The organism is Streptomyces sp. NBC_01255, from assembly GCF_036226445.1.
Classification (GTDB): domain Bacteria; phylum Actinomycetota; class Actinomycetes; order Streptomycetales; family Streptomycetaceae; genus Streptomyces.
In genome coordinates, this window is sequence record NZ_CP108474.1 from 6434466 (window position 1) to 6492002 (window position 57537).

Genomic DNA, 57537 nt, shown 5'->3' on the forward strand with positions numbered 1-57537 from the left:
CTCGGCGAAGCCGCCTAGCCGCCTAGCCGCCTAGAGCAAGCCCTAGCTCGGCTGCTCGATCAGGGTCGAGATGTAGAGCGCCTCGCCCAGGGACTCGATCAGCTCCAGCTGCGTGTCCAGGTAGTCGATGTGGTGCTCCTCGTCGGCGAGGATCTCCTCGAAGAGGTTGGCGGACGTGATGTCCCCCTTGGCGCGCATGACCTCGATCCCGCGCTTGAGACGGTCGATCGCCTCCACCTCGACCTGGCGGTCCGCCTGGAACATCTCGGTGATCGTCTGGCCGACCCGGACATGGAAGAGCCGCTGGTAGTTCGGCAGACCGTCGAGCATCAGGATGCGCTCGGTGATCTTGTCCGCGTGCTTCATCTCATCGATGGACTCTTCACGGGTGTATTTGGCGAGCTTCGTCCACCCCTTGTTGTCCTGGATGCGATAGTGCAGCCAGTACTGGTTGATGGCCGTCAGCTCGCCGGTCAGCTGCTCGTTGAGAAACTCGAGGACCTCGGGGTCGCCCTGCATCGCAGAGGCTCCTTCCACTTCCACGTTGCGTGTCTGTGCCGTCACTGGGCAGGATGGCCGCATCCTCGCACCCCGAATGGGGGGCGTCCAGTAAGTGCAGGCTTAGTGGGAGTTGCCCGAATCCTGGACGGGTGGGAGGTTGCCTGGTCATGACCACCCCTCGCCGTCTGTCACCATGGATGACATGGGTCAGCCGGAGAGCGGAGAACGCCGGGAAGGGGAAGCGGGGGCGCCGGATCGTTCGCCGGACCTCCCGCCGGGTCAGCGGCTGCAGCGCGGCTGGCCGGTCACCCACTACGGGCCCGTCCCCAAGTTCAAGCCGGAGCGCTGGGAGTTCCGCGTCTTCGGCGCGACGGCGGACGGCGACAAGCGGTGCTGGAACCACGAGGAGTTCTCGGCCCTGCCGTTCTCCACGGTCATGGCCGATCTGCACTGCGTGACGAAATTCAGCATGCTCGGGGCCGAATGGGGTGGAGTGTCCGCCCGGACCATCCTCGAACTGGCTCCGCCCGCGCCGCAGGTCACGCATGTGATGGTCTGGGCCGAGTACGGCTACAGCGCCAACATGCGGCTCTCCGACTTCGCCGCCGACCGCACGATCTTCGCCACCCACAAGGGCGGCGAGCTGCTCACCGCCGAGCACGGCTTCCCGCTGCGGCTCGTCGTCCCCCACCTGTACGCCTGGAAGGGGCCCAAGTGGGTCCGGGGCGTGGAGTACATGGCCGCCGACCGCCGGGGCTTCTGGGAGGAGCGCGGCTACCACAACCTCGGTGACCCGTGGACGGAGCAGCGGTACTCGTACCAGGAGGAACCGGGCGACGGCCCGGAGCTGTAGCGCTCCGGACCGTCGGCGGGTGTGGCTGATTTCGGTCGGTCAGTGGTGGTACTGGTGGACCACGGCGTGGCCCTTTCCGCGGCCGATCATCCACTTGTTCACCGGCGTGGTGATCGCGAACGCGGCGGCGAGCGCGATGGCGAGCACGATCCAGAAGAACGGCTCGTCGAGGTGCGCGTCCATGGCGCCCGGCCAGAGGGCGAGGACGCCGTTGTCGATGATCTCCATGACGGCGATGGAGAGGGTGTCGGCGGCGAGTGCGACCTTGAAGGCCGTCTTGAAGTCGACGCCGGCGGCGAGGATGGAGCGCAGGGTCAGCGCGTAGCCGAAGAAGAAGGCCAGGATGATCGCGAGGATCATCGTCTGGGCGTTGCCCCAGCCGAGCGCCGTGCCGATGACCATGCCGAGCACCTCGCCGATGGCGCAGCCGGTGAGGCAGTGCAGCGTGGCCTTGGCCGCGATGGACCAGGAGGCCTTGCCGTGAGGCTGGTGGTGCCCCTGGTGCCGCTCGTCCCCCTGGCGCTCGTGCCCGCTGTGGTCCTCGTGGCCGGTGTGGCCGGTGTGATCGTGATGGGCGTGCGCGTCGTGCTGCATGGGTGCCCCCCAAGGTCGGGTAGCGGTTCCTGCCGTTACAGGAACCGTATACCCCCCTGGGGTACTCCTCAACTGCGTAGCTTCTTCAGGAGCTCCACGTCGGCCATGTGTCCTTCCGTGCCGCCCGGAGTCTCGATGATCAGCGGCACCCCGTCCGTCTCCGGGTGGCGCAGCAGCGCGCGGAAGGCGTCCTCGCCGATGTGACCTGCGCCGATGTTGGCGTGGCGGTCCTTGTGGGCGCCCACGACGTCCTTCGAGTCGTTGGCGTGGATCAGCTTCAGCCGGCCCTCGCCGACGGTCGCCACGAGCTCGTCGAGCGTCCGTGTCGCGCCGCCCGGCTCCGCGAGGTCGTGGCCCGCCGCGAAGATGTGGCAGGTGTCCAGGCAGATGCCGAGCCTCGGGTGGCGGTCGAGGGCGTCGAAGTACGGGCCGAAGTCCTCCGCGCGCGAGCAGAGCGAGAAGCCCTGGCCGGCCGTCGACTCCAGGAGGAGGTACGGGTCGTCCGCGTGCGTCAGCTCGTCGAGGAGCGGCAGCATCCGCTCCCGTACCTGCGCGAGGGCCACCTCGCGCGGGCGGCCCTGGGTCGCCGAGCCGGTGTGCACCACGACGCCCTTGGCGCCGATCTCGCGGCCCCGGCGCAGTGAATGCCGGAGCGACTCGACCGACTTCTCCACGGTGGCCTCGGTGTGGGAGCCGAAGTTGATCAGGTACGGGGCGTGGACCCAGGCCGAGATCGACTCGGCCTCGCACTCCGCCCGGAACCGCTCGTCCTGGGCCGGATTGCCGACCGGGGTGGCCCAGCCGCGCGGGTTGGCGACGAAGACCTGCACGGTCTCGGCGCCGAGCACGCGGGCGTAGGCGAGGCCGGTCGTGGCGAGGCCACCGGCCACGGGGACATGGCCGCCGACGGGGTTGCGCATGAGTCTCTAGAGTCCCTTGATCGTGATGGTGACGGTGGAGCCCTCGGGGGCGGTGGAGCCGCCTTCCACGGACTGGCTCGCGACCTTGTCGCCGAGGAAGGGGAAGGACTTCTTGACCTCCACCTCGAAGCCCGCTTCCTCGAGCGCCGCCCGGGCGTCGTCGGTGGTCTCGTCGGTGACGTCCGGGACCTCGACCAGCTTCGGGCCCTTGGAGACGGTGAGGGTGATGGTGTCGCCCTCGGCGGCCCGGCTGCCCTCGGCGAGGGACTGGGCGGCGACCGTGCCGGCGTCCTCCGGGGAGTGGATCCGCTCCGGCGCGACCCGCACGGTGAGGCCGGCCTCCTGGAGCGTGGCCGTGGCGTCGGCGACGGTCTCGGCGGTGACGTCGGGCACGTCGATCGGGGAGCCCTTGCTGACCACCAGGGCGACGGCCGAGTCGGGGCGGCGCTCGGTGCCGGGCTCGGGGTCGGAGCCGATCACGGCGCCCTGGGCGACGGAGTCGCTGAACTCCTGGGTGATCACCCCGGGGGCCAGCCCCTCCTCCTTCAGGAGGCGCTTGGCCTCCGGGAGCGGCTTGTTCCTGAGGTTGGGCACCTTCACGATCTCGGGGCCGCGGGAGAGCGTGAGGGTGACCGTGGCGTTGCCCCGGACGCGCTCGCCGGGGGCGGGGTCGACGGCCATGACCGTGCCGCGCTCGTACACCTCGCTGAAGGCACGTTTCGTCGTGCCGACGTCCAGGCCGGCGTCCTTCAGCCGCTGGGCCGCGGTGGCCTCGGTCTGGCCGAGGACGGCAGGGACGCGGGTGAACTGGCCGGAATTGATGTACCAGACACCGGCGCCCAGGCCGAGCGCGAGCAGGACGCCGAGGACGATCATCAGCGGGCCGCGGGGCGCGCGCCGGCGGCCGGCGGTGGCCGGGGGAGGCTCCGGGGCCGGCAGCCGGTTCGTGTGCTGCACCTGCCGGCTGTCGTCCCCCGCCGGCACGACGCGGGCGATCACGCTCGTCCGGTCCTCGGCGGTGTCCCGGGCCTCGGAGCGCGCCAGCGGCGGCTCGGCGTCCAGCTGCGCGTCGTCGAGGCCGGCGCGGGCCTCCCGGAGCAGGGCGAGCAGCGCGACGGCGTCGTGCGGGCGGAGGTCGGCGTTGCGCGCGGTGGCGGCCGAGACCAGCTCGTCCAGCTCGAAGGCGAGCCCGGGAACGGTGGCGGAGGGGGCGGGCACGTCCTTGTGGAGGTGCTGGTAGAGGACCTGGGCGGGGGTGTCGCCGGCGTGGGGCTTGCCGCCGGTCAGCATCTCGTACAGCACGACACCGCAGGCGTACACGTCGGCGCGGGTGTCGGCCGTGCCGTGCTCGATCTGCTCCGGCGCGAGGTACGAGACCGTGCCGAGGACCGAGCCGGTGGTGGCAGTCGCCGAGCCCACGGCCCGTACGAGACCGAAGTCGGCCACCTTGACCCGGCCGTCGTCCCCTATCAGGACGTTCTCCGGCTTCATGTCCCGGTGCACGAACCCGGCCCGGTGCGCGGCGCCCAGCGCGGCGAGGACGGGCTCCAGGATGTCGAGGGCGGCGCGGGGCGCGAGGGCGCCCCGCTCGCGCAGGACGTCGCGGAGGGTGCAGCCGGCGACGTACTCCATCGCCAGATAGACGTACGCGCCCTCGGCGCCCTGGTCGAAGACGCCGACGACGTTCGGGTGGGCGAGCCGGGCGACGGACTTCGCCTCGCGGATGAAACGCTCGACGAAGGCGGCGTCCGTCGCGAGGGCGGGGTGCATCACCTTGAGCGCGAGGACGCGGTCGAGGCGGGTGTCGACGGCCCGGTAGACCGTGGCCATCCCGCCGACGGCGATGCGCGCGTCGACGCGGTAGCGGCCGTCGAGCAGCCGCCCGACGAGGGGGTCCTGAAGGGTCGTGTCCACGGCGTCGAGTCTACGAGCCGTGGACACGGCCCCCGCGCGGATGCCCCGGGACTGCAGCGCAGCTGTGACGAGCGCCGCAGGACCCTTACTGGAACGCCGGGCGTTCCGGGTCCAGGTGGGGGCGGCCCTCCACGGGGGACGAGGCCTCCGCGAAGTGGCGGCGGGGGATGCGGCCCGCCCGGTGCGCGAGCCGGCCCGCCTCCACCGCGTGCCGCATCGCCGAGGCCATCAGCACCGGCTCCTGCGCCCGCGTCACCGCCGAGGCCAGCATCACCGCCGCGCACCCCAGCTCCATCGCGAGCGCCGCGTCCGAGGCCGTGCCCGCCCCGGCGTCCAGGATCACCGGCACCCCCGCCCGCTCCGCGATCAGCTGGAAGTTGTGCGGGTTGCGGATGCCGAGTCCCGAGCCGATGGGGGAGCCGAGCGGCATGATCGCCGCGCACCCCACGTCCTCCAGCTTCCGCGCGAGGACCGGGTCGTCGTTCGTGTACGGCAGGACGGTGAAGCCCTCGTCGACCAGCGTCTCGGCCGCGTCGAGGAGCTCCACCCCGTCGGGGAGGAGGGTCCGCTCGTCGGCGACGACCTCCAGTTTGATCCAGTCGGTGCCGAGCGCCTCCCGGGCGAGCCGGGCGGTCAGGACCGCCTCGCCCGCCGTGAAGCAGCCCGCCGTGTTGGGCAGGACCCGGATGCCGAGCCGCTCCAGGACGGAGAGGACCGAGCCCTGGACCGTCGGGTCGAGGCGCCGCATCGCGACGGTGGTCAGCTCGGTGCCGCTGGCGACCAGCGAGCGCTCCAGGACGTCGAGGCTCGGCGCGCCGCCGGTGCCCATGATCAGGCGCGAGGAGAACTCCGTACCGCCGAGGGTGAACACGTCGTCGGACATCGCGCTCAGCCTCCCTGCACCGCGGTCAGGACCTCCACCCGGTCGCCCTCGCCGAGCAGCGTCGCCGCCCACTCGCTGCGCGGGACGACCGCCTCGTTCACGGCCGCCGCCACCCCGGACGGGGCCGTGCTCAGTGTCGCGACGAGGGCGTCGAGGGAGACGGGGCCGGTGAGCTTTCGGGGTTCTCCGTTCACGGACACGTTCACGGGCACGTTCATGCGGGTTGCTCCAGACGTACGGGAGGGGCGACGGAGAACCGTCGGGGGGTGAAGGCGCGGGCCTCGGCGGGGAGGACGCCCGTGGTGAGCACCTCCGCCATGACGTCGCCGGTGACGGGGGTGAGCAGCACCCCGTTGCGGTAGTGGCCGGTGGCCAGGTGCAGGCCGGGCAGGGCGCTGGGGCCGAGCAGCGGCGCGTTGTCCGGGGACGCGGGGCGCAGTCCGGCCAGCGTCTCGGTGAGGGGCAGCTCGGTGATGCCGGGGACGAGCTCGTGGGCGTCGCGCAGCAGCTCGTACATCCCGCCCGCGGTCACCGTGGTGTCCCAGCCGAGCTCCTCGCTGGTGGCGCCGACGACGAGCTCGCCGTTCTCGCGCGGCACGAGGTAGACGTGGCTGCCGCGGACGACGGCCCGGACGGTACGGGAGAGGAAGGGGGCGTACGGGGCGGGTACGCGCAGCCGCAGGACCTGGCCCTTCACGGGGCGGACCGGCGGCAGCACCTCGTCCGGCACGCCCGCGAGCCGCCCGCTCAGGCTGCCCGCGGCGAGGACGACCTGGCCGGCCTCCAACTCCTCGCCGTCGGCGAGGAGGACCCCGCGGGCCCGGTCGCGTACGACCGTCAGGCGCTCCGCGAGGGCGCGGTGGAAGACCACCCCGGCCCGCTCGCAGGCGACGAGGAGCGCGGCGGCCAGCCGGCGCGGGTCGACCTGGTGGTCGCCGTCCACGCGCAGCCCGCCGCGCACCCCGGGGGCGAGCATCGGTTCGAGACGGCGGCACTCACGCCCGCTCAGCCACTCCGAGGTGAGGCCGCAGCGGGTCTGGAGGGCGTGGAGTTCGCGCAGATGGGCCCGGTCGTCGGCGTCGAGGGCGACGGCGAGCGTCCCGCAGGCGCGGTAGCCCACGTCGAGGCCGGTGGATTCCTCCAGTTCGGCGACGAACGCGGGATAGCGCGCGGCGGAGGCGAGGTTGAGCCCGAGCAGGGTCTCCTCGCCGTAGTGGAGTTCGGTGACGGCGGCGAGCATGCCGGCCGCGACCCGCGCGGCGCCGCCGCCCGGATCCGGGTCGACCACGGCGGTGCGCAGCCCGCGCCGCGCGGCCCGCCAGGCCGTGACCAGGCCGATGATGCCGCCCCCGACCACGAGGACATCGGAAGAACGCATGGGCGTCCAGCCCCTCCCTTCGCCGGCATGACCCGGATCAGGTTCGTACGGTCGGAGGCCGCCCAGCCTCCCTCTCAGCCCGGTGCGTCCGGGCTCCCGCGAGTGCTTTACGCCCGCCAGACTAGCCGCAGCCCCGGTGCGGTCCCAGGCCCCTCCCCGAACCCCCACCTTCCTGACGGATCGTCAGATGCGTAAGGTGGTCGGGTGAGCGAGCAGAAGCAGGCCCAGCAGCAGGTCGTGATCGTCGGAGCCGGGATGGCGGGTGTGCAGACCGCCGTCGCCCTGCGCGAACAGGGCTTCACCGGCCCCGTGACCCTCATCGGGGCCGAGCCCCACCAGCCCTACGACCGGCCCCCGCTCTCCAAGGCGATCCTCCTCGGCAAGGCCGAGGACTCCGCCTTCGACGTCGACTTCGAGGCGCTCGACGTCGAACTCCGCCTCGGCCTCGACGTCACCGGGCTGCGCGCCGCCGACCACGAGATCGACACCGAGGCCGGGCCCGTCCCGTACGACGTCCTCGTCGTCGCCACCGGGGCCCACCCGATCACCCTGCCCGGCGCCGAGGGCGTCCCCGGGGTCCACCTGCTGCGCACCCTCGACGACGCCGTGCGCCTCGGCCCCGTCCTGGAGCGCCGCCACACCGTCGTGGTCGTCGGCGCGGGCTGGATCGGCGCCGAGTTCGCCACCGCCGCGCGCGAGGCCGGCTGCGCCGTCACCGTCGTCGAGGCGGCCGACCGCCCCCTCGCAGGCGCCCTGCCCGCCGAGGTCGCCGGCCCGATGGCCGGCTGGTACGCGGCGAACGGCGCCGAACTCCTCACCCACGCGCGCGTGGACACGGTCGAGCCCGGCCGGGTCGTTCTCGCCGACGGCCGAGAGCTGCCCGCCGACGCCGTCGTCGTCGGCATCGGTGCCCGCCCCGCCACCGGCTGGCTCGCCGGCTCCGGCATCGCCCTCGACCCGAGCGGCGCCGTCACGGCCGACGAGCGGCTGCGCACCTCCCTGCCCGACGTGTACGCCGTAGGCGACTGCGCCTCCTACCCCTCCGCCCGCTACGGCCGGCGCCTCCTCGTCCACCACTGGGACAACGCGCTCCAGGGCCCGCGCACGGTCGCCGCGACGATCACCGGCGCCGACGCCGGCCCGTACGACCCGGTGCCGTACTTCTGGTCCGAGCAGTTCGGCCGGTTCGTCCAGTACGCCGGGCACCACGCGGACGCCGACGAGCTCCTGTGGCGCGGCGACCCGGCGGACGACACCTGGTCCGTGCTGTGGCTGCGCGCCGGGGTCCCGGTGGCCCTCCTCGCCGTCGGCCGCCCCCGCGACCTGGCCCAGGGCCGCAAACTCATCGAGGCGGCCACCCCCGTCGATCCGGAGCGCGCCGCGGACCCGTCCGTCCCCCTGAAGGCGGCGGTCAGGTAGGGCCCGGGTACCGACTGTCGGTCGGGGATGGCAGGCTTGTCCTGTGACCGAGATTGACGTAAAGATCGATGCGCTCGTCCCCGCCTGGCTCTACGTGCCCGACATCGCGGAGATGCTCGATATCGAGGTGACGCGCGTGCGGCAGCTGATCAAGGAAGGTCAGCTCATCGCCGTGCGCCGTGGAGAGAACAACGCCCTGCAGATCCCCGCCGCCTTCATCCAGGGCGACGCGATCGTCAAGGGCCTCGTCGGGCTCCTGACCGTGCTGCGGGACGACGGCTTCACCGACGAGGAGATGCTGGAGTGGCTCTTCACTCCGGACGAGAGTCTGCCGGGCACGCCCGCGCAGGCGCTCAACGAGAACCGCGGCACGGAGGTGAAGCGCCGCGCCCAGGCGCTCGCCCTCTGACACGCGCACGCACCGAAGACACCACCAGCGGGTGACGCGGTGGCCGGCCCTCAGGGGCCGGTCGCCGCGGCACCGGCGACACCGACGGGGGGAACCCACCCATGCCCACGCCTCGTGAGCGGCTCGCCGACGCCCGGCTCTACCTGTGCACCGACGCCCGGAAGCGCCAGGGCGACCTGCCCGCCTTCCTCGACGCCGTGCTCTCCTCCGGCGTGGACATCGTGCAGCTCCGCGACAAGGGCATGGAGGCCGGCGAGGAGCTGGAGCACCTCGCCGTCTTCGCCGAGGCCGCCCGCCGCCACGGCAAGCTCCTCGCGGTGAACGACCGGGCCGACGTCGCCCACGCCATCGGCTCCGACGTGCTCCACCTCGGCCAGGGCGACCTGCCCGTGCCCGCGGCCCGCGCGATCCTCGGCGACGAGCTCCTGATCGGCCGCTCCTGCCACGCCGAGTCCGAGGCGGCCGCGGCCGCCGCCGAGCCGGGCGTGGACTACTTCTGCACCGGGCCCTGCTGGCCCACCCCCACCAAGCCCGGGCGGTACGCGCCGGGGCTCGACCTCGTGCGGTACACGGCCGGTCTGGCTCAGAACCGCCCCTGGTTCGCCATCGGCGGCATCGACGAGACCAACCTCGACGAGGTCCTGGACGCGGGCGCCCGCCGGATCGTCGTCGTCCGCGCGATCACCGAGGCCGAGGACCCGGCGGCCGCGACCGCCGCCCTCGCCAAGCGCGTCCGGGAGCGCGCCGGGGCCTGAGCGGCGGGGTCCTGGGCGGTGTTCTCCGGGGCGCCTGAGCGGTGTCCCGGAAGAATGTCCGAAAAATTGTCCACAACGCGGACGCTGTCTACGCGGGTCCGCGTCCCCCGTCTAACCTGCCCGTATGGCCCTAGGTACCGCTTCCGTCCGCTCGGACCGCGCACGCACGGTCCGCGAGATCCTCGCTTCCGGCGGCACGTCGTACTCCTTCGAGTTCTACGCGCCGCGGACCGCGAAGGGCGAGCAGGGTCTCTGGAACGCGATGCGCCGGGTCGAGGCAGTCGGCCCCAGCTTCGTCTCCGTGACCTACGGCGCCGGCGGCACCACCCGGGGCGGCACGGTCAAGGCCACCCAGAAGATCGCCTCCGACACCACGCTCACCCCCGTCGCGCACCTCACCGCCGTCGACCACTCGGTGGCCGAACTGCGCAACATCCTCGGCCAGTACGCCGACGCCGGCATCCGCAACATGCTCGCGCTGCGCGGCGACCCGGCCGGCGACCCGCTGGGGGAGTGGATCGAGCACCCGGAGGGCGTCCGGTACGCCGCCGACCTCGTCCGGCTCATCAAGGAGTCGGGAGACTTCTGCGTCGGCGTCGCGGCCTTCCCCGAGATGCACCCCCGCTCCACCGACTGGGACGCGGACATCCGGCACTTCGTGGACAAGTGCCGCGCGGGCGCCGACTACGCGATCACCCAGATGTTCTTCGACCCGGAGAACTATCTGCGGCTGCGGGACAGCGTGGCGAAGGCCGGCTGCGAGACCCCGATCATCCCCGAGGTCATGCCCGTTGTGAACGTGAAGACCCTCGACCGGCTGCCCCAGCTGAGCAACGCCGCCTTCCCGGCGGACGTGAAAGACCGCATCCTCGCGGTCAAGGACGATCCGGCCGCTGTACGCTCCATTGGCATCGAGTTCGCGACGGAGTTCTGCGCGCGTCTGCTCTCCGAGGGTGTCCCCGGACTGCACTTCATCACGCTGAACAGCTCCACCGCGACGCTCGAGATCTACGAGAATCTCGGACTGCACCAGCAGTCGTGACCGGTCGTACCCGCCCCGACCCGCGGCGGTGACCGTGGAGAGGGGCGGCGGGGCATGGGGTGGACGGTCCTCTACATCGCATTCGGCGTGGTCGCGTTGTGGCTGCTGGGGGAGGTGCTCCTCCAGTACAAAGCGCGGCTGCGATGGCGATTGCTCGCCTTCACCGGATTTCTCGGCGTCGTCCTGGGCGTGCTGCTGCCCTCGGTGGCGGTCATCATCGCCGGCGCGGTCGCGTTCGCCGTCGGCCAGACCTATGTGACGCTCTCCTTCCGCCGCGGCTTCTCCACCGGCTGGGCGATCGGCGGGAACCCGGGTGCGAGCCGCCGCCGCAAGGCGGGCGCCCAGGCCCCGGCAGGGCCCACCCTCGAGGTCACCGAGGTCTCGTACGACGCTGTCGACGCCTACGCCCCGGCTGACGGCGAGCGCTACGACGACGCCACCGCCGCCGAGACCACCGCGGTCTACGAGCCCCACCCGCTGCCGGACGACACCGGCCAGTACGGGATCTACGGCATGGGCCACCAGGGCACCGGTCACCAGGACGGCGGCCACGACGGCGGCCACCAGGGCACCGGTCACCAGGACTCCGGTCAGGGCGCGGGATACGGCACGGGGTACGAGCAGCCGCAGCAGCCCGCCTACGACCCGTACGCCCCGGCGTACGAGCAGCAGCAGCCGGCCTACGACTATGGCGCGCCCGCCCCGCAGCAGCAGTACGCCGCCTACTCCGACCCGTACATCGGCCCGGGCACGGACGGCCAGCAGTACACCTCGTACTACGGCGACCCCTACGCCCCGTCGTACTCCTACGACACCCCGCCCGGCGGCGTCTGGGTCCCGCAGCAGCGCGACACGGAACAGCCCCCGCAGCAGGCGCCGCAGCCGCAGGCCCCGTACGGCTACGAGCAGCACCCGGACGAGCAGCAGCAGTACCGCTACTGAGCGGGCGCCGGCGGGCCTGTCACCGCGAGCCGCGGAACTCCGCGCCCTCCACGATCAGGCCCGCCACCAGCGCACCCGACATGCCCGCGTGGGCGAGTCCGCCGCCCGGGTGGGACCAGCCGCCCGCGTAGTACAGACCCGGCAGCGGCGAGACGTTGGCGGCGGGCAGCAGGGAACCGCCGACCCCGCCGAGCGCGGGCCCCGGCACCTCGGCGATCCCGGTGTCCCGGCGTACGTCCTCCGGCGTGCGGACGTGCCGCCACAGCAGCCGCTCGCGCAGCCCCGGCACCGCCGCGCCGGCCGCTTCGACCATGCGGTCGGCGAAGACGTCCCAGTAGCCCTCGTCTTCTTCCGAAGCCGCGTGGACGGTCGCCGTGACCGTCACCGCCTCGTGCTCGTCGTCGGGCCGCAGCGCCGGATCGTCCGGCCGCAGCACCGTCACGGTCGGCCGCTCGCCCGCCGCGTGCACGACCGTACGGTGGACCGCCGTCGCCTCCCGGGGGCCGCGCAGGGCCAGACAGACCGTCACCCGGCTCGTCCCGGCCGCCTGGTAGCGCGACCACTCGTCGCCGTCGCCCCACGCCACGACGTGGTCGCGGTACAGCGCGGGCACCGGGGCCCCGGAGACCACGTGGTCCGCCTCGACCGTCTCGCCCCCGGCGAGCCGGACGCCGACCGCCCGGCCGTCCTTCTCCAGGACGTCCTCGACCGGCGTGTCGAAGAAGAACTCCACCCGCCGCTTCCGGCACCGCTCGAAGACCGCGTCGGCCAGCGCCCGGATGCCCCCGCCCACGTACCAACTGCCGAAGGTCTGCTCCATGTACGGCAGGACGGCGGCCGCGGCCGGGGCGGTCGCCGGGGCGAAGCCGTACGACCACGCGTACGCGTCGAGCAGGGCGGCGAGCCGGGGGTCGCCCAGCTCCCGCGCCCCGACCTGGGCGAGCGTCGTCGTGGGGCGTCTCAGCAGCCCCGCCTTCAGCGCCGGGTAGGGCTCCTTGGCCAGCGGCGCCGGGTCGGCCGGCTGCGGCTCCTCCAGGAGCGGGCGCCGGGTCCGGTCCCAGGCCTCGCGGGCCCGTACCAGGAACTCGCCCCAGCGCTCGCCCGCGCCCGCGCCGAGCGCCGCGTCCAGGGCGGCGACCGTGCCCGCCCGGGAGGCGTTCGGCAGGTCGACGCGCGTGCCGTCGGCGAAGACATGACGGCTCGCCGGATCGACCTGGGTCAGCGCGACGCACTCCTCCAGGGGCTCCTTGCCCGTCTTCACGAACAGGTCCCGGTAGACGGCGGGCAGATGCAGCAGCCCCGGACCGGTGTCGAAGGCGAAGCCCTCGCGCGCGAAGCGGCCGACCGCCCCGCCGTACGTCGACGTCCGCTCGTACACCGTCACCCGGTGGCCCGCCACGGCCAGTCGGGCCGCCGTCGCCATGGCGCCGAGTCCCGCGCCGATCACCACAATCCGTGCCATGTCAGCGACCCTATCCGGCAGGTCGGACACCGCTCAGAAGTGGTCGGACTCGTCCGGTGGGGGTGGTGTCCGCACACGTCTCCCCGGGGCGGCGTCCATGAGGTGCCTCTCCTCGCGGCGCTGGGACCTGCGGCGCAGGAAGCGGCGGATCTTCTGGGCGAGGAAGAACAGTATGGCCAGGCCGAGGACGAGCAGGACGGCCGCGATGCTCGCCGCCGCCACCGGGTTGAATATCGCGAAGGTGACGATCGCGGCCACCCCGAGGTCCTCCGCCAGGCTCAGCGCGACGTTGGAGAACGGCTCCGGCGTGGTGTTGACCGCCATCCTCGTCCCGGCCTTGACGAAGTGGCTCAGGAGGGCCGTCGTGCCGCCGACCGCGCCCGCCGCGAGCTCCGGCAGCGAGCCGTTCTGACCGGCGAGGAGGGCGGCTACCACGGCCCCCGCGATCGGCCGGATCACGGTGTGGACGGAGTCCCAGGCCGAGTCGACGTACGGGATCTTGTCCGCCACCGCCTCGCACAGGAACAGCACGCCCGCGACGACGAGGACATCGGTGCGCTGCAAGGACTCGGGCACCTCGTCGGTCAGCCCGGTCGCGCCGAAGATGCCGAGCAGCAGGACCACCGCGTACGCGTTGATCCCGCTCGCCCAGCCGCTGGTGAACACCAGGGGGAGTACCGACACGCCCGCGATCGTAACCAGGACTGAGTATCCGTACCTAGGGGTCGAGATGAGTAGGTACGCGGATGGGCTCGGACCGGCCGGGAAGGGAGAGTGGAGTCCACGGAAGGGGCGCGGCTCCGGTACCGCCGGCACGGGGCTGCGGAACGGGGCCGTGCGCCTGCCGACTCCGGGGTACGGGGGATGTGCCACGGGGGTGCACGCGAAGAAGAAGCCGGTGCGGCGGGGCTCGGGGGGATCGAGCCTCGCCGCACCGGCCTCTTCGCGTGGTGGGGAGGGTGGTTCGGGCGTGTCGCGGGCCGGGCTCTCCAGGCCCTGATCCGCCGGACAGGGGCTACCGGCCGCCGACCCGGCCGTGGAGCAGGCGCGAGAGCGCCGCGTGCACGTCGTCGAGCGAACGCTCGCTCTGGAAGGCCTGCCAGTCGAGCGCCGCCACCAGCACCATGCCGACCAGCGCCGCCGCCGTCAGCTGGACGTCGATGTCCTCGCTCAGCTCACCGGCCGCGACCCCCTCCCGCAGGACCCCCTCGACCACCGCGACGGCCTCCTGGCGGACCACCAGGAGCGTCGAGTTCCAGGCCCGGTTGGTGCGCCAGAGCTCGGCCACGTACAGCTGGGTGAAGGCCGGGTAGCGGTCGATGAAGACGAGCCCCGCCCGGATCATCGCGTCGAGTGCGTCTATCCGGCTCCCGCCGCGCTCGGCGGTCTCCTGCTCCGCCGCCCGCAGCGAGGCCGTCAGCAGCGACACCCCGTGGCGCAGCAGCTCCTCGAAGAGCTCGGTCTTGCTCTTGAAGTTGTAGTAGACCGTGCCCTTGGCCACCCCGGCCCGCTCGGCGATCTCGTCGACCGTCGTCGCGGAGAATCCCTGCTCCGCGATGAGGGTGACGGCCGCCTCGTAGAGCTTCGCGCGGGTGGCCTGGCGTCGGGTGCTGCTGCTGTCCATGGGGTCGATTCTCACAGGTGTCGCGGGTGTCACCGGCCCTGTCTCACAGGGTCAGCTCGGGGTGGAGTCGGTCGAGTGTCCAGACCTGCCGCTTGCGGGCGGACACGGCGGTCAGGGCCAGGGCGCCCAGGGTGAACGCGGTCAGCACCGCGCAGGCCTGCCAGACCGGTTCGATCCCGCCACCCGTGATCAGCCGGCGCAGCGCCTCGACCACGTAGGTCATCGGCAGGAAGGGGTGGATCGCGTTGAAGAAGCCCGGGCTGGTCTGCACGGGGTACGTGCCGCCCGCCGAGGTCAGCTGGAGCATGAGCACGGCGAGCACGAGGATCCGGCCCGCCGCGCCGAAGCGGGCGTTGAGCCACTGGATGATCGCGGCGAAGCAGCAGGTGACCAGGGCGAGGAAGCCCACCGTGCCGGCGGCCCTGGCCATCTGGAGGCCGAGGCCCCAGTGCAGGACCGACATGAGAGCCCCCACCTGGAGGACGCCGATCGCCGCCACCGGGAGCCAGCCCGCCAGCGCGATCCGCCAGGCCGAGCCGCCGGCGGCGAGGGCGCGGCGGTTCAGTGGCTGGATGATCATGTACGCGACCATCGCGCCGACCCAGAGGGAGAGCGGGATGAAGTACGGGGCGAAGCCGGTGCCGTAGTTGGGCGCCTTGTGCATCGACTGCGAGGCCAGCTGCACCGGGTCGGCCATGACCTCCGTACGCCGGTCGCGGTCCTTCTCGTCGTAGTCGGGGATCTGCTTGACCCCGTCGTGCAGACCGACGGCCAGTGCGCCGGAGCCGTCGGCCAGCTTGAACAGACCGCCGTCGAGCTCGCCCGCGCCCTTCTTGAGCTTGCCGACGCCGGTGTCGAGGTTCGCCGACCCCGTCTTGGCGCCGCCGATGCCGGTGTGCAGCCGGTCCGCGCCCTCGGCGACCTTCTTGGCGCCCGCGTTGAGCTCGTTGATCTTCCTGATGGCGCCCTCGACGTCCTCGTCGAGGTGCGGGGCGCGGACGGCCAGCTCGTCGGCCTGCTTCTTGAGCGTGACGAGCCGCGCGTCCAGGGTCTTCAGGTCGCCGGTGCTGTCCTTGGTCAGGACGTGCACGTCGTCGGCGATGGTGGCGACGTCGTCGGCGGAGACCGAGGCCTCCTTGAGCACCTTGCACACCCGCGCGTCCGGCTCCGGTTTCGTCTCGCACTCCTCGCGGTGGAGGGCGGCGAGGCCGTCGTCCGCCTTGTGCGCGGCGGCCCGGACCACCGGGGCTCGCCTGACGAGGTCGTCGAGGTTGTTGCGGGCGGCCGCGATGGAGTCCGAGGCCAGGCGGGCGCTGTCGCGGATCGACGTGCCGTTGTTCGCCAGGTACGGGCGGACCTTGTCGGCGGTGCCGTTCACCTTGTCGGCGAGCTCCTGCGTGCCCTTCGCGACCTTGCGGGAGCCGCTCTCCAGGTCCTTGGCGCCCTTGTCGAGCTTCTTCAGCCCGGCGGCCAGGTCGCCGCTGCCCTGCTTGGCGTCCTTGAGGCCGTCGGCCAGGTCCTTGGAGCCCTTCTTCGCCTTGTCCACACCGTCCTTGAGGTCGTCCGCGCCCTTGGCGGCCTTCGCGGTGGCCTCGTGGATGTCGGAGAACGAGATGAAGATCTTGTCGAGGAAGGTGCGCGAGGACTTGGTGGAGGCCGCCGTGCGTACTTCGGAGAAGACCGTGCGGGAGATCTGGCCGACGATGTAGTTGTTGGCGTCGTTCGTCCGGACCCGGAGGGCGCCGGTCTCGGGGGAGTCGCCGGAGCTGGAGGCGATCCGCGAGCTGAAGTCGCCGGGCATGGTCAGGGACAGGTAGTACGTCCCGTCCTCGACGCCCTTGCGCGCCTCCGCGTCGCTCACCCGGTGCCACGCGAAGGTGTTGCTCTCCAGGAGTCCCTCGGCGATGTCGTCGCCGGCGTTGATCTTCTTGCCGTCGGCGGTGGCGCCGCGGTCCTCGTTGACGAGGGCGACGGGGATCTTGTCGAGCCTGCTGTACGGGTCCCAGAACGAGTACAGGTACAGGGCGCCGTAGAGCAGCGGCAGCAGCAGGATCGCGACGAGCGCGGCGCGCGGCAGCTTTCCCCTGCCGAAGCGCTTCAGCTCAAGAGCGGCCAGTTTCGGCGAGCGCATCGGCCGCCCCCTCCTCGGTGTCGTCTGCGGTGTCTTCTGCTTCCGTTTCCGGCTCGGGTTCCGGCTCGGATTCCGGCTCGGATTCCGGTTCGGTTTCCGGTTCCGCGGGCTCCTTGGGCTCCTCGGGCTCCTCGGGATCCGTCGCGTCGGCGATCGTCGTGATCCGCTGGGCGTCCGCCGGGGCCTCCGCGCAGACGGCGAGGACGGTCGTCCCGGCCTCGGCCACCGAGCGCAGCAGCGCCCAGGCCTCGGCCCGGTCGGCGTCCGAGAGCTTCAGGTCCGTGTCGTCCAGGGCGAGCAGCCGGGGCCGGCCGATGAGGGCCAGGGCGATCGAGAGCCGCAGCGCTTCGAGCCGCTCCAGATCGCGTACGGAGGTCCGCTCGCCCTTCGGCAGGGCCGCGAGGTCGAGACCGGAGGCCGTGACGGCCTCGTCGATCCGGGCCCGCGCCTCCGCCGCCCGCTCGGCGGGGCGCCGCAGGAGCGCCCGTACGGAACCGTCGAAGCGGCGCTGGAGCAGGACCCGCTCGCGCAGGTGCTCGGCGACCGTGAAGGCGGGGTCCAGCTCGCTCACGCCGGGCACCTGCCCGAGCGCGCTGATCCGGCGCACCGCGCCCGGCTTGCGGGGCAGCCGCACCCCGCCGACCTCGGCGTGCCCCTCCGTGGCCTTCATGCGGCCGGTGAGGGCGAGCAGCAGGCACGTACGGCCGGAGCCGGACGGTCCCTCGATCGCCACCAGCGCGCCCGGCGCGGCCCGGAAGGAGACCTCCCGGAAGGCCCAGCCGCGCGGTCCCTTGAGTCCGAAGCCGTCCGCGACGACGGCGGCGCCGTGCGGCTGCTCCTCTGCCTCCGCTCCCACGGGCCCACCCCCACTTCCCCATTTTTGAACTGACTGGTCAGTGCAAAAATTACCCCGGGGTAGTGGATCAGGCAAAACCCCAGGTCAGCCGCATTGTCAGTGGGGCCCTGCACGATGGACACATACGGCCACAGAGCCGTCACGCGACGACAGGAGGCACGTCATGGCCAGCCCTTCCGCAGCAGCCGCGCCCCGCCCCCGCCCCCTCCCTCTCCCCGGCAGTCATGCCACCCCCGCAGTGTCCGGACCCGCGTCCGACGTCCACCCCGTCCCGCGCCGCGCCACCGCCCCGCCCGCCGCCCTCGACCTGCTCGCCAAGGCCCGCACCGGACTGGTCGAGGCCGCCTCGCTCGACCGGCCCCACGAGCGGTACGCCACCGCCCACCTCGCCGCCCTGCGGGCCGCGGCCGCCGTGCTCGCCGCCCGGGGCAGGCCCGAGACCGCACCCCGCCACCGGCAGCGCATAAGGAGCGCCTGGGAGCTGCTTCCCCAGCTCGCGCCCGAGCTGACCGAGTGGAGCGCCCTCTTCGCCTCCGGAGCCCAGCGCAGGGCCCGCGCCGAGGCCGGCATCACGAGCGCGGCGACCCGGCGCGAGGCCGACGACCTGCTCCGGGACGCCGCCCTGTTCCTGCGGCTGGTCGAGCGGCTGCTCGTCCTCCCGCCGGTGCTGCCCCGCCAGCCGGGGGCCGGAGAGGCCGGCGGATGATCCGAAACGCAGGCCCGAGGCCATAGGGTGGGGAGCGTCCGTACCCGTCACCGAGGAGTCAACAGCCGTGCCGGACCCTTCCCCTGTCTTCGGTCGAGAGGCGTCGTCGCGACCGTCGCGCGCCTCCCTGCGTACCGCCGTCGTCTGGGACGTCCTCAAGGACGCCCTCGACCGCCGGGCCAAGGCCACCGGGAAGGACAGCCTCGATGTCCTCGACACGGGCGGCGGCTCCGGGAACTTCGCCGTACCGGCGGCCCGCCTCGGTCACCGCGTCACCGTCGTCGACCCCAGCCCCAACGCGCTCTTCGCGCTGGAGCGGCGGGCCGCCGAGGCCGGGGTCGCCGACCGGGTCACCGGTGTCCAGGGAGACGTCCGGGGTCTCTTCGACGTGGTCGAGCGCGAGGGGTACGACGTCGTGCTCTGCCACGGCGTCCTGGAGTACGTCGACGACCCCGCCGAGGGCGTGCGGAACGCGGTCGCCGCGCTCCGCACCGGCGGCAGCCTCAGCCTGCTCGCCGCCGGGCTCGGCGGCGCCGTGCTGGCCCGCGCGCTCGCCGGACACTTCACCGAGGCCCGGCACGCGCTGACCGACCCCGACGGCCGCTGGGGCGCGGGCGACCCCGTGCCCCGGCGCTTCACCGCCGAACAGCTCGCCGAGCTGACGGCGGACGCCGGACTCGAGATCGGCGCCGTGCACGGCGTCCGGGTCTTCGCCGACCTGGTTCCGGGCGTCCTCGTGGACACCGAGCCGGGGGCCGCGGAGGCCCTGCTCAAGCTGGAGGCCGCGGCCGCGGAGCTGCCCTCCTTCCACGCCATCGCCACCCAGCTGCACGTTCTCGGCGAGAAGCGCGCCTGACAGCCACCGGCACCCGTTCGGCGGTGCGGGCGGCGGGCGTCGATGGAGTACGCCACTGCCCGCCCGATCTGGGGTTCAGCCCCGTATGATCGGGGGACACCATCCGGCATGACGGAGATGGCGCTGGGGAATCAACGCCTCAGCAACCGATCCGCATGGCGGCCCGGATTGGCTTTTCGGCATTGTGGGCGGGTTTCACGGGGGCGATTCCCTGCCTATCCTGAAAGGGCCGCAAACCGGTCGCCCCCGCGACCGACGACTAGGAGGACTCCGTGCCGCTCTCGGAGCACGAGCAGCGAATGCTCGAGCAGATGGAGCGAGCGCTGTACGCCGAAGATCCCAAGTTCGCGACAGCGCTCGAGGGAAGCGGGCTGCGTACGTACACCCGCCGACGGGTTTACCAGGCAGTCGCCGGCTTCCTGGTGGGTATCGCGCTCCTCATGGCCGGAATGGTCGCACAGCAGATCTGGATCAGCGTGGTGGGATTCCTCGTCATGCTGGGCTGCGCGGTCCTGGCGGTCACCGGATGGCGCAAGGCGCCCAAGCCAGGTGAGCAGCAGGCCAGTGGCGGGACGGCGACCGGTGGTCGCCAGACCCGGCAGCGACGCTCCACCATGAATCGGATCGAAGAGCGGTGGCAGCGCCGCCGCGACGAACAGCAGGGCGGCGGCCACTGACGGCCCCCTGAGCGGCAGCCCCGCACCCCTTACACGACCGAGCCCCGCAGGGCCCGCGCCACGACGCGCGATGCCCTGCGGGGCTCGGCCGTACCCCTGGGGGTAGGGGAACGGGCCGGGGAGGGGCGAGGCCGCCGATGGCGGCCCCGCCCCTCCCCGGCCGTCAGCCCGCTTCGCGGGGGGTGCGGCGGAACAGGGACGTCGTGCGCGACACCAGCGTGTGGCGGCGTACCGACCACGTGGCCGTCGCGGACGACCAGCGGGCCGAAGCCTCCCAGCGGAGGCGGACCGCCGAGCGCGGGGCCAGGGTGGCGCGGAGGCGCGCAGCGCGGTCGGCGCTCGCGTGGAAACCCGCCCTGATCCGGGCGGCCTCCTCGGCGAGCCCCGGGGCCGGCACGGGCCGGGGCGCGTAGAGCGCTTCCTCCACCGCGCGGGCCACGCGGTGCACCGCGTCCGCCGGTTCGCCCTGAAGCTCACCCAGTCGGACCATTCGCGCCGCCGTCTTCCGCGGCGTCATCGACTCGTCCGGCTCGACCCCGTAGTCCCAGGCCGTGTCGGTGATCTCCCGCCAGACCGCGAGCGTGCGCGCCGCCAGGTCCTCCGGGCCTCGTCCGCCGCCCGGACCGAGCCGGCGGGCCCGCACACGGGTCCGCCACAGCGCCGGAACGAACGGTACGGCGAGCACCAGGAGCGTCCCCAGGGACAGCAGCACCACCTTCAGCGGATCCGTACCGGAACCGTCCGAGAAGTCACCGCCCACGGCGGCGTCCGGACCGCAGTCGCCGAGCTTCTTCATCTGCGGCGTGCAGCTCTCCGAGGCGCTCGGCGCGGCGGACGGCTGCGCCGAGGCGCTCTGCTGGGGCTGCGTGGGACCGGTGGCCGTGCCCGAGGGCGTGTTCTGCCGGGTGTACGCCGGGGTGGAGCCCCGCGACGGCGTCGGCTCGAACCGCATCCAGCCCGCCCCGTCGAAGTACAGCTCGGGCCAGGCGTGCGCGTCCCGGATGCCGACCGAGACCGAGCCGTCGCTCTGCGTCGTGCCCGGCATGAAGCCGACGGCCACCCGAGCGGGGATGCCGAGGGAGCGGGCCATCGCCGCCATGGAGAAGGAGAAGTGGACGCAGAAGCCCTCCTTGTCCTTCAGGAAGCGCGAGATCGCCTGCGCCCCGGTGCCGGAGGTCACGTCGACGTCGTAGCGGAAGCCGCCGTCCTCGGCGAACCAGTCCTGGAGCTTCACCGCCTTCTCGTAGTCGTTGCGCCCGCCCTTGGTGACCTCCCGGGCCTTCGCCCGCACATCGGCGGGGAGGGACTCGGGGACCTTCGTGTACTCGGCGCGCAGCTTCTCCGGGGCGGTCCCGGCAGCGGCCAGCTGCCCGGACGTGGGCTGCACGTCCAGGCTGGAGACCTGGTAGCGGACGCCGGCGGTGTTCTGGTCGCCGTCGCCGACGAGCATCCGGCCGGTCGGCTCGAAGCGCCACTTCCCGCCGATGTCGACCCGGCCCGCCGGGTACGGCATGGGCAGCCACCGCTGCTCGTACGCGTCGGAGGCGACGATGTTGGTGGTCACCTCGCTGACCTTGACGTCCTGGCCGAGCCCCTCGGGCCACGGCAGCTGCTTCGGCACGTCCTCGATGGGGCGCTGCGAGGACTTCCAGGAGGCGCCGTCGAACTGGTCGAGGGCGACGAGGCGCAGGTACAGGCCGCTGTTGTCGGCGGCGTTGGTCCGGTAGCGGAGGACCTCCCGGTCCTCGGGCTGGCGCAGATTGTCCTGGAGGGAGACCAGCGGGTTCACGGCGGAGATGACGCCGCCCTTGCCCGAACCCCCGTTCCCCTCGCCGCTGCCGCCGCCGAACAGGCCCCCGGAGAGACCCGGCAGCGCGAGCGGCACCACCATGGCGACGCCCATCGCGACGGCGCCGATCCGGCGGCCGGTGCGGGCCGGGGCGAAGGCGGGACCGCCGCTCGCACCCACCGAGCCCGGCCGGCCGGCACGCTGGGCGCCCCCGAAGACCCGCCCCCACTGGGAGAGCCGGTCACGGCCCTCCGCCAGGAGCAGCAGCAGATAGCCGGAGGCCGCGAGGAGGAACCAGAGCCAGCCCGCGCCGCCACCGGAGAGACCGGCGGCCACCGAGTACAGCGCGAGCAGCGGAAGACCGGCCGGGGCCGCCCTGCGGAAGGTGACCGCGAGGGCGTCCACCAGGAGCCCGATCGCGACCACACCGCCGACGAGCATGAGCCGGATGCCCTCGGTGTCCGGCGCCGGGACCGCGTACCGGCCGACGTCCTCGGCGCCCGCCGAGAACAGGTCGACGGTGTACGTGAGGGCCTCCGGGCCGGGGATCAGCCAGAGGACCGCCTGCTCCCGGGCGAAGAACAGGGTCAGCGCGAGCAGCACGACGGCCGCCTGCGCGAGCAGGGTCAGCGGCCGGGCCAGCGGCACCCGCCGGGCCAGCGTGCCCACGCCGCTCACCAGAGCGAGGACGAAGGCCGCCGTGAAGATCCAGTTCGCCGGCTTCACCAGCGGGAGCAGCGCCCCGGCCGCCATCAGGGTGGCGCCCCAGGAGGCGAGGGTCAGCCGTGCGCGGCCGCTCATGACCAACCTCCGTAGGTGTCGGCGGCGGATTCCGCACGGGCTCCGGCCGCCTGCTGCCACACGTCGGCGATCCGCGCCCCGGGTGCCACGGCCAGCGCCGTCCAGCCCGCCTCGCGCAGCTGCCGTACGCGGTTCTCGACCGCCCCGCCGACGGCGCCGCCCGTCAGCCAGCTGCCCGAGTCGAGGACGAAGGCGACGGCCGCGCCGGTCCGCCCGCGCATCCGGGCGGTCAGGGCCGCCTGCTCCTCGTCGAGGTCGCCGAGGAAGGCGATGAGCAGCCCTTCGTTGCCGCCGCGCAGTACGTCGGAGGCGCGGGAGAGCCCGGCCCCTTCGGAGTGGTCGACGATCGCGAGGGTGTCCATCATCAGACCGGCCGTGTCGGCCGAGTCCTGCGTCGAGCCGGCGAAGCCGTCGGAGCCCTCGGGCACCGCGCTGCCGGTGTCGGTGAGCAGCCGGACCGCGTAGCCGCGCTCCAGCATGTGCACCAGGGCGGAGGCGGCGCCGGAGACCGCCCACTCGAAGGCGGAGTCGGGGCCGGTGCCCTGGTAGCCGACCCGGCGGGTGTCGAGGAGCACGGTGCAGCGGGCCCGCTGCGGCTGCTCCTCGCGGCGGACCATCAGCTCGCCGTAGCGGGCGGTCGAGCGCCAGTGCACCCGGCGCAGGTCGTCGCCGTGCCGGTAGGCGCGCGGGATGACGTCGTCGTCGCCGGCGAGCGCGAGGGAGCGCTGCTGCCCGTCGCCGTACCCCGAGGCCTCGCCGGCGAGCTTCACCGGGGGCAGCGCCTCCGTGCGCGGGACGACGGTGAGGGTGTCGTACGCGCTGAAGGCACGCGTCAGCTCGCACATCCCGAAGGGGTCGTTGAGCCGGAGCTGGAGCGGGCCCAGCGGGAAGCGTCCGCGCAGGTCGGAGCGGACCCGGTAGGAGACCTCGCGCCGGCCGCCCGCCTCGACCCGGTCGAGGACGAAACGGGGGCGGGGTCCCAGCATGTACGGCACGTGGTCCTGGAGCATGAGCAGCCCGGTGGGGAGCTTGGAGACGTTCTCCATCCGGAGCTGGACCCGGGCCTCGGAGCCCGCCTCCACCCGCTGCGGGGTGAGGCGGCGGGAGGCCGCGACCCGGTAGCGCGTGCGGTGCAGCACGAGGACGCAGATCAGCGGCAGGGCGGCGAGGAGCAGCCCGACGCGCAGCAGATCGGCCTGGCCGAGGACGTACGCGCAGACGGCGGCGGCCACCCCGGCGGCGAGGAAGGACCGGCCGCGGGTGGTGAGACCGCCGAAGGCGGCCCGCAGACCGCCCCGGTCGTCTTCGCCCCGCTGCCCGTCCGGTACGGCAGCGCCTCTCATCACGGCCGCCGGGCGCCGGGCTGCTGCTGGCCGTAGAGCTGTCCGGCGGGCGGGGTCGCGGCCGGGACGGGGGTGCGCTGGAGGATGTCCTGGACGACCTGCTCGGCGGTGCGCCGGTTCAGCTGGGCCTGCGCCGTCGGCATCAGCCGGTGGGCGAGGACGGGCGCGGCGAGGGCCTGGAGGTCGTCCGGCAGGACGTACTCGCGGCCGCTGAGCGCGGCGGACGCCTTGGCGGCCCGCAGCAGGTGGAGCGTGGCCCGGGGGGAGGCGCCGAGCCGCAGGTCGGCGTGGGTGCGGGTGGCGGCGACGATGTCGACCGCGTACCGGCGGACGGCGTCGGCGACGTGGACCGCGCGCACCGCGTCGATGAGCTTCACGATGTCGTGGGCGTGGGCGACCGGCTGGAGGTCGTCCAGCGGGGACACCGAGCCGTGCGTGTCGAGCATCCGGAGCTCGGCCTCGGCGCTCGGGTAGCCGATGGAGACCCGGGCCATGAAGCGGTCGCGCTGGGCCTCGGGCAGCGGGTAGGTGCCCTCCATCTCCACCGGGTTCTGGGTGGCGACGACCATGAACGGGCCGGGCAGCTCGTACGTCTGGCCGTCGACGGTGACCTGCCGCTCCTCCATGGACTCCAGGAGCGCGGACTGGGTCTTCGGCGACGCGCGGTTGATCTCGTCGCCGATCACGATCTGCGCGAAGATCGCGCCCGGCTTGAACTCGAACTCCCGGCGCTGCTGGTCGAAGATCGACACGCCCGTGATGTCCGAGGGCAGCAGGTCGGGGGTGAACTGGATGCGGCGCACCGAGCAGTCGATGGACCGCGCCAGGGTCTTGGCGAGCATGGTCTTGCCGACGCCGGGGACATCCTCGATGAGGAGGTGACCCTCGGCGAGCAGCACGGTCAGAGAAAGCCGTACGACCTCGGGCTTGCCCTCGATCACACCCTCCACCGACCTGCGGACACGCTCCGCGGTCGTGGTCAGATCAGTGAGGCTCGCTCGATCGTCATAGGTCGTCACCCGGCCCTCCTCGGCCTTCCGGAACACGGACACCTGCCCCCGGGGACATGTTTCGGGGGGTGTCACCCCAGCATTCTTGTTGCCGTGGCCGGGTCGTGTCACTCGCCTGTGGACAAGTGCGGGGGGAATGCCGGGGTTTGACCCGTTGTGCCGGGTCGACTGTTGCCGTATGGAGACGACTAGGCCGGGTCGATCTCGCGCAGAAGACCGGTCGTCACGTCGAAGACGAAGCCCCGGACGTCGTCGGAGTGCAACAGGAACGGGGAGGTCCGCACCCGCTGCATCGACTGCCGGACGTCCTGGTCCACGTCGCGGAAGGCCTCGACCGCCCACGCCGGCCGCTGGCCGACCTCGTCCTCCAGCTCGTGCCGGAAGTCCTCGGTGAGCGATTCGAGACCGCAGCCCGTGTGGTGGACCAGCATGACGCTGCGTGTGCCGAGCGCCCGCTGGCTGATCGTGAGGGACCGGATCACGTCGTCGGTGACCACACCGCCCGCGTTGCGGATGGTGTGGCAGTCGCCGAGCTCGAGACCCAGGGCGGCGTGCAGGTCGAGACGGGCGTCCATACAGGCGACGACGGCGACGCGCAGCACGGGCCGTGCGTCCATTCCGGGGTCGGTGAAGTCGGCGGCGTAGCGCTCGTTCGCCTCGACGAGGCGGTCGGTGACCGTGTCGGCGGTGCGTACGGCGTCGGCAGAGGGGTGCGCGGATGTCGACATGGTTCCGACGTTAACGGGCACAGGGTCGCCGGGCCTGCTGTGAGAGGGGACAAAGAACGCCATTGAGGCTTGTTGTGAGCTAACCCACAGGTGGGGGAAGCCGGGCCCCGAACGAGTGAGCCGTCCGGAATGTCCCACGGGTCCGCCGGCGCCGTGCGACGCGCCAGCCGGTTGATTGACCGGCGGGTCACGTGGACTAAAGTGACGCGAAGTTCACGGAGACATCGAGCGATTTCCGCGGTTTCTCCCCCGTGTGTGCGGCGGTACCTACGGATCGACTCCCTCCCGCTCGCGCTCCTCCCGCTCGCGCGGCAGCCGGTGCGGGGCGGGAGCCCGGCGGTACGTACCACCGCGCCGGATCTGAGAGGGCGCATTGAGCAACGACCGCCACGTCCCGGTGATGCTCCAGCGGTGCCTGGACATGTTGGCCCCCGCACTGGAGCGCCCCGGCGCGGTCGTCGTCGACTGCACCCTGGGCCTCGGCGGCCACAGCGAGGCCCTGCTCCGGCGCTTCCCCGAGGTGCGGCTCGTCGCCCTCGACCGGGACAAGGAGGCGCTGCGCCTCTCCGGCGAGCGCCTCGCCCCCTTCGGGGAGCGCGCCACGCTCGTCCACGCCGTGTACGACGAGCTGCCCGAGGTCCTCGACCGGCTCGGCATCCCCGCGGTCGACGGCGTCCTCTTCGACCTGGGCGTCTCCTCCATGCAGCTGGACGAGGCCGACCGCGGCTTCGCCTACGCGCAGGACGCCCCGCTCGACATGCGCATGGACCAGACGACCGGCATCAGCGCGGCCGAGGTCCTCAACACCTACCCGGCCGGCGAGCTGGTCCGCATCCTGCGGGCGTACGGCGAGGAGAAGCAGGCCAAGCGCATCGTCTCCGCGGTCGTGCGCGAGCGCGAGAAGGAGCCCTTCACCAACAGCGCCCGGCTCGTCGAGCTCATCCGCGACTCCCTGCCGCAGGCGGCCAAGCGCACCGGCGGCAACCCGGCCAAGCGGACCTTCCAGGCCCTGCGTATCGAGGTCAACCGTGAGCTCGACAGCGTCGAGAAGGCGATCCCGGCGGCCGTGAAGGCCATCGGCGTCGGCGGCCGGGTCGTCGTCCTCTCCTACCAGTCGCTGGAGGACCGCATCGTCAAGCAGGTCTTCGCGGCCGGCGCCACGACCACCGCGCCGCCCGGACTCCCGGTCGTCCCGGAGAAGTACCAGCCGCGCCTCCAGCTGCTCACCCGCGGCGCCGAACTCCCCACCGAGGAAGAGGTCGCCGAGAACCGGCGCGCCGCGCCCGCCCGGCTCCGCGGCGCGCAGCGCATCCGGGAGGACGTGCTGTGAGCACGGGGAAGGGGCCCCTCAAAGGGCGGGCCGCGCGGCTCGGACGGCTCATGCCGTCGGGGCCCAGCTCGGCCGCCCGCACCCCCTTCGTCCTGCTCGTCTTCGTGCTCCTCGGCGGCGGGCTCATCGCCCTGCTCCTGCTGAACTCGGCCCTCAACCAGGGCTCCTTCAAGCTGCGCGAGCTCAAGGACAGGACCACCGAGCTCACCGACGAGGAGCAGGCGCTCCAGCGGGACGTGGACGACTACGCGGCCCCCGACGCCCTGGAGCGGCGGGCCCGCGAGCTCGGCATGGTCCCGGGCGGCAGCCCCGCCTTCCTCGGCCCGGACGGCAAGGTGCTCGGCGAGCCCTCGACCGCGGTCGCCCCGAAGCCGAGCCCGAGCGCGAAGCCGGCCCCGCCCGTCTCCTCGAACCCACAGCCGAACACGGCCACGGCCACGTCCCCCACCGGCGGAAGCCCCACCAGTCCGGGCCCCACCGGGTCCGGCCCCGTACGGACAGCGCCCGCACCCGCCTCCCCTACTACCTCCGGCAGGTGACCGAGCAGTGCCCTCCAAGGAGCCCCCCCGCCGCCGCGTCCCCGGCCCCGCCCGGCCCGCCCGGCCCGCACGCCCCCGGCCCGCCTCCGCCGGAGCCCGCCCGTCCCGGCCCGCCGCCTCGCGCCCCGCTCCGCGCCCCGCCGCGAAGCGCCCCGCGCCCCGGCCGGCGCCCCGGCAGCCCCGTACCATCCGGCTCGGCAGCCCCCGGCCCCGGCTCCGGCTGATCTCCCTCGGCCTGACCCTCGTCATGCTGGTCTTCGTGATCCGGCTGCTCCAGGTCCAGGCCGTCGACGCCAGCGCGTACGCCGCCAAGGCCGACAAGTACCGCTTCCAGGACCACACGCTCTCCGCCGAGCGGGGCGAGATCACCGACCGCAACGGCATCGCGCTCGCCGCCAGCGTCGACGCGTACGACATCACCGCCGACCCCAAGCTCTTCACGCCCGAGGAGTCCAAGGTCGCCGACGCGCCCGAGCAGGCCGCGGCCCTCCTCGCCCCGATCCTGGGCAAGGAACCCGCCGAGCTGGCCAAGAAGCTGCGTACCCCCAAGTCCCGCTACACCCTGCTCGCGCGCAAGCAGACCCCGCAGGTCTGGAACCAGATCAAGGACCTCAGGAAGGTCTACGGGGAGAAGTCCCGCGCCAAGGGCGGCACCGGCGTCAATCTGCTCGGCGGCATCCTCAGCGAGCCCAGCACCAAGCGCGTGTACCCGAACGGCGAGCTCGCCGCCGGGATACTGGGCTATGTCAACGCCGAGGGCAAGGGAGCCGGCGGCGTGGAGTCCATGCTCGACCCGGAGCTCGCCGGCAAGGACGGCAAGGTCCGCTTCACGGAGTCCGGCGGCCGCCAGGTGCCCACCGCGGGCTCCCAGGGCACCCCCGCCGTCCCCGGCTCCGACATCGAGCTCACCATCGACCGGGACATCCAGTGGGCCGCCCAGCAGGCCATCACCGAGCAGGTGAGGAAGTCCAAGGCCGACCGCGGATACGTCGTCGTGCAGAACACGAAGACGGGCGAGGTCCTCGCCATGGCCAACGCCCCCGGCTTCGACCCCAACGACCTCTCCGCCGCCAACGCGGCCTCCATGGGCAACGCGGCCCTCCAGGACGCCTACGAGCCCGGCTCCACCAGCAAGGTCATGTCCATGGCCGCCGTCCTGGAGGAGGGCAAGGCGGCCCCCGACACCCACGTCACCGTCCCCAACCGGCTCCACCGCGGCGACCGGCTCTTCAAGGACGACGTCGACCACAAGACCTGGTACCTGACCCTCAACGGCGTCCTCGCCAAGTCCAGCAACATCGGCACGATCCTCGCCACCGGCCGGCTCGGCGACACCCAGGCCGACGCCAACCGGGTCCTCCACACCTACCTGCGCAAGTTCGGGATGGGCAGCCCCACCGGCCTGAACTTCCCGGGCGAGACCCCCGGCATCCTCGCCAAGCCCGAGGACTGGTCCACCTCGCAGCAGTACACGATCCCCTTCGGCCAGGGCCTCTCCGTCAGCGCCATGCAGGCCGCCTCCGTGTACTCGACCATCGCCAACGGAGGCGTACGGATCGAACCGACCCTCGTACGCGGCACCAAGGGGCCCGACGGGCGCTTCGCCGCGGCCCCCGCGCCCAAGGAGTCCCGGGTCGTCAGCGAGAAGACCGCCAAGACCCTCGCCCAGATGCTGGAGTCCGTCGTCGACGACCGGGAGGGCACCGGCACCAGGGCCGCGATCCCCGGCTACCGGGTCGCGGGCAAGACCGGCACCGCCAACCGCGTCGACCCCGAACTCGGCCGCTACAAGGGGTACACCGCCTCCTTCGCCGGCTTCGCCCCCGCCGACGACCCGCAGATCACCGTCTACTGCGCCATCCAGAACCCCACCAAGGGCAGCTACTTCGGCGGCCAGATCTGCGGACCCATCTACAAGAAGGTCATGGAGTTCGCCCTCAAGACCCTCCACGTCGCCCCCACAGGCAGCGAGCCCGCCCGACTGCCGGTCTTCTCCGACCGCACCCCGTGACCCTCCGGGAGCACCAGTGACAACGATCACCCCCCATTCCGGGAACCGGAAATCGAACTCCGGCGACGCCCCGGGCTCTTTTGGCCCCGCACAGGGTGCGCCCGGTACGCTCACCGCCGTGCCACACGCTGATCAGTACCGAACCACCCCGCCCCGGCCGCAGCAGGCCCGCCCGACACCCCTGGGCGACCTGGCCGCACAGCTGGGCGTCGACACCCCCGGCGCCGGCCCCGGCCACGGTCCCGTCGCCATCACGGGCATCACGCACGACTCCCGGGCCGTACGCCCCGGGGACGTGTACGCGGCCCTGCCCGGAGCCCGCCTGCACGGCGCCGACTTCGTCGCCCAGGCCGCCGGACTCGGAGCCGCCGCGGTCCTCACCGACCCGGACGGCGCCGAGCGCGCCGCCGCGACCGGCCTGCCGGTCCTCGTCGTCGAGAACCCGCGCGGCCGGATGGGCGAGCTCGCCGCCGAGATCTACGGACGGCCCGGCGCCGGCCTCCTCCAGATCGGCATCACCGGCACGTCCGGCAAGACCACCACGGCCTACCTCGTCGAGGGCGGCCTGCGCGGCGCCGGACGGTCCACCGGTCTCGTCGGCACCGTCGAGATGCGCATCGGAGACGAGCGCATCAAGTCGGAACGGACCACGCCCGAGGCCACCGACCTCCAGGCGCTCTTCGCCGTCATGCGCGAGCGGGGCGTCGAAGCGGTCGCCATGGAGGTCTCCAGCCACGCCCTCGTGCTCGGCCGGGTGGACGGCTGCGTCTTCGACGTCGCCGTCTTCAACAACCTCAGCCCGGAGCACATGGAGTTCCACTCCGACATGGAGGACTACTTCCGGGCCAAGGCCGCGCTCTTCACGCCCGAGCGCAGCCGGCTCGGCGTCGTGAACCTCGACGACGCGTACGGTCGCAGGCTCGCGAAGGAGGCGACCGTCCCGGTCGTCACCTTCTCCGCCGAGGGCCGCGCCGACGCCGACTGGCGCGCCGAGGACCTCGTCCTCGGCTCCCACGACTCGACGTTCACCGCCGTCGGCCCGCAGGGCGAGCGGATCTCCGCCACCGCCCCGCTGCCCGGCCCGTTCAACGTCGCCAACACCCTCGCCGCGATCGCCACCCTCGCCACCGCGGGCCTCGAAGCGAAGAGCGCCGCCGACGGCATCGCTGCCGTCCCCGGCGTCCCGGGCCGCCTGGAGCGGGTCGAGGCCGGCCAGCCGTACCTCGCGGTCGTCGACTACGCCCACAAAACGGACGCCGTCGAATCGGTCCTGCGCTCGCTGCGCGAGGTCACCGAGGGCAAGCTGCACGTGGTCATCGGCTGCGGCGGCGACCGGGACACCACCAAGCGCGGCCCGATGGGCGCCGCCACGGCCCGGCTCTCCGACACCGCCGTCCTGACCTCCGACAACCCACGCTCCGAGGATCCCCTCGTGATCCTCTCCGCCATGCTCGCGGGCGCCGCCGAGGTCCCGGCGGAGGAGCGCGGCGAGGTCGTCGTCCTCGCCGACCGCGCCGCCGCCATCGCCGCCGCCGTGGCCCGCGCACAGCCGGGCGACACCGTCCTGGTCGCGGGCAAGGGCCACGAGCAGGGCCAGGAGATCGCCGGGGTCGTACGCCCCTTCGACGACCGCCAGGTCCTCCGCGCGGCGATCCTCGAACAGAACGCCCGGGTCGCCCCCGTGGACGACAGCGCCGAAGACAGCCACCAGAACAGTCAGGGATGAAGCAGTGATCGCCCTCTCCCTCGCCGAGATCGCCGAAATCGTCGGCGGGCAGAAGCACGACATACCGGATCCGGCCGCCTTGGTCGACGGGTCCGTCGTCATCGACTCCCGCGAGGTGCGGCCCGGCAGCCTCTTCGTCGCGTTCGCCGGTGAGCGCGTCGACGGCCACGACTACGCGGAGCGCGCCGTCGAGGCGGGTGCGGCGGCCGTGCTCGCCGCCCGTCCCGTCGGCGTCCCCGCGATCGTCGTGGACGACGTGCAGACCGCGCTGGGGGCCCTCGCCCGCGCGGTCGTCGAGCGGCTCGGCACCGATGTCGTCGCCCTCACCGGCTCGGCCGGCAAGACCTCCACGAAGGACCTGATCGCCCAGGTCCTCGACCGGCACGCGCCCACCGTGTGGACACCAGGCTCGCTGAACAACGAGATCGGCCTGCCGCTCACGGCGCTCCGCGCGAGCGACGAGACCCGGCACCTGGTCCTGGAGATGGGCGCCCGCGGTATCGGGCACATCCGCTACCTCACCGGCCTCACCCCGCCCCGTATCGGCCTCGTCCTCAACGTGGGCACCGCCCACATCGGCGAGTTCGGCGGCCGGGAGCAGATCGCCGAGGCCAAGGGCGAGCTCGTCGAGGCGCTGCCCTCCGCCGAGGAGGGCGGAGTGGCGGTCCTCAACGCCGACGATCCGCTCGTCCGCGCGATGGCGAGCCGCACCAAGGCCCGCGTGATCCTCTTCGGCGAAGCGGACGAAGCGGCCGTACGGGCCGAGAACGTCCTCCTCACAGAGAACGGACAGCCTTCTTTCAGGCTTCACACACCCACCGGGTGCAGCGACGTGACCTTGCGCCTGTACGGTGAGCACCACGTGTCGAACGCGCTCGCAGCGGCCGCCGTCGCGCACGAGCTGGGCATGCCTGTCGAAGAGATCGCCACCGCGCTCTCCGAGGCCGGCACCCTTTCGCGCTGGCGCATGGAGGTCACCGAGCGTCCGGACGGCGTGACGATCGTCAACGACGCCTACAACGCGAACCCCGAGTCCATGCGAGCCGCCCTGCGCGCGCTCGCGTCCATGGGCCGGGCCGCACAGGCCCGAGGGGCTCGTACGTGGGCGGTGCTCGGCAAGATGGCCGAGCTCGGTGACGCATCGCTCGTCGAGCACGACGCGGTCGGACGGCTCGCCGTCCGGCTCAACGTCAGCAAGCTCGTCGCGGTCGGGGACAGGGAAGCGTCCTGGCTGCAACTGGGCGCATATAACGAGGGTTCGTGGGGTGAGGAGTCGGTGCACGTGTCCGACGCGCAGGCGGCTGTCGACCTGTTGCGCAGTGAGCTGCGCCCGGGGGACGTCGTCCTTGTGAAGGCTTCCAGGTCGGTCGGTCTCGAACGGGTCGCGCTGGCCCTCCTCGACACCGAGGGCGAGGTCGCCGGACGATGAGGCAGATCCTCTTCGCGGGGGCCATCGGCCTCTTCCTGACCCTGATCGGCACCCCGCTGCTGATCAAGCTCCTTGCCCGCAAGGGGTACGGGCAGTTCATCCGGGACGACGGCCCGCGCGGCCACGCCGGGAAGAAGGGCACGCCCACCATGGGCGGTATCTCCTTCATCCTGGCCACGCTCATCGCGTACGCCCTGGCCAAGGTCATCACCGGCGAGGACCCGACGTACTCGGGCATCCTGGTGCTGTTCCTCATGGCCGGCATGGGCCTGGTCGGCTTCCTCGACGACTACATCAAGATCGTCAAGCAGCGTTCGCTGGGCCTGCGGGCCAAGGCGAAGATGGCCGGCCAGCTGATCGTCGGCATCGCCTTCGCCGTGCTGTCGCTGCAGTTCGCGGACATGCGCGGGCTCACGCCCGCCTCCGAGAAGCTCTCCTTCATCACGGACTTCGGCTGGACCATCGGCCCGGTGCTGTTCGTGGTCTGGGCGCTCTTCATGATCCTGGCCATGTCCAACGGCGTGAACCTGACGGACGGTCTGGACGGTCTGGCCACCGGCGCCTCGGTGATGGTCTTCGGCGCGTACACCTTCATCGGGCTCTGGCAGTTCCAGGAGTCCTGTGCCAACGCGGTGACGCTGACCAACCCCAACGCCTGCTTCGAGGTGCGTGACCCGCTCGACCTCGCGGTCGTCGCCTCCGCCCTGATGGGCGCCTGCTTCGGCTTCCTGTGGTGGAACACCTCGCCCGCCAAGATCTTCATGGGTGACACCGGCTCGCTCGCCCTCGGCGGCGCGCTCGCCGGTCTCGCCATCTGCTCCCGTACGGAGCTCCTGCTGGCCCTGCTCGGCGGCCTGTTCGTCCTGATCACGATGTCCGTGGTCATCCAGGTCGGCTCGTTCAAGATGACCGGCAAGCGCGTCTTCCGGATGGCCCCCCTCCAGCACCACTTCGAACTCAAGGGGTGGTCGGAGGTCCTGGTCGTCGTCCGGTTCTGGATCATCCAGGGCATGTGCGTGATCGTGGGCCTGGGCCTCTTCTACGCGGGATGGGCATCAGCGAAGTGACAGAACAGCTCGACTGGAACGGCAAGAAGGTCACCGTCGCGGGGCTCGGGGTCTCCGGGATCCCGGCCGCCCGGGTCCTGCACGGCCTGGGCGCGGTCGTGACCGTCGTCAACGACGGCGACGACGAGCGCTCCCGGGCGCAGGCCGCCGACCTGGAGGCGGAGGACATCACCGTCCGCCTCGGCGACGGGGCGACCCTGCCGTCCGGCACCGAGCTGATCGTCACCACCCCCGGCTGGCGGCCCGACAAGCCGCTCTTCGCGGCCGCCGCCGAGGCGGGCGTGGAGGTCTGGGGCGACGTCGAGCTGGCCTGGCGCCTGCGCGGGCCCGGGGCGGCTCCCTGGCTCGCGGTCACCGGCACCAACGGCAAGACCACGACCGTGCGGATGCTCGCCTCGATCCTGGAGGCGGCCGGTCTGCGGACCGCCGCCGTCGGCAACATCGGGGTCTCGCTCCTCGACGCCGTCCTCGGCGAGGAGCCGTACGACGTGCTCGCCGTCGAACTCTCCAGCTACCAGCTCCACTGGGCGCCGTCCGTCCGCGTCCACTCGGGCGCCGTGCTCAACCTGGCGCCCGACCACCTCGACTGGCACGGCTCGATGGAGGCGTACGCCGCCGACAAGGGCCGGATCTACGAGGGCAACCAGGTCGCCTGTGTCTACAACGTCGCCGACAAGGCGACCGAGGACCTGGTCGTCGAGGCCGACGTCGAGGAGGGCTGCCGGGCCATCGGCTTCACGCTCGGCGCCCCCGGCCCGTCCGAACTGGGCGTCGTCGAGGGCATCCTCGTCGACCGGGCCTTCGTCGAGAACCGGCAGAAGAACGCCCAGGAGCTGGCCGAGGTCGACGACGTCCAGCCCCCGGCCCCGCACAACATCGCCAACGCCCTCGCCGCGGCCGCCCTCGCCCGCGCCTTCGGCGTCGACGCCAAGGCCGTACGGGACGGGCTGAAGGCCTTCCGGCCGGACCCGCACCGCATCGAACTGGTCGAGGAGATCGAGGGCGTCACGTACGTCGACGACTCCAAGGCCACCAACACCCACGCCGCGGAAGCCTCGTTGGCGGCCTACGACCCGATCGTCTGGATCGCCGGCGGCCTGGCCAAGGGCGCGACCTTCGACGAGCTCGTACAGAAGTCGGCGAAGCGCTTGCGCGGGGCCGTCCTGATCGGCGCCGACCGCGCGCTGATCCGCGAAGCCCTGGCGCGACACGCCCCGGAGGTCCCGGTGGTGGACCTCGACCGGACCGACACTGGGGCGATGTCCGAGGCGGTCCGGGAGGCGGCCCGGCTGGCCCGCCCGGGGGACACGGTGCTCCTCGCCCCGGCCTGCGCCTCGATGGACATGTTCACCAACTACAACAAGCGGGGCGAGGCCTTCGCGGACGCTGTCCGCGCCCTCGCCGCCACCGGGGACGCCTGACCTGACCAGTGGGAGGGTCCGGCCGGACCGGGCACGACTGGAGGGGGCAGCGACCATGCCGAGCAAGATCGCCGGGACACGCCGGCCTTCCGCCGTACGCGGCGGAGGGCGGGCCCCAGCGACCCCGCGGCGGACCCGAGGCGGGGGCGTACGGCGGCTCCACGAGCGGGCGCTGAAGGCCTGGGACCGGCCCCTCACCGCGTACTACGTGATCATCGGCGCGGCGCTGCTCATCACCATGCTCGGCCTGGTGATGGTCTTCTCCGCCTCGATGATCACGGCGCTCCGCTACGACCTGGTGCCCTCCTACTTCTTCCGGAAGCAGTTCTTCGCCGCGCTCCTCGGCACCGGACTGCTCCTGGCCGCCTCCCGGATGCCGGTGAAGCTGCACCGCGCGCTCGCCTACCCGATCCTCGTCGGCGCCGTCTTCCTGATGGTGCTCGTGCAGATCCCCGGGATAGGGCACTCGGTCAACGGCAACCAGAACTGGATCTCGCTCGGCGGCCCCTTCCAGCTCCAGCCCAGCGAGTTCGGCAAGCTGGCGCTGATCCTGTGGGGGGCCGACCTGCTGGCCCGCAAGCAGGACATGCGGCTGCTGTCCCAGTGGAAGCACATGCTCGTCCCGCTGGTCCCCGTGGCCTTCATGCTGCTCGGACTGATCATGCTCGGCGGCGACATGGGCACCTCGATCATCCTCGCCGCGATCCTCTTCGGTCTGCTGTGGACGGCCGGTGCACCCACCCGGCTCTTCGTCGGAGTGCTCTCCGTCGCCGGTGCGATCGGTGTGCTGCTGATCAAGACGAGTGACAACCGGATGAAGCGCTTCGACTGCATCGGCGCGACCGACCCCGGCGGCGAGGGAGCCCCCTGTCTCCAGGCAGCGCACGGAATCTATGCTCTGGCCTCGGGCGGATGGTTCGGTTCCGGGCTTGGCGCCAGTGTGGAGAAATGGGGCCAACTCCCCGAAGCGCACACCGACTTCATCTTCGCGGTCACCGGTGAGGAACTGGGTCTCGCGGGGACGCTGTCGGTAGTCGCCCTGTTCGCGGCTCTAGGCTATGCGGGTATCCGCGTGGCCGGACGCACGGAGGACCCCTTCGTGAGGTACGCCGCGGGAGGCGTGACCACCTGGATCACGGCGCAGGCCGTGATCAACATCGGTGCGGTGCTCGGCTTGCTGCCGATCGCCGGAGTCCCGCTCCCGCTGTTCTCGTACGGGGGGTCGGCCCTGCTGCCGACCATGTTCGCCGTCGGGCTCCTCATCGCCTTCGCGCGACAGGATCCCGCCGCGAAAGCGGCCCTGGCCATGCGCCGCCCCGGCTGGGGCAAGCGGGCCGGGGTGAGATGGAAGTCGATGCGACGGCGCGCCAAGAAGCGCCCGTCCGGAGAGCGGTGAATTTCGGTGCATGTCGTACTCGCCGGCGGGGGGACCGCCGGCCACATCGAGCCCGCGCTGGCCCTCGCGGATGCCCTGCGCAGGCAGGACCCCAGCGTGGGGATCACAGCGCTGGGCACGGAAAAGGGTCTGGAGACCCGGCTCGTGCCCGAGCGGGGCTACGAGTTGGCGCTCATCCCCGCCGTACCGCTGCCCCGCAAGCCCACCCCTGAGCTGATCACCGTCCCCGGGCGGCTCCGCGGCACGATCAAGGCCGCCGAGCAGATCCTGGAGCGCACGAAGGCCGACTGTGTCGTCGGCTTCGGCGGCTATGTGGCGCTGCCCGGCTATCTCGCGGCCAAGCGGCTCGGGGTGCCGATCGTGGTCCACGAGGCCAACGCCCGGCCGGGCCTGGCCAACAAGATCGGCTCGCGGTACGCGGCCGGGGTCGCCGTCGCCACCCCGGACAGCAAGCTCCGCAACGCCCGCTACATCGGCATCCCGCTGCGGTACAGCATCGCGACCCTCGACCGGGCGCGGGTGCGTCCCGAGGCGCGCGCCGCCTTCGGGCTCGACCCGAACCTGCCGACGCTGCTCGTCTCGGGCGGCTCGCAGGGCGCCCGGCGGCTCAACGAGGTCGTCCAGCAGATCGCCCCGGTGCTTCAGCGCTCGGGCATCCAGATCCTGCACGCGGTCGGCCCGAAGAACGAAATGCCGCGCGTCGACAACATGCCCGGTATGCCGCCGTACGTGCCGGTACCGTACGTGGACCGGATGGATCTCGCGTACGCCGCGGCCGACATGATGCTCTGCCGCGCGGGCGCGATGACCGTCGCCGAGCTCTCCGCCGTCGGGCTGCCGGCCGCGTACGTCCCGCTGCCCATCGGCAACGGCGAACAGCGGCTCAACGCCCAGCCGGTGGTCAAGGCCGGGGGTGGACTCCTCGTCGACGACGCGGAGCTGTCGCCGCAGTGGGTGCAGGGCAACGTTTTGCCCGTACTGGCCGATCCGCACCGGTTGTACGAGATGTCCCGCGCCGCCGCCGAGTTCGGCCGCCGGGACGCCGACGACCTGCTCGTCGGCATGGTGTACGAGGCGATCGCCGCCCGCCGACAGGCGTAGCGGCGACGAAAGGCGGAAGCGTGGCAGCCGGATCGACGACCGCCGAGAAGAGCGGCGCGAAGCAGCCGAAGGGGTCGTCGGAGCGGCCGTCCCGCACGGGCACCCGGAATCATCGATTCCGGGTGCCCGCCCCCCGCGTGCTCCTCGTCGTGCTCGGCGTCGTCGCGCTCACGGCCGGCGTGATCTGGGCGCTCTACGGATCGACCTGGTTCCGTGTGGAACGTGTGAAGACTTCCGGCACCGCGGTTCTGACCCCCCGTGAGGTCGAGGCGGTCGCCGCCGTTCCGACGGGCGCCCCGCTCGTCTCCGTCGACACCGAGGCGATCGAGGCACGGCTCCGGCAGGAACTCCCGCGCATCGCGTCGGTCGACGTCGTACGGTCCTGGCCGCACGGAATCGGTCTGAAAGTGACGGAACGGAAGCCCGTTCTCCTGCTGGAAAAGGGCACGAAGTTCATCGAAGTGGACGCGACCGGCGTCCGGTTCGCCACCGTCGACACCGCCCCCCGGAGCATTCCCCGGCTCGTCCTCGACACCGCCTCCTCGCCCAGCCTGCGCCGATTCGACGCGGACCGGCTGTTGGGCGAGGCGGTCCGCGTCCGGGGTGAACTCCCGGAGGAAATCGCCCGGAACACTCGTGTCGTCCGCATCACCTCGTACGACTCCGTCACTCTGGAACTGACCAAGGGGCGCACCGTCTTCTGGGGGAGCGCCGAGCACGGCCCGGTGAAAGCCAGGGTGCTCACCGCTCTCATGAAGGCGTCGCCCAAAGCGGGGCACTTCGATGTAAGTGCCCCCACGGCACCCGCGTCGTCCGGGAGTTGACGGACATCGCCGCTGGCCAGCACCCTGGTTGGCCAGCGCTCCGGGTGATCACATAGGGTGAAAAGAAAAACGGGAGGTTCGGCGTGTTCGTTGAACGTGCGCCGCTTGTCGACTTAGTGTCCTGTTCGGAAGAGTCCAGCGAACAGGGACACTGGTAACCCTAAACTTCAACGTTAGGGTTTGGGTCGGCGTTCCGGACCGCCCCAATCGGCATCCGTCGTCGCAGCGCGACCAACCACCGCGTAGCAGGCGACACGTAACTCGAGGCGAGAGGCCTTCGACGTGGCAGCACCGCAGAACTACCTCGCAGTCATCAAGGTCATCGGTGTCGGCGGCGGTGGTGTCAATGCCATCAACCGAATGATCGAGGTCGGCCTCAAGGGCGTCGAGTTCATCGCGATCAACACCGACGCGCAAGCGCTGTTGATGAGCGACGCCGACGTCAAGCTCGACGTCGGTCGTGAACTCACCCGCGGCCTGGGCGCCGGGGCGAACCCGGCCGTCGGTCGCAAGGCGGCAGAGGACCACCGTGAGGAGATCGAGGAGGTCCTCAAGGGGGCCGACATGGTCTTCGTCACCGCCGGCGAAGGCGGCGGCACCGGCACCGGCGGCGCACCCGTCGTCGCCAACATCGCGCGCTCGCTCGGCGCCCTGACGATCGGTGTGGTCACCCGACCCTTCACCTTCGAGGGCCGGCGTCGCGCCAACCAGGCGGAGGACGGCATCGCCGAGCTCCGCGAAGAGGTCGACACCCTCATCGTCATCCCGAACGACCGACTGCTCTCGATCTCGGACCGCCAGGTCTCCGTGCTCGACGCGTTCAAGTCGGCCGACCAGGTGCTGCTGAGCGGCGTCCAGGGCATCACCGATCTCATCACCACCCCGGGTCTGATCAACCTCGACTTCGCCGACGTCAAGTCGGTCATGTCCGAGGCCGGATCCGCCCTCATGGGCATCGGCTCCGCCCGTGGCGACGACCGCGCGGTGGCCGCCGCGGAGATGGCGATCTCCTCGCCGCTCCTGGAGGCCTCCATCGACGGCGCCCGTGGCGTGCTGCTCTCCATCTCCGGCGGCAGCGACCTCGGTCTCTTCGAGATCAACGAGGCCGCGCAGCTGGTCAGCGAGGCCGCCCACCCCGAGGCCAACATCATCTTCGGCGCCGTCATCGACGACGCCCTCGGTGACGAGGTCCGGGTCACGGTCATCGCGGCCGGCTTCGACGGCGGCCAGCCGCCGGCCCGCCGGGACAACATCATCGGTTCGGTCGCGGCCAAGCGCGAGGAGCCGGCTCCGGCGCCCCGCATCAGCGAGCCCTCCCGCCCCATGGGCGGACTCGGCACGGTGGCCCCCCGCGAAGAGCCGGTCTCCGTCCCGGTCGAGCCGGCCCCGGCCGTCAACGAGACCCCGCTGACGCCGGCCCCGCCGGTCGTCCCGCCGGCCCGTCCGTACGCGGACTCCCAGGCCGAAGAGCTGGACGTCCCGGACTTCCTGAAGTGATAGGGAAGTACTTCGACGCGAACGGCGCGCACTTCGCCTTCACCGACAGGTGGGGCGGGGTGAGCGCCGTTCCGTACGAGGAGCTCAACCTCGGCGGCGCGGTCGGGGACGACCCCGAGGCCGTACGGACCAACAGGGCGCTGGCCGCCGGCGCCCTCGGGCTCGACCCGGCACGGGTCGTCTGGATGAACCAGGTGCACGGCGCCGATGTCGCCGAGGTCGCGGGCCCGTGGACCGACGAGGCCGTCCCGGCGGTCGACGGCCTGGTGACCGCGGCCCGCGGACTGGCCCTCGCCGTCCTCACCGCGGACTGTGTCCCGGTCCTGCTCGCCGATCCCGTCGCCGGGATCGTGTCCGCCGCCCACGCCGGGCGGCCCGGAATGATCGCCGGGGTCGTCCCCGCCGCCGTCGAGGCCATGATCGGCCTCGGCGCCGACCCCGCCCGGATCGTCGCCCGCACCGGCCCCGCCGTCTGCGGGCGGTGCTACGAGGTGCCGGAGGAGATGCGCGCCGAGGTCGCGAAGACCGAGCCCGCCGCCTGGGCCGAGACGAGCTGGGGCACTCCGGCCGTCGACGTCGTCGCCGGGGTGCACGCCCAGCTCGAACGGCTCGGTGTCACGGACCGGCAGGCCAGTGAGGTCTGCACCCGGGAATCCGGTGACCACTACTCGTACCGCCGCGACCGCACCACCGGGCGACTCGCGGGATATGTCTGGTTGACCCAGGAAGAGACATGACGGACCGGAAGTCGCAACTCGCCGAGAATCTGGCCCGGGTGGAGGAGCGCATCGCAGCCGCCTGCGCCGCCGCCGGGCGCGCGCGGGAGGAGGTGACCCTCATCGTGGTCACCAAGACCTACCCCGCGAGCGATGTGCGCATGCTGCACGAACTGGGCGTGCGGCACGTCGCCGAGAACCGGGACCAGGACGCCGCCCCCAAGGCCGCCGCGTGCGCCGACCTTGATCTGACCTGGCACTTCGTGGGCCAGTTGCAGACCAACAAGGTCCGTTCCGTGGTGGGTTATGCCGGTGTGGTGCAGTCTGTCGACCGATTGAAGCTCGTTTCCTCTCTCTCTGCGGCCGCGGAGAAGGAAGGACGGGAGCTCGGCTGCCTGCTCCAGGTCGCGCTCGACGCCGAGTCCGGGGAGCGCGGCGCCCGCGGTGGCGTCTCGCCGGAGGGTGTCGAGGAGTTGGCCGCCGCTGTGGACGCCGCCCCCGGACTGCGGCTCGACGGCCTGATGACCGTCGCACCGCTCTCCGGTCCGTACGCGGGCAGACAGCGCGCCGCCTTCGACCGGTTGATGGATTTGTCGACTGCCCTGCGCGCGACCCGTCCGGCTGCGAACATGGTGTCAGCAGGGATGAGTGCGGACCTCGAGGAGGCCGTCGCTGCCGGGGCGACACACGTACGCGTCGGTACGGCGGTACTCGGTGTCCGCCCGAAGCTCGGGTAACGTCGCGAAGCAAGTCGGACCACAGCAGAAAATATGGTCATTCCGCAGAACGGCGGGGTGGCTCGTGGATCGCTGGCACTTGGTGACGAGGCCGATCCACCACAGAGCGGAGGACTCAGAGAATGGCCGGCGCGATGCGCAAGATGGCGGTCTACCTCGGCCTCGTGGAGGACGATGGGTACGACGGCCGGGGCTTCGACCCCGACGACGACTTCGAACCCGAGCTGGAGCCGGAGCCCGAGCGCGAGCGGCGCCACACCCCTCCGCGGCAGATGGAGCGCGAGGAGCCGGTGCGTGTGGTGCAGCCCCCGGCGCCCCGGGAACCGATTGCTCATTCTGTCCCGGTACTCGCCGAAAGCGGACGTCCGGCCCGAATTGCCCCCGTGGCATCCATCACACCCGAACGCCCGAGCCTGGAGAAGAACGCACCGGTGATCATGCCCAAGGTCGTGTCCGAGCGGGAGCCCTACCGCATCACCACGCTGCACCCCCGGACCTACAACGAGGCCCGTACCATCGGGGAACACTTCCGTGAGGGCACCCCGGTGATCATGAATCTCACGGAGATGGACGACACGGATGCGAAGCGACTTGTCGACTTTGCCGCCGGACTCGTCTTCGGGCTCCATGGCAGCATTGAGCGCGTGACGCAGAAGGTGTTCCTGTTGTCGCCTGCTAACGTCGATGTCACGGCGGAGGACAAGGCCCGGATCGCAGAGGGCGGATTCTTCAACCAGAGCTGAGAACAACGGAACCGGACGGACCGGTCGCGACGCGGCCGGAACAAGTGAGAGCACGTAAGTCAGGGGAGAGGGAAACGCGGGATGGGCGTCGCACTACAGGTGGTCTACATCGTGCTGATGTGCTTCCTCGTCCTCCTGATCGTCCGGCTGGTCATGGACTACGTCTTCCAGTTCGCGCGTTCATGGCAACCCGGTAAGGCGATGGTGGTCGTTCTGGAGGCCACTTACACTGTCACCGATCCACCGCTCAAGCTTCTGCGGCGACTCATCCCGCCGCTGCGTCTCGGGGGCGTGGCACTCGACCTGTCCTTCTTCGTTCTGATGATCATCGTTTACATCCTGATCTCCGTCGTGAGCAGCTTCGCGAGGTGATGATGGAGAGAACTGTGGACGATACGGTCTTGCCGACTGCCGACGACTACGTAGAGGTGAAGAAGAGATGCCGCTGACCCCCGAGGACGTGCGGAACAAGCAGTTCACGACCGTCCGCCTTCGAGAAGGCTATGACGAGGACGAGGTCGATGCCTTCCTCGACGAGGTCGAGGCCGAGCTGACCCGCCTGCTCCGCGAGAACGAGGACCTGCGCGCCAAGCTGGCCGCCGCGACGCGTGCCGCCGCGCAGAACCAGCAGCAGCAGGGCATGCGCAAGCCCCCGGAGCCGCAGGATCGTCCCGTCGGTCCCGGCGCGCCCGTGCCCGCGGCCATATCCGGACCGCCGGTCCAGCAGCAGCAGCCGCAGCAGATGGGCCCGCCGCAGCTGCCTTCCGGTGCCCCCGCGCTTCCCGCCGGCCCCATGCAGGGCGGCCCGATGCAGGGCGGCCCCATGCAGGGTGGGCCCATGGGCCCCGGCCCGATGCAGGGTGGCCCCATGCAGGGCGGACCGATGGGTCCCGGCCCGATGCAGGGCGGCCCCATGGGTCACCCGCAGCAGCAGATGCAGCAGCAGCAGCCCGTGCAGGCGCAGGCCCCGGGCGGCGACAGCGCCGCGCGCGTCCTCTCGCTGGCCCAGCAGACCGCCGACCAGGCGATCGCCGAGGCCCGCTCCGAGGCGAACAAGATCGTCGGCGAGGCGCGCTCGCGCGCCGAGGGCCTGGAGCGGGACGCCCGCGCCAAGGCGGACGCTCTTGAGCGGGACGCCCAGGAGAAGCACCGCGTCGCGATGGGCTCCCTGGAGTCCGCCCGCGCCACGCTGGAGCGCAAGGTCGAGGACCTGCGCGGCTTCGAGCGCGAGTACCGCACGCGCCTGAAGTCGTACCTGGAGTCGCAGCTGCGTCAGCTGGAGACCCAGGCCGACGACTCGCTGGCTCCGCCGCGGACTCCGGCGACGGCCTCGCTGCCGCCGGCGCCCTCGATGGCCTCGGCCGGCGCGAGCGCCCCGTCCTACGGTGGCAACGGCGCGATGGGCGGTGCGCCGTCCATGGGTGGCGCCCCCTCCTACGGTGGCCAGCAGCAGATGTCCCCGGCGATGACGCAGCCGATGGCTCCGGTCCGGCCGCAGGCTCCCCAGCCGATGCAGCAGGCGCCGGCGCCGATGCGGGGCTTCCTGATCGACGAGGACGACAACTGACGGCGGGCGGTCGCGCGATGAGCGCGTAGCCGTCGGCAGGCTGCAAGGGCCGGGCCCCGGGTAACACCGGGACCCGGCCCTTCGCCGTACCCGGGGTCGGGGCGGGATGGGCCGGGGGCGCCTGCGGCGGGCCTCCCCCCACCCCGCCCCTTCCCGGAACAGGGGCTCCGCCCCGGACCCCGGGAGACCTCCGGGGGAACGAGAAAGGCCCGGCGCCCCCGTAGGGGTGCCGGGCCCTTCTCGGTGGCGGTTACGCCTTGCGGAGGCGGAACGTCAGGGCGAGGGAGTCGTCCGTGAACGGGGTGCCGTAGGTGGCGTCCGCTTCGCCTTCGGCGTGGTCCGTCGCGAGGACCTCGTCCGAGATGAGGGCGGCGTGGGCCGTCAGGGCCTCCGTCGTCTCCGGGGAGGTGGACGTCCAGCGCAGGGCGATCCGGTCCGCGACGTCCAGGCCGCTGTTCTTGCGGGCCTCCTGGATCAGGCGGATCGCGTCACGGGCGAGGCCGGCCTTCCGGAGCTCCGGGGTGATCTCCAGGTCCAGTGCGACCGTCGCGCCCGAGTCCGAGGCGACCGACCAGCCCTCCCGCGGGGTCTCCGTGATGATGACCTCTTCGGGGGTGACCGTGATCTCCTCGCCGTTCACCGTGAGCGTCGCCTCACCCGAGCGGAGGGCCAGCGAGAGGGCCGCCGCGTCGGCCGCGGCCACCGCCTTCGCCACGTCCTGGACGCCCTTGCCGAAGCGCTTGCCCAGGGCCCGGAAGTTGGCCTTGGCCGTCGTGTCGACGAGCGAGCCGCCGACCTCCGAGAGGGACGCCAGGGAGGAGACGTTCAGCTCCTCCGTGATCTGGGCCTGGAGGGCGGGCGAGAGGGCGGCGAAGCCCGTCGCCGCCACCAGCGCGCGCGAGAGCGGCTGGCGGGTCTTCACGCCCGACTCCGCGCGCGTCGCCCGGCCCAGCTCCACCAGACGGCGGACCAGGAGCATCTGCTCGGAGAGGGTCTTGTCGATCAGGTCGGTGTCCGCCGCCGGCCACGTGGCCAGGTGGACCGACTCCGGGGCGTCCGGCGTGACCGGGACCACCAGGTCCTGCCAGACCCGCTCCGTGATGAACGGCGTCAGCGGGGCCATCAGGCGCGTGACCGTCTCGATCACGTCGTGCAGGGTGCGGAGCGCGGACGCGTCGCCCTGCCAGAAGCGGCGGCGGGAGCGGCGCACGTACCAGTTCGACAGGTCGTCGACGAAGGACGAGATCAGCTTGCCGGTGCGCTGGGTGTCGTACGACTCCATCGCCTCGGTGACCTCGGCCACGAGCGCGTTCAGCTCGGAGAGGAGCCAGCGGTCGAGGACCGAGCGGTCGGCCGGGGCCGGGTCCGCGGCGCTCGGCGCCCAGCCGGACGTACGGGCGTACAGCGCCTGGAAGGCGACCGTGTTCCAGTACGTCAGGAGGGTCTTGCGGACGACCTCCTGGATCGTGCCGTGGCCGACGCGGCGGGCCGCCCACGGCGAGCCGCCGGCCGCCATGAACCAGCGGACCGCGTCGGCGCCGTGCTGGTCCATCAGCGGGATCGGCTGGAGGATGTTGCCCAGGTGCTTGGACATCTTCCGGCCGTCCTCGGCGAGGATGTGGCCCAGGCAGACCACGTTCTCGTAGGACGACTTGTCGAAGACCAGCGTGCCGACGGCCATGAGCGTGTAGAACCAGCCACGCGTCTGGTCGATCGCCTCGGAGATGAACTGCGCCGGGTAGCGGGACTCGAACAGTTCCTTGTTCTCGTACGGGTAGCCGTACTGCGCGAACGGCATCGAGCCCGAGTCGTACCAGGCGTCGATGACCTCCGGCACACGGGTCGCCGTCTTCCCGCAGCCCTCGGTCGGGCAGGAGAACGTGACCGCGTCGATGTACGGGCGGTGCGGGTCGAGCTCCGACTGGTCGGTGCCCGTCAGCTCGGTGAGCTCGGCGCGGGAGCCGACGCAGGTGAGGTGGTCGTCCTCGCAGCGCCAGATCGGCAGCGGGGTGCCCCAGTAGCGGTTCCGGGAGAGCGCCCAGTCGACGTTGTTGGTCAGCCAGTCGCCGAAGCGGCCGTGCTTGACCGAGTCCGGGAACCAGTTCGTCCGCTCGTTCTCCGCCAGCATGCGGTCCTTGACCGCCGTCGTACGGATGTACCAGGACGGCTGCGCGTAGTACAGCAGCGCCGTGTGGCAGCGCCAGCAGTGCGGGTAGCTGTGCTCGTACGGGATGTGGCGGAAGAGCAGGCCGCGCGCGTCCAGGTCGGCGGTGAGCGCCTCGTCGGCCTTCTTGAAGAAGACGCCGCCGACCAGCGGCACGTCCTCCTCGAAGGTGCCGTCGGGGCGGACCGGGTTCACGACCGGCAGGCCGTACGCCTTGCAGACCTTGAGGTCGTCCTCACCGAAGGCGGGGGACTGGTGGACCAGACCCGTACCGTCCTCGGTCGTCACGTACTCGGCGTTCACGACGTAGTGGGCCTCGGCCGGGAACTCCACCAGCTCGAACGGGCGCTGGTACGTCCAGCGCTCCATCTCGGCGCCCGTGAAGGACTCGCCGGTGGTCACCCAGCCCTCGCCGAGCGCCTTCTCGACCAGCGGCTGCGCGACGACGACCCGCTCGTCGCCGTCGGTCGCGACCACGTAGGTGACCTCGGGGTGCGCGGCGACCGCGGTGTTCGACACCAGGGTCCAGGGGGTCGTCGTCCAGACGAGGAGCGCCGCCTTGCCGGCCAGCGGGCCGGAGGTCAGCGGGAAGCGGACGTAGACGGACGGGTCGACGACCGTCTCGTAGCCCTGCGCCAGCTCGTGGTCGGAGAGACCGGTGCCGCAGCGCGGGCACCAGGGGGCGACCCGGTGGTCCTGGACCAGCAGGTCCTTGTCGAAGATCTGCTTCAGCGACCACCAGACCGACTCGATGTACGAGGGGTCCATGGTCCGGTACGCGTCGTCCAGGTCGACCCAGTAGCCCATGCGGGTCGTCAGCTCGGCGAAGGCGTCCGTGTGGCGGGTCACCGACTCGCGGCACTTGGCGTTGAACTCGGCGATGCCGTACGCCTCGATGTCCTTCTTGCCGGCGAAGCCCAGCTCCTTCTCGACGGCGAGCTCGACCGGCAGGCCGTGGCAGTCCCAGCCGGCCTTGCGGGCCACGTGGTAGCCGCGCATGGTCCGGAAGCGGGGGAACACGTCCTTGAAGACGCGGGCTTCGATGTGGTGCGCGCCGGGCATGCCGTTCGCGGTCGGCGGGCCCTCGTAGAACACCCACTCGGGGCGTCCCTCGGACTGCTCAAGGGTCTTCGCGAAGACCTTGCTGTCGCGCCAGAAGTCGAGCACGTCGTGCTCCAGCGCGGGCAGGTCGACCTGGGCGGGCACCTGGCGGTACTGCGGCGGTGTCATCGAGATTCCTCCGGCGGACTGTCGTCATTCCGTCGGAGGGACGAGAGCACTGCTCCCGCGGTACCACCCTCCTTGGCTCCGGGCAGGCACACGTGCCCTGAGCCCCCTCATTGGGGTCGCGACGCCGGGTCTAGTCACCGCGCTCTCGTGCGGCTTTCTTCCGACGGCTCCGGGGTGATGCTTCACATCGGGCTCGCCCCCGGGCTCTCACCGTCCCCGGGTCGCTCATGGCTGCGTACGACGCTACTCGTCCCCATCCAAGCCTTTCGCTGTGGCCAGTGTACGGGCCGCGACGGTGGGAGGCCGACCCGATTTCCCGAGCCCCCGACGGCCACCCGAATGGCCATACGAAGCGGGGCGGAGTTCGGTTACGGCCATGTGGGGGAGGCGCGGGGCGGATAACCCGGCGGGGAGCTGGGCACAACGGAGGCAGGCCCGCCCCGTGGGGAGCGGGGGCGGGTGGGAACGGCGGCGTGCCCCGTTGCCGCGGGCCTTGGGCCGATTTATCGTCCCAGCACGATTCGCGAGCAAGATCACAAAATGTGAAGGGGCCGCGACATGGTGGCGAAGAAGACCGCCGCGAAGAAGTCCTCGACCGCTGTTTCCACCGGTGCGGCGGCCCTGGACGGCAAGGACGTGGCCGGGAAGAAGTCGACGGCCGCCAAGAAGGCGGTCGGCAAGAAGGCCACGGCGAAGAAGGCGGACGCGGCGGCCCCTGCCCGTAAGACGGCGGCCTCGGCCGCGGAGGCAACCGACGAGACCCCCGCAGCGCACGCCCCGGCCAAGAAGGCCGCGGCGAAGAAGACGGTCGCCAGGAAGGCGACCGCCGTGAAGAAGCAGACAGGAGCCAGGACGGTGGCAGCGAAGAAGACCGCGGGTGGCGTGACGACCGTAGAGGACGAGGCCGCGGTGCCCCCGGCCCGTACCGGCGAGCTCGCCGTGCGCCCCGGCGAGGACCCCTGGACGCCGGAGGAGGTCGACGAGGCCCGCAGCGCGCTCCAGGCGGAGGTCCTGCGGCTGCGCAGCGAGCTCGTCCACTCGAAGGAGGAGCTCACCGGCCTCATGCGGGACTCGGGCGACGGTGCGGGCGACGACCAGGCCGACACCGGCACCAAGAACATCACCCGCGAGCACGAGCTCGCGCTCGCCGCCAACGCCCGGGAGATGCTGGAGCAGTCCGAACACGCTCTGGAGCGGCTCGACGCGGGCACGTACGGCCTCTGCGAGGTGTGCGGGAAGCCGATCGGCAAGGCGCGGATGCAGGCCTTCCCGCGGGCCACGCTCTGCGTCGAGGACAAGCAGCGGCAGGAGCGGCGCGGCTGACGGTCTCGTACGCCTGTGCCGTACCCTCGGGGCACGGTCAGGCATCGAGGTCGAGGGACTCACTCACGTGGCAGAGGCGGAGCGCATCATCGGTACGCCGGATTCAGCAGGGGCCGACGAGTCGGCCGCCTCCGACGACGGCACGGCCGCTCCCGAGGAGCGGCCCAAGGGCAGGCGCAGGATCGTCGCGCTGCTCGTGGTGGCCGTCGTGGCCTACCTGCTCGACCTGGGCAGCAAGATGCTGGTGGTCGCCAAGCTGGAGGGCCGCGAGGCGATCCCGATCATCGGCGATCTGCTGCGCCTCGACGCCATCCGGAACCCGGGCGCCGCCTTCGGCATGGGCGAGGCGTTCACGATCGTCTTCACCTGCATCGCGGCCGTCGTGATCATCGTGATCGTCCGGCTGGCGCGGAAGCTCTACAGCCTGCCCTGGGCCATCGCCCTCGGTCTGCTGCTCGGCGGCGCGCTCGGCAACCTCACGGACCGGATCTTCCGCTCGCCCGGTGTCTTCGAGGGCGCGGTCGTGGACTTCATCGCCCCCGCGCACTTCGCCGTCTTCAACCTCGCCGACTCGGCGATCGTCTGCGGCGGCATCCTCATCGTGTTCCTGTCGTTCCGGGGCATCGACCCCGACGGCACCGTCCACAAGGACTGAGGCGACCACGGCGACGGACGGCCGGGGCGGATCACCTCCCGCGCAAGGCATACTCGACGGGTGAGTACGAGTCCCGAGATCCGCACGCTGCCCGTTCCCGATGGCCTGGAGGGCGAGCGCGTCGACGCCGCCATCGCCCGTATGTTCGGGTTCTCCCGTACGAAGGCGGCCGAGCTGGCCGCCGCAGGGAAGGTCCAGGTCGACGGCTCCGTCGTCGGCAAGTCCGAGCGGGTGAGTGGCGGCGCGTGGCTCGAGGTCGAGATGCCGGGCGCTCCCGCGCCCGTCCAGATCGTCGCCGAGCCCGTCGAGGGCATGGAGATCATCCATGACGACGACGACATCGTCGTGATCATGAAGCCGGTCGGCGTCGCCGCGCACCCCAGCCCCGGCTGGACCGGCACCACGGTCATCGGCGGCCTCGCCGCCGCCGGGTACCGCATCTCCACCTCCGGCGCCGCCGAGCGCCAGGGCATCGTGCACCGTCTCGACGTCGGCACCTCCGGTCTGATGGTGGTCGCCAAGTCCGAGTACGCGTACACCTCGCTCAAGCGCCAGTTCAAGGAGCGCGTGGTCGACAAGCGCTACAACGCGCTCGTCCAGGGCCACCCCGACCCGATGAGCGGCACCATCGACGCGCCGATCGGCCGGCACCCGAACCACGACTACAAGTGGGCGATCACCGCCGAGGGCAAGCCCTCCGTCACGCACTACGACCTCATCGAGGCGTACCGGTCGGCCTCGCTGCTCGACATCAAGCTGGAGACGGGCCGCACCCACCAGATCCGGGTGCACATGTCCGCCCACCGCCACCCCTGCGTCGGCGACCTCACCTACGGCGCCGACCCGACGCTCGCCAAGCGCCTCGGCCTCACGCGGCAGTGGCTGCACGCCGTCCGCCTCGGCTTCGAGCACCCGGGCGACGGCTCGTGGGTCGAGTTCGCCAGCACCTACCCCGAGGACCTGCAGAAGGCCCTGGACCGGATCGCCTCGGAGAGCCAGTGACCGACACGTACGCCGTCCGCGAGGCGGCCGGAGCCGACGACCGGGAGGCCTGCTTCACGGTCCGCCGTGAGGTCTTCGTCGAGGAGCAGGGCGTCCCGCAGGAGCTGGAGTACGACACGTACGACACGACCGCGGTCCACGTCCTCGCCGTGCGCGCGGACGGGCTGCCGCTGGGCACCGGACGGCTCCTGCACGGGGCGGACGCCCTCGGCAAGACCGGCGGCGACGCCTCGGTGGGCTCGCTCGGCCGGCTCGCGGTCGCCAAGGCGGCCCGCGGGCTCGGGGTCGGCGCGGCGCTCGTGCGGGGCATCGAGGACGCGGCGCGCGAGCGCGGCCTCGCCGCCGTCGACCTGCACGCGCAGACGCACGCGCTGGGCTTCTACGAGCGGCTCGGCTACGAGGCGTACGGGCCGGAGTTCCCGGACGCGGGCATTCCGCACCGGGCCATGCGAAAGGTTCTGTAGGCGGAGGCCCTGAGGGGGATCGGCCGGGCATAGCCTCTGACTGCCGCCCTGAGGGGGGCATCGCGGGCAAACCGGGCGTTCATGGCAGGGTGGGCCCGTGGATCAATTGGCCCTGTTGTTCTTGCTGCTCCTCGGCGCCTTGCTCACCGTCCCCCTCGGCGAGCGGCTCGGACTGCCCGCGCCCGTCCTGATGACCCTCTTCGGGATCGTGCTGGCCGTCCTGCCGTTCGTGCCGAACGTCGAGGTCCCGCCGGAGCTGATCCTCCCGCTGGTGCTGCCGCCCCTGCTGTACGCCTCCGTGCAGCGGACGTCCTGGCGGCAGTTCTGGGCCAACAAGCGGCCCATCTTCCTGCTCGCCGTCGCCCTCGTCTTCGTGACCACGGCCGCCGTCGGAGCCGTCGCCGACTCGCTCGTGCCCGGCCTTCCGCTGGCCGCCGCCCTCGCGCTCGGCGCGCTCGTCGCCCCGCCCGACCCGGTCGCGGCCACCGCCGTCGCCGGGTCGCTCGGCCTGCCCCGCCGGCTGGTCTCGATCCTGGAGGGCGAGGGGCTCTTCAACGACGTCACCGCCATCGTGCTCTACCACGTGGCCATCGGCGCCGTCGTCAGCGGCTCCTTCTCCTGGCCCGAGGCGGTCGGCGAGCTCGTGCTCTCGGCCGTGGTCGCCGTCGTCGTCGGCATGGGACTCGGGTGGCTCACCCACAAGCTGATCGGCTTCCTCGGGGACGTCACCCTCCAGACCGGACTGACCCTCCTCGTGCCCTTCGTGAGCTACGTCCTCGCCGAGGAGCTGCACGGCTCGGGCGTCCTCGCCGTCCTGATCACCGCGCTCTTCCTCGCCGAGCACGCCGTCGACGCCGACGACGTCATGGGCCGGCTCGCCGGACAGACCTTCTGGCAGATCGTCGACACCCTCGTCACCGGCATCGCCTTCGGCCTCATCGGCCTGGAGCTCATCCATGTCTTCGGAGTCGCCGAAGGGCGCGGCTGGGAGATGCTCGGCTGGGGCGGCGCCGTGGTCGCGGTGGTCGTCGGCGTCCGGCTGCTGTGGCTGCTGCCCGCCACCTGGCTGGCGAAGCGCATGCACACCCGCCGGGACGTCGACGAGGAGATCCCGACGAGCTGGCGGGAGACCATCGTCATGTGGTGGTCGGGGATGCGCGGTGTGGCCTCGGTGGCCCTCGCCCTCGCCATCCCCCTCGAAACCGACGACGGCTCGCCGTTCCCCGGCCGCGACGAGATCATCTTCATCGCCTTCTGCGTGATCATCGCCACCCTTGTCTTCCAGGGGCTCACCCTGCCGTGGCTGGTCAAGCGGCTCGGGGTGCGGGCCGACACGGACGCCGAGCGGGTCCTTGAACGCGACCTCGCGGTCCGGGCGGCGAAGGCCGCCAAGCGCAGGCTCAAGGAGATCGAGGAGGTCGAGGAGCTGCCCGAGGAGGTCCAGGAGCGACTGCTGCGCGGCGCGTACGACATCGGCGCCCGGATCAGCCCGGACATGGTCGACGAGGAGCGGCGGGCCGCCTTCGCCGCGCGGACGGAACGCCTCAAGGCGGTGCAGCGGATCCAGCGGGAGCTGATGTCCGCCGCCCGGCACGAGGTCCTCGCGGCGCGCAACGAGCCCGGGGCCGACCCGGAGGTGGTGGACCGGGTGCTGCGGCAGCTGGACGTGCGCAGCATGCGCTGAGGCCGGGACGGTTCGGGCCGCACCGGGGCTTTCGGTGACTGTCGGTCGCGGGTGGCAGGATGGCCCGCATGGACATCATGCTTTTCCACTCGGTCCACGGACTGCGCCCGGCCGTCGAGGACGCGGCCGAGCGGCTGCGGGCCGCCGGGCACCGGGTGTGGGTGCCGGACCTCTTCGACGGCTGGACCACCGAGTCGGTGGAGGAGGGCATGGCGAAGCGGGACGCGATCGGCAAGGACGAGCTGCTGAAGCGCGCGATCCTGGCCGCCGCCCCGTACTCCGAGCGCGGTCTGGTCTACGCGGGCTTCTCCTTCGGCGCCTCGGTCGCGCAGACCCTGGCCCTCGGCGACGAGAAGGCGCGCGGGCTTCTGCTGCTCCACGGCACCTCGGACCTGGCGCCCAACGTGTCGGTGGACGAGCTCCCCGTACAGCTGCACGTGGCGGAGCCCGACCCCTTCGAGACGGACGACTGGCTGTCCGCCTGGTACCTCCAGATGCGCAAGGCCGGGGCGGACGTGGAGATCTACCGCTACCGGGGCGCGGGGCACGTGTACACGGACCCGGAGCTGCCCGACTGGGACGCGGAGGCGGCCGAGCGGACCTGGTCGGTGGCGCTGTCCTTCCTGGACAGCCTGTAGGGGCTGTCCGTACCGACGCCCGAGGGCGCGGCGGGAATGTGCTCCCGCCGCGCCCTCGGTCTGTTCCGGGTCGGGTCAGCCCGCGCGGTACGAGGTCCAGAACTGGTTCATCCGGGTCACCTGGCCGGAAGTGAACTGGTACATGCAGGCGTCGTACGTGTAGTCCATGAAGTTGTGGATCGGGTCCACACCGGCCTTGGAGGCGCAGGAGTCACGGCCGGTCGGGCACTCGTACGCCGGGCTCTTCTCGGCCGGGGTGTCGGCGACGGAGTCACCGGCGCCGTTGCAGCCGCCCTGGAACGTGTGGTACAGGCCCATCCAGTGGCCGACCTCGTGGGTCGCGGTGTCGCCCTCGTTGTAGTTGGCCGCGGAGCCGCCCGGCAGCGAGGAGTCGAGGACGACGACACCGTCCATGGACGGGTTCGAGGCGTACGAGGACGGGAAGGTCGCCCAGCCGAGGAGGCCACCGCTCAGGTTGGCGGTGTAGAAGTTCAGCGCGCCGGCGCCGCCCTTGCGGAGGGTCTGCTTCATCGTCTTCTCGGCGGTGGAGCCGGAGGCGAGGTTGTACCAGGACGCGTTGTCCGTGTAGTCGGTGCCGGCCAGCGTGAACTGGAAGTTGGAGTTCACGTTGCCGGTGCCCTGGCCGGCGTAGGCCGCGTTCAGGACGTTCAGCTGGTTGTTGATGGCGGTGGCGGAGAGCTTGCCCGTCGTGCCGCTGTGGATGACGTGGAAGTAGACGGGGATGTTGACCACCGCGGCGGCCTCGGCGGACGCGCTGAGGCGCCCCTCGGCGGTGGCAGCGGCCAGCTTCTTCTTCAGGTCGTCGTCCATGGCCTTCGCCTTGGCGGCGGTGACCTCGTTGGGCTCGGCGGCGTGGCTGTCGGCGCCGCGCGCCTTGCGGGCGCTGGAGACGCCGGCGTCGTCGTGGCCGTCGACGCATTCCTCGGCGGAGGCGCCGGCCAGGGTGGCGGTGGCCGCGCCGGTGGCGACGGGGGCGGAAAGAGGAGCCAGGGCCAGGGTTCCGGCCATGACGGCGGTGCCAAGAATACGACGTGACATACGGGGCGATATACGGGCAAGAGCACGCACAGTGACTCCTCGTGGGGGAGGGTGGGAGAGGAACTTCCTCGCCACGGCCCGGAGATTACGCGTCCATGTCAGCCACTGTTGAGGAGTGATCAAGCCCAATCATTCATGGGGCAATTCGGTCCATCGAGAAGAAATTCTTGCGCCGATTCCGGAGTTTGAGACCTCGACGTAACGAGTGGGGTGACGGAGGCGGGTGGTGTGTCCGGATTCGATCTCCAAAACTGGCCACCCGCCGTAGCGATGTGATCTCCCGTTAACAGAAGAGATCATGGCTGAAAATCGCCGTTAAGACCTCGTCAGCGAACCGGCTGGTACACCCGCTCGACACGCTGGGTTCCGTTCTTCGTCCGGTACGAGCGCGCCCAGGCGGTCGTCGCGGCCGGATCCGTCTTGTCGGAGACCGTGTAGTAGTCCATCTGCGAGCGCTCGGAGGTCACGTCGAGCACGCCGTAGCCGTGGTGGTCCATGTCCACCCACTTCACATGGCGGTTGGCGGCCTTCACCGCGCCCGCGGCCACGACCGAGAGCGTTCCCGGGGCCACGTTCAGCATGTCGTCCAGGTTGTCCGAGGTCACCGAGGTGACGACGAACTCGGTGGCCGCCGAGGCCGACAGCGGGTACGTCGCGGCCTTCACCGGTACGTCGTTGGCCCAGGCCATGTGGATGTCGCCGGTCAGGAAGACCGTGTTCCGGATCGCCCGGGAGGTCAGGTGCGCGATCAGTTCCTTGCGGTCGTCCGTGAACCCGTCCCACTGGTCGACGTTGACCGCGAGCCCCTCCTTCGGCAGGCCCATCAGCTCGGCGAGCGGCTCCAGGAGGTGCGCGGGCAGGGCGCCGAAGGCGATCGGCGAGATCATCACCGAGGTGCCGACGAGCTGCCAGGTCGCGTCCGAGCCGGCCAGACCGGCCTTCAGCCAGTCCAGTTGGGCGCGGCCGGTGATCGTCCGCTCCGGGTCGTCGACCGTGCCGCTGCCGGTCTTCGCCGGGGCGGAGCGGAAGGTGCGCAGGTCGAGCAGGTGCAGATCGGCCAGCCTTCCGAAGCGCAGCCGCCGGAAGACCGTGCCCTCGGTGGAGGCGCGGACGGGCATCCACTCGAAGTACGCCTGCTTGGCGGCGGCCACCCGGGCCGCCCACTCGCCCTCGGCGCCGGGGGTGTGGTTCTCGGCCCCGCCCGTCCAGGCGTCGTTGGCGAACTCGTGGTCGTCCCAGATGGCGATCACCGGGTGGGCGGCGTGCAGCGCCTGGAGGTCGGGGTCCGTCTTGTAGTGCCCGTGCCGGGTGCGGTAGTCGGCGAGCGAGACGATCTCGTGGCGCGGCTCGTGCGTGCGGACGGTGTCCTTCGCCTCCGGGTAGACGCCGCTCGCGTACTCGTAGACGTAGTCGCCGAGATGGAGGACGGCGTCCAGGTCGGCGCGGCCGGCGAGGTGGCGGTACGCGGAGAAGTGGCCGGACTCCCAGTTCGCGCAGGAGACCACGCCGAAGCGGACCCCGGGGGCGGCGGCGTCGGCGGCCGGCGCGGTCCGGGTGCGAGCGGCCGGCGACACGGCGTCGCCCGCGGAGAAGCGGAACCAGTAGGCCGTCGCCGGGCGCAGGCCCCGCACGTCGGCCTTCACGGTGTGGTCGGAGGACGCGCTCGCCGTGGTCGAACCGGCGGCGACGGTCCGGGTGAAGCCGCGGTCCTCGGCGAGCTCCCAGCCGACCGTGACGTCCGGGCCGAGCCCGGAGCCGGGTGCGGCTTCGGCGGAAGGGGTGACGCGCGTCCAGAGGAGGACGCCGTCGGGCAGCGGGTCGCCGGAGGCGACGCCGTGGAGGAAGGCGGGGGCCCCGGAGTCCGCGAGGGCGGGGGAGGCGGCGCCCAGGAGGGCGGGCGCGGCGACAGCGGTGACGGCGGCGGCCTTGACGACCGTGCGACGGCTGGGGGCAGGAGATATGAACTGACTGGTCACGGCCAGTCAGATTACTGACGGGTAGGCCCGTTGGGCAGGCGAATTCCGGAAGTTCGTCGACTTGTCGCCCGTACGTCGTGTCGCGGAACCGACCCGGCCCCGGACCGCAGAGGTCCGGGGCCGGGTCGGGGCCGGCTCGGGAGCCGGGGCGCGGGTGTCAGCCCTTGAGGGCCGCGTCGATCGCCGGGGTGAACTGATCGGCCGTCATCGGCGGGCTGTCGGAGCCCTCCGCCGTGACCGTCTTGCCGTCCATCTTCAGCGTCGGCGTACCCTTCACGCCGCTCGCGTCGAACGCCTTGGACATCTTCATCGCCCAGGCGTCGAAGGTGCCGCTCTCGACGTTCTTCTTGAACTCGGCGTTGCTCTTGAGGGCCGGGACCGTGTCCGCGACCTCCAGGAGGTACGAGTCCTTGGCGAACTTGTCCTGGTTCTCCTCCGGGTGGAACTCCGTCGAGTAGAGCGCCGCCTTGTACTTCAGGAAGGCCTCGGGGCTCACGTTCAGGGCCGCGCCCAGGGCCGAGAGGGCGTTCTTCGAGCCCTCGCCCGGGATGCCGTCGTCGATGAAGGTGGCGCCGACGTACTTGATCTTGTACTTGCCGGACTCGACGTCCTTCTCGATCCGCGAGCCCACGCCCTGCTCGAAGGTCGCGCAGACGGGGCAGCGCGAGTCCTCGTACAGCTCCAGCGTCTTCTTCGCGGACGGCTTGCCGATGACGACCGTCGTGCCGTTCGTGCCCGAGGTGTTCTTCGGGGCTGTCACGGTCTTCGCGTCCGCCGCCGCCTCCCACTGGGTGGGCTTGTTGGACTGCACGACCGCGTAGCCGATGCCGCCGGCGGCGGCCAGGACGGCCAGGGCCGAGACGCCGACGACGAGCTGCCGGCGCGTCCGGTCCTTCTTCGCCTGGCGCTCGCGCTCGACGCGCAGCCGCTCGCGGGCGGCGGCCTTGTTGGTCTGGCTGTTGCGTGCACTCATGATCGTGATCTCCGTGAGGGTGTGAAGCAGACAAGGGGGAACCGCTGTACCGGCGTCGCTCAGACGAGAGCGAGGCCCGGGAGCGGAGGCCCCCGCCGCCCTACGGAGTGCACGAGGAGACGGATACGGGAGGACCGGGGCCGTCCCGTGGGCCGGGCGGCCCGGCGCGGAGCCGTACCGCCGCCGCGGAAGAAGGCCGCCACGATCAGCAGCGGCCGGAACGCGACGGCCGCCACCGCGCCGAGCAGCCGGGCGAGCGCCCGCTCCCCGCCGCGCAGCCAGCACGCCGCCGCGAGCCCGACGCCGACGTGCGCCAGGAGCAGCAGCCACGGCAGCGCCGGGTCGGGGGAGTCGAGCAGGGCCGCCGCGGTCCCGCTCTCGTGGGCGGCCACGCCGGGCAGCGGCGCGCCCACCGCGCCGCCGCAGAAGACGTCCACGCCGACCGCGCGCAGCGAACCGGCGACCGGGCCCCCGGCGGCGCCGTAACAGACCACCTGGCCGGTGGTGAAGAGGGTGTCGGCCGCCAGCTCCAGCGGGACGAGGAGCCCGGCGATGGGTCCGAAGCCGCGCTCACGGCCGGCCAACGCGTACGCGACGGCGAAGACGCCGGCCGCGACCGGGACGACCGTCCCCAGCGGCAGCGGTACGCCGGAGAGCAGCACGTGGGACGCC

At 72.0% G+C, this 57537-nt stretch carries 53 protein-coding genes and 1 riboswitch (2 of these 54 running past the window's edge); of the genes, 32 read left to right on the plus strand and 21 right to left on the minus strand.

All coding sequences use genetic code 11. The features are described 5' to 3' along the window. Positions 1-18 carry the 3' end of a (2Fe-2S)-binding protein gene (locus OG357_RS29120; RefSeq protein ID WP_317594337.1) on the plus strand. 231 nt of this gene lie to the left of the window's left edge, so the window shows 18 of its 249 coding nt (coding positions 232-249); its start codon lies beyond the left edge, outside the window; the stop codon is at positions 16-18. A gap of 24 nt (positions 19-42) precedes the next feature. On the opposite strand, the gene bfr is transcribed toward OG357_RS29120, so the two are convergent. Then, on the minus strand, positions 43-519 hold the full coding sequence (bfr, locus tag OG357_RS29125; RefSeq protein ID WP_024755581.1) for a bacterioferritin: 477 nt from the start codon (positions 517-519) through the stop codon (positions 43-45). A 184-nt stretch (positions 520-703) separates the two neighbouring features. Between bfr and OG357_RS29130 the strand changes: the two genes are divergently transcribed. Next, positions 704-1354, plus strand: a complete 651-nt coding sequence (locus OG357_RS29130; protein WP_329623971.1) for a sulfite oxidase-like oxidoreductase — start codon at positions 704-706, stop codon at positions 1352-1354. Positions 1355-1393: 39 nt separating this feature from the next. Here the strand turns inward: OG357_RS29130 and OG357_RS29135 are convergent, their stop codons facing one another. The 6 genes from OG357_RS29135 to thiO form a co-directional block, all read right to left on the minus strand. Continuing rightward, positions 1394-1948, minus strand: a complete 555-nt coding sequence (locus OG357_RS29135) for a DUF4396 domain-containing protein (protein ID WP_329623972.1) — start codon at positions 1946-1948, stop codon at positions 1394-1396. Positions 1949-2016: 68 nt separating this feature from the next. Next, complete coding sequence (locus OG357_RS29140; RefSeq protein WP_329623973.1) at positions 2017-2868, minus strand: deoxyribonuclease IV; 852 nt, start codon at positions 2866-2868, stop codon at positions 2017-2019. A 6-nt stretch (positions 2869-2874) separates the two neighbouring features. Further along, positions 2875-4782: a Stk1 family PASTA domain-containing Ser/Thr kinase gene (gene pknB, locus OG357_RS29145; protein WP_329623974.1), complete on the minus strand. Its 1908-nt coding sequence runs from the start codon at positions 4780-4782 to the stop codon at positions 2875-2877. A gap of 85 nt (positions 4783-4867) precedes the next feature. Next, a complete protein-coding gene (locus OG357_RS29150; protein WP_317594331.1) occupies positions 4868-5665 on the minus strand; it encodes a thiazole synthase in 798 nt (265 codons plus the stop codon). A gap of 5 nt (positions 5666-5670) precedes the next feature. Further along, the gene (thiS, locus tag OG357_RS29155; RefSeq protein ID WP_329623975.1) at positions 5671-5883 is read right to left on the minus strand and encodes a sulfur carrier protein ThiS; all 213 of its coding nucleotides are present in this window, start codon (positions 5881-5883) and stop codon (positions 5671-5673) included. Next, complete coding sequence (thiO, locus tag OG357_RS29160) at positions 5880-7043, minus strand: glycine oxidase ThiO (protein ID WP_329623976.1); 1164 nt, start codon at positions 7041-7043, stop codon at positions 5880-5882. The genes thiS and thiO overlap by 4 nt, the downstream gene beginning before the upstream one ends. Beyond that, positions 7041-7153: riboswitch (TPP riboswitch) on the minus strand. Its footprint overlaps the gene before it by 3 nt. Positions 7154-7298: 145 nt before the next feature. Between thiO and OG357_RS29165 the strand changes: the two genes are divergently transcribed. The 5 genes from OG357_RS29165 (at position 7299) to OG357_RS29185 (ending at position 11610) form a co-directional block, all read left to right on the plus strand. Further along, the gene (locus OG357_RS29165; protein WP_443066829.1) at positions 7299-8462 is read left to right on the plus strand and encodes an NAD(P)/FAD-dependent oxidoreductase; all 1164 of its coding nucleotides are present in this window, start codon (positions 7299-7301) and stop codon (positions 8460-8462) included. Between the two features lie 43 nt (positions 8463-8505). Then, on the plus strand, positions 8506-8871 hold the full coding sequence (locus OG357_RS29170; protein WP_329623978.1) for an Rv2175c family DNA-binding protein: 366 nt from the start codon (positions 8506-8508) through the stop codon (positions 8869-8871). A gap of 101 nt (positions 8872-8972) precedes the next feature. Further along, positions 8973-9626 carry a thiamine phosphate synthase gene (gene thiE / locus OG357_RS29175; protein WP_329623979.1) on the plus strand — a complete coding sequence of 218 codons (654 nt, stop codon included), beginning with the start codon at positions 8973-8975 and terminating at the stop codon, positions 9624-9626. Between the two features lie 124 nt (positions 9627-9750). Beyond that, on the plus strand, positions 9751-10668 hold the full coding sequence (gene metF, locus OG357_RS29180) for a methylenetetrahydrofolate reductase [NAD(P)H] (RefSeq protein WP_317594325.1): 918 nt from the start codon (positions 9751-9753) through the stop codon (positions 10666-10668). Between the two features lie 54 nt (positions 10669-10722). Further along, positions 10723-11610 (plus strand): hypothetical protein, encoded by an 888-nt coding sequence (locus OG357_RS29185; protein ID WP_329623980.1) that lies wholly within the window; start codon positions 10723-10725, stop codon positions 11608-11610. A gap of 19 nt (positions 11611-11629) precedes the next feature. Here the strand turns inward: OG357_RS29185 and OG357_RS29190 are convergent, their stop codons facing one another. The 5 genes from OG357_RS29190 to OG357_RS29210 all read right to left on the minus strand — a co-directional run bounded on the left by OG357_RS29190 (position 11630) and on the right by OG357_RS29210 (position 17683). Beyond that, positions 11630-13072, minus strand: coding sequence for a phytoene desaturase family protein (locus OG357_RS29190; RefSeq protein WP_329623981.1), 1443 nt, complete (start codon positions 13070-13072; stop codon positions 11630-11632). 33 nt (positions 13073-13105) lie between these two features. Further along, positions 13106-13756: a DUF4126 domain-containing protein gene (locus tag OG357_RS29195; protein WP_329623982.1), complete on the minus strand. Its 651-nt coding sequence runs from the start codon at positions 13754-13756 to the stop codon at positions 13106-13108. A gap of 331 nt (positions 13757-14087) precedes the next feature. After that, positions 14088-14696 carry a TetR/AcrR family transcriptional regulator gene (locus tag OG357_RS29200; protein ID WP_329623983.1) on the minus strand — a complete coding sequence of 203 codons (609 nt, stop codon included), beginning with the start codon at positions 14694-14696 and terminating at the stop codon, positions 14088-14090. Positions 14697-14739: 43 nt separating this feature from the next. Next, positions 14740-16827, minus strand: coding sequence for a YhgE/Pip domain-containing protein (locus tag OG357_RS29205; protein WP_329623984.1), 2088 nt, complete (start codon positions 16825-16827; stop codon positions 14740-14742). Then, positions 16799-17683, minus strand: coding sequence for an ATP-binding cassette domain-containing protein (locus OG357_RS29210; protein WP_329623985.1), 885 nt, complete (start codon positions 17681-17683; stop codon positions 16799-16801). Before OG357_RS29210 ends, OG357_RS29205 begins: the two co-directional genes overlap by 29 nt. Positions 17684-17846: 163 nt before the next feature. Between OG357_RS29210 and OG357_RS29215 the strand changes: the two genes are divergently transcribed. The 3 genes from OG357_RS29215 to OG357_RS29225 all read left to right on the plus strand — a co-directional run bounded on the left by OG357_RS29215 (position 17847) and on the right by OG357_RS29225 (position 19922). Continuing rightward, entirely contained in the window at positions 17847-18389 is a 543-nt protein-coding gene (locus tag OG357_RS29215) for an SAV_6107 family HEPN domain-containing protein (protein ID WP_329623986.1), read from the plus strand. A gap of 67 nt (positions 18390-18456) precedes the next feature. After that, the gene (locus OG357_RS29220; RefSeq protein ID WP_329623987.1) at positions 18457-19245 is read left to right on the plus strand and encodes a methyltransferase; all 789 of its coding nucleotides are present in this window, start codon (positions 18457-18459) and stop codon (positions 19243-19245) included. 272 nt (positions 19246-19517) lie between these two features. Further along, positions 19518-19922 (plus strand): DUF3040 domain-containing protein, encoded by a 405-nt coding sequence (locus OG357_RS29225; RefSeq protein WP_329623988.1) that lies wholly within the window; start codon positions 19518-19520, stop codon positions 19920-19922. 163 nt (positions 19923-20085) lie between these two features. On the opposite strand, the gene OG357_RS29230 is transcribed toward OG357_RS29225, so the two are convergent. The 4 genes from OG357_RS29230 to OG357_RS29245 all read right to left on the minus strand — a co-directional run bounded on the left by OG357_RS29230 (position 20086) and on the right by OG357_RS29245 (position 25593). Continuing rightward, positions 20086-22512 (minus strand): transglutaminase TgpA family protein, encoded by a 2427-nt coding sequence (locus OG357_RS29230; protein ID WP_329623989.1) that lies wholly within the window; start codon positions 22510-22512, stop codon positions 20086-20088. Beyond that, positions 22509-23855, minus strand: a complete 1347-nt coding sequence (locus tag OG357_RS29235) for a DUF58 domain-containing protein (RefSeq protein ID WP_329623990.1) — start codon at positions 23853-23855, stop codon at positions 22509-22511. Before OG357_RS29235 ends, OG357_RS29230 begins: the two co-directional genes overlap by 4 nt. Further along, complete coding sequence (locus tag OG357_RS29240; RefSeq protein WP_329623991.1) at positions 23855-24874, minus strand: AAA family ATPase; 1020 nt, start codon at positions 24872-24874, stop codon at positions 23855-23857. Before OG357_RS29240 ends, OG357_RS29235 begins: the two co-directional genes overlap by 1 nt. Before the next feature lie 179 nt (positions 24875-25053). Then, a complete protein-coding gene (locus tag OG357_RS29245; protein ID WP_317594314.1) occupies positions 25054-25593 on the minus strand; it encodes a beta-class carbonic anhydrase in 540 nt (179 codons plus the stop codon). 373 nt (positions 25594-25966) lie between these two features. Here OG357_RS29245 and rsmH point away from each other — a divergent pair, with 373 nt between their 5' ends. The 16 genes from rsmH to OG357_RS29325 all read left to right on the plus strand — a co-directional run bounded on the left by rsmH (position 25967) and on the right by OG357_RS29325 (position 43697). Continuing rightward, positions 25967-26923: a 16S rRNA (cytosine(1402)-N(4))-methyltransferase RsmH gene (gene rsmH / locus OG357_RS29250; RefSeq protein WP_329623992.1), complete on the plus strand. Its 957-nt coding sequence runs from the start codon at positions 25967-25969 to the stop codon at positions 26921-26923. Next, positions 26920-27462, plus strand: a complete 543-nt coding sequence (locus OG357_RS29255) for an FtsB family cell division protein (protein WP_443066751.1) — start codon at positions 26920-26922, stop codon at positions 27460-27462. The genes rsmH and OG357_RS29255 overlap by 4 nt, the downstream gene beginning before the upstream one ends. Before the next feature lie 7 nt (positions 27463-27469). Then, complete coding sequence (locus OG357_RS29260) at positions 27470-29473, plus strand: peptidoglycan D,D-transpeptidase FtsI family protein (protein WP_329623993.1); 2004 nt, start codon at positions 27470-27472, stop codon at positions 29471-29473. Between the two features lie 16 nt (positions 29474-29489). Further along, positions 29490-31199, plus strand: coding sequence for a UDP-N-acetylmuramoyl-L-alanyl-D-glutamate--2,6-diaminopimelate ligase (locus tag OG357_RS29265; protein WP_443066752.1), 1710 nt, complete (start codon positions 29490-29492; stop codon positions 31197-31199). A gap of 4 nt (positions 31200-31203) precedes the next feature. Beyond that, the gene (locus OG357_RS29270) at positions 31204-32628 is read left to right on the plus strand and encodes a UDP-N-acetylmuramoyl-tripeptide--D-alanyl-D-alanine ligase (protein ID WP_329623995.1); all 1425 of its coding nucleotides are present in this window, start codon (positions 31204-31206) and stop codon (positions 32626-32628) included. After that, complete coding sequence (mraY, locus tag OG357_RS29275) at positions 32625-33695, plus strand: phospho-N-acetylmuramoyl-pentapeptide-transferase (protein ID WP_329623996.1); 1071 nt, start codon at positions 32625-32627, stop codon at positions 33693-33695. The genes OG357_RS29270 and mraY overlap by 4 nt, the downstream gene beginning before the upstream one ends. Further along, positions 33677-35116, plus strand: coding sequence for a UDP-N-acetylmuramoyl-L-alanine--D-glutamate ligase (gene murD / locus OG357_RS29280; protein ID WP_329623997.1), 1440 nt, complete (start codon positions 33677-33679; stop codon positions 35114-35116). Before mraY ends, murD begins: the two co-directional genes overlap by 19 nt. 55 nt (positions 35117-35171) lie before the next feature. Next, positions 35172-36512: a putative lipid II flippase FtsW gene (gene ftsW, locus OG357_RS29285; RefSeq protein WP_329623998.1), complete on the plus strand. Its 1341-nt coding sequence runs from the start codon at positions 35172-35174 to the stop codon at positions 36510-36512. Between the two features lie 6 nt (positions 36513-36518). Then, a complete protein-coding gene (gene murG, locus OG357_RS29290; protein ID WP_329623999.1) occupies positions 36519-37613 on the plus strand; it encodes an undecaprenyldiphospho-muramoylpentapeptide beta-N-acetylglucosaminyltransferase in 1095 nt (364 codons plus the stop codon). Between the two features lie 20 nt (positions 37614-37633). After that, entirely contained in the window at positions 37634-38437 is an 804-nt protein-coding gene (locus tag OG357_RS29295; RefSeq protein WP_329624000.1) for a cell division protein FtsQ/DivIB, read from the plus strand. 282 nt (positions 38438-38719) lie between these two features. Next, complete coding sequence (gene ftsZ / locus OG357_RS29300) at positions 38720-39934, plus strand: cell division protein FtsZ (protein ID WP_329624001.1); 1215 nt, start codon at positions 38720-38722, stop codon at positions 39932-39934. After that, a complete protein-coding gene (gene pgeF, locus OG357_RS29305; protein WP_329624002.1) occupies positions 39931-40671 on the plus strand; it encodes a peptidoglycan editing factor PgeF in 741 nt (246 codons plus the stop codon). The genes ftsZ and pgeF overlap by 4 nt, the downstream gene beginning before the upstream one ends. Then, positions 40668-41387 (plus strand): YggS family pyridoxal phosphate-dependent enzyme, encoded by a 720-nt coding sequence (locus OG357_RS29310; protein WP_317594303.1) that lies wholly within the window; start codon positions 40668-40670, stop codon positions 41385-41387. Before pgeF ends, OG357_RS29310 begins: the two co-directional genes overlap by 4 nt. A gap of 122 nt (positions 41388-41509) precedes the next feature. Further along, a complete protein-coding gene (locus OG357_RS29315) occupies positions 41510-42130 on the plus strand; it encodes a cell division protein SepF (protein WP_317594302.1) in 621 nt (206 codons plus the stop codon). Positions 42131-42211: 81 nt separating this feature from the next. Next, positions 42212-42502 carry a YggT family protein gene (locus tag OG357_RS29320; RefSeq protein ID WP_190102598.1) on the plus strand — a complete coding sequence of 97 codons (291 nt, stop codon included), beginning with the start codon at positions 42212-42214 and terminating at the stop codon, positions 42500-42502. A 67-nt stretch (positions 42503-42569) separates the two neighbouring features. Next, a complete protein-coding gene (locus tag OG357_RS29325) occupies positions 42570-43697 on the plus strand; it encodes a DivIVA domain-containing protein (protein WP_329624003.1) in 1128 nt (375 codons plus the stop codon). Positions 43698-43947: 250 nt separating this feature from the next. On the opposite strand, the gene ileS is transcribed toward OG357_RS29325, so the two are convergent. Then, positions 43948-47091 (minus strand): isoleucine--tRNA ligase, encoded by a 3144-nt coding sequence (ileS, locus tag OG357_RS29330; RefSeq protein ID WP_329624004.1) that lies wholly within the window; start codon positions 47089-47091, stop codon positions 43948-43950. A gap of 558 nt (positions 47092-47649) precedes the next feature. Here ileS and OG357_RS29335 point away from each other — a divergent pair. The 6 genes from OG357_RS29335 to OG357_RS29360 all read left to right on the plus strand — a co-directional run bounded on the left by OG357_RS29335 (position 47650) and on the right by OG357_RS29360 (position 52857). Next, positions 47650-48414 carry a TraR/DksA family transcriptional regulator gene (locus OG357_RS29335; RefSeq protein WP_329624005.1) on the plus strand — a complete coding sequence of 255 codons (765 nt, stop codon included), beginning with the start codon at positions 47650-47652 and terminating at the stop codon, positions 48412-48414. A gap of 67 nt (positions 48415-48481) precedes the next feature. After that, positions 48482-49069: a signal peptidase II gene (gene lspA, locus OG357_RS29340; RefSeq protein WP_329624006.1), complete on the plus strand. Its 588-nt coding sequence runs from the start codon at positions 48482-48484 to the stop codon at positions 49067-49069. A gap of 60 nt (positions 49070-49129) precedes the next feature. Beyond that, positions 49130-50071 carry an RluA family pseudouridine synthase gene (locus OG357_RS29345; protein WP_329624007.1) on the plus strand — a complete coding sequence of 314 codons (942 nt, stop codon included), beginning with the start codon at positions 49130-49132 and terminating at the stop codon, positions 50069-50071. Beyond that, the gene (locus tag OG357_RS29350) at positions 50068-50535 is read left to right on the plus strand and encodes a GNAT family N-acetyltransferase (protein WP_329624008.1); all 468 of its coding nucleotides are present in this window, start codon (positions 50068-50070) and stop codon (positions 50533-50535) included. Before OG357_RS29345 ends, OG357_RS29350 begins: the two co-directional genes overlap by 4 nt. Before the next feature lie 97 nt (positions 50536-50632). Beyond that, on the plus strand, positions 50633-52219 hold the full coding sequence (locus OG357_RS29355; RefSeq protein ID WP_329624009.1) for a Na+/H+ antiporter: 1587 nt from the start codon (positions 50633-50635) through the stop codon (positions 52217-52219). A 68-nt stretch (positions 52220-52287) separates the two neighbouring features. Next, positions 52288-52857, plus strand: coding sequence for a dienelactone hydrolase family protein (locus OG357_RS29360; RefSeq protein ID WP_329624010.1), 570 nt, complete (start codon positions 52288-52290; stop codon positions 52855-52857). 75 nt (positions 52858-52932) lie between these two features. Here the strand turns inward: OG357_RS29360 and OG357_RS29365 are convergent, their stop codons facing one another. The 4 genes from OG357_RS29365 to OG357_RS29380 form a co-directional block, all read right to left on the minus strand. Continuing rightward, on the minus strand, positions 52933-53886 hold the full coding sequence (locus OG357_RS29365; protein ID WP_329624011.1) for a zinc metalloprotease: 954 nt from the start codon (positions 53884-53886) through the stop codon (positions 52933-52935). 356 nt (positions 53887-54242) lie between these two features. Next, the gene (locus OG357_RS29370) at positions 54243-55892 is read right to left on the minus strand and encodes an alkaline phosphatase D family protein (protein WP_329624012.1); all 1650 of its coding nucleotides are present in this window, start codon (positions 55890-55892) and stop codon (positions 54243-54245) included. A 157-nt stretch (positions 55893-56049) separates the two neighbouring features. Continuing rightward, entirely contained in the window at positions 56050-56865 is an 816-nt protein-coding gene (locus OG357_RS29375) for a DsbA family protein (protein ID WP_329624013.1), read from the minus strand. A 59-nt stretch (positions 56866-56924) separates the two neighbouring features. Continuing rightward, on the minus strand, positions 56925-57537 hold the 3' portion of the coding sequence (locus OG357_RS29380) for a hypothetical protein (protein WP_329624014.1). It continues 74 nt past the right edge of the window; only the last 613 of its 687 coding nucleotides appear in the window; the start codon falls outside the window, past its right edge — the gene reads right to left on this strand; its stop codon occupies positions 56925-56927.

Excerpts from the sequence above, each read along its gene's own strand:
- OG357_RS29335 (WP_329624005.1), top strand. The coding sequence starts at position 47,650 with ATGGTGGCGAAGAAGACCGCCGCGAAGAAGTCCTCGACCGCTGTTTCC.
- OG357_RS29185 (WP_329623980.1), top strand. The coding sequence starts at position 10,723 with ATGGGGTGGACGGTCCTCTACATCGCATTCGGCGTGGTCGCGTTGTGG.
- thiO (WP_329623976.1), bottom strand. The coding sequence starts at position 7,043 with ATGCGTTCTTCCGATGTCCTCGTGGTCGGGGGCGGCATCATCGGCCTG.
- ftsW (WP_329623998.1), top strand. The coding sequence starts at position 35,172 with ATGCCGAGCAAGATCGCCGGGACACGCCGGCCTTCCGCCGTACGCGGC.
- OG357_RS29360 (WP_329624010.1), top strand. The coding sequence starts at position 52,288 with ATGGACATCATGCTTTTCCACTCGGTCCACGGACTGCGCCCGGCCGTC.
- OG357_RS29135 (WP_329623972.1), bottom strand. The coding sequence starts at position 1,948 with ATGCAGCACGACGCGCACGCCCATCACGATCACACCGGCCACACCGGC.
- OG357_RS29325 (WP_329624003.1), top strand. The coding sequence starts at position 42,570 with ATGCCGCTGACCCCCGAGGACGTGCGGAACAAGCAGTTCACGACCGTC.
- OG357_RS29205 (WP_329623984.1), bottom strand. The coding sequence starts at position 16,827 with ATGCGCTCGCCGAAACTGGCCGCTCTTGAGCTGAAGCGCTTCGGCAGG.
- OG357_RS29200 (WP_329623983.1), bottom strand. The coding sequence starts at position 14,696 with ATGGACAGCAGCAGCACCCGACGCCAGGCCACCCGCGCGAAGCTCTAC.
- OG357_RS29140 (WP_329623973.1), bottom strand. The coding sequence starts at position 2,868 with ATGCGCAACCCCGTCGGCGGCCATGTCCCCGTGGCCGGTGGCCTCGCC.
- OG357_RS29365 (WP_329624011.1), bottom strand. The coding sequence starts at position 53,886 with ATGGCCGGAACCCTGGCCCTGGCTCCTCTTTCCGCCCCCGTCGCCACC.
- thiS (WP_329623975.1), bottom strand. The coding sequence starts at position 5,883 with ATGAACGTGCCCGTGAACGTGTCCGTGAACGGAGAACCCCGAAAGCTC.
- OG357_RS29315 (WP_317594302.1), top strand. The coding sequence starts at position 41,510 with ATGGCCGGCGCGATGCGCAAGATGGCGGTCTACCTCGGCCTCGTGGAG.
- OG357_RS29245 (WP_317594314.1), bottom strand. The coding sequence starts at position 25,593 with ATGTCGACATCCGCGCACCCCTCTGCCGACGCCGTACGCACCGCCGAC.
- mraY (WP_329623996.1), top strand. The coding sequence starts at position 32,625 with ATGAGGCAGATCCTCTTCGCGGGGGCCATCGGCCTCTTCCTGACCCTG.
- OG357_RS29215 (WP_329623986.1), top strand. The coding sequence starts at position 17,847 with ATGGCCAGCCCTTCCGCAGCAGCCGCGCCCCGCCCCCGCCCCCTCCCT.
- murD (WP_329623997.1), top strand. The coding sequence starts at position 33,677 with ATGGGCATCAGCGAAGTGACAGAACAGCTCGACTGGAACGGCAAGAAG.
- OG357_RS29150 (WP_317594331.1), bottom strand. The coding sequence starts at position 5,665 with ATGTCCGACGACGTGTTCACCCTCGGCGGTACGGAGTTCTCCTCGCGC.
- OG357_RS29230 (WP_329623989.1), bottom strand. The coding sequence starts at position 22,512 with ATGAGCGGCCGCGCACGGCTGACCCTCGCCTCCTGGGGCGCCACCCTG.
- OG357_RS29310 (WP_317594303.1), top strand. The coding sequence starts at position 40,668 with ATGACGGACCGGAAGTCGCAACTCGCCGAGAATCTGGCCCGGGTGGAG.
- OG357_RS29375 (WP_329624013.1), bottom strand. The coding sequence starts at position 56,865 with ATGAGTGCACGCAACAGCCAGACCAACAAGGCCGCCGCCCGCGAGCGG.
- OG357_RS29130 (WP_329623971.1), top strand. The coding sequence starts at position 704 with ATGGGTCAGCCGGAGAGCGGAGAACGCCGGGAAGGGGAAGCGGGGGCG.
- OG357_RS29165 (WP_443066829.1), top strand. The coding sequence starts at position 7,299 with ATGGCGGGTGTGCAGACCGCCGTCGCCCTGCGCGAACAGGGCTTCACC.
- OG357_RS29235 (WP_329623990.1), bottom strand. The coding sequence starts at position 23,855 with ATGAGAGGCGCTGCCGTACCGGACGGGCAGCGGGGCGAAGACGACCGG.
- metF (WP_317594325.1), top strand. The coding sequence starts at position 9,751 with ATGGCCCTAGGTACCGCTTCCGTCCGCTCGGACCGCGCACGCACGGTC.
- OG357_RS29190 (WP_329623981.1), bottom strand. The coding sequence starts at position 13,072 with ATGGCACGGATTGTGGTGATCGGCGCGGGACTCGGCGCCATGGCGACG.
- thiE (WP_329623979.1), top strand. The coding sequence starts at position 8,973 with ATGCCCACGCCTCGTGAGCGGCTCGCCGACGCCCGGCTCTACCTGTGC.
- OG357_RS29320 (WP_190102598.1), top strand. The coding sequence starts at position 42,212 with ATGGGCGTCGCACTACAGGTGGTCTACATCGTGCTGATGTGCTTCCTC.
- ileS (WP_329624004.1), bottom strand. The coding sequence starts at position 47,091 with ATGACACCGCCGCAGTACCGCCAGGTGCCCGCCCAGGTCGACCTGCCC.
- bfr (WP_024755581.1), bottom strand. The coding sequence starts at position 519 with ATGCAGGGCGACCCCGAGGTCCTCGAGTTTCTCAACGAGCAGCTGACC.